Source organism: Streptomyces sp. NBC_00727 (assembly GCF_045161745.1).
In the GTDB taxonomy this organism is placed as follows: domain Bacteria; phylum Actinomycetota; class Actinomycetes; order Streptomycetales; family Streptomycetaceae; genus Streptomyces.
This window is the reverse complement of record NZ_CP108981.1, coordinates 3,721,398-3,777,483: the sequence shown is the minus strand read 5'-3', so window position 1 is coordinate 3,777,483 and position 56,086 is coordinate 3,721,398. Positions and strand designations below refer to the sequence as shown.

The following is a 56,086-nucleotide window of genomic DNA, read 5'->3' as shown; positions in this document are numbered from 1 at the left end:
TGGCGCACGGGGCACCTCCGGGGGCGCGAGGAAGGACGGGGCCTGACATGAACGAGCCGGGTGCGCTGTGCCCAACTCCCGCGACACCGCCCGGGACACGCCCACCGGACGGGCGTGTTCACAACGGGCGCTCCAGCCCCCGCCCCCTCACCCGTAACCCAGCGCGTGCAGCCTCTCGTCGTCGATGCCGAAGTGGTGGGCGATCTCGTGGACGACGGTGATCTCGGTCTCCGCCACCACGTCCTCGCGCGTCTCGCACATCCGCAGCGTCGGCCCCCGGTAGATGGTGATCCGGTCCGGCAGCACACCCGCGTACCACTCACCCCGCTCGGTCAGCGGCGTGCCCTCGTACAGCCCGAGCAGTTCCGGATCGTCGGATTCCGGTTCGTCCTCGACGAAGACAGCGACGTTGTCCATCAGCCGGGTCAGCTCCGGCGGAATCCGGTCCAGCGCCTCGGCGACCAGTTCCTCGAACGCTTCCCGCGTCATCTCCAGCACCCGGCCATTGTCCCGTACCACCGCCCGGCCCGCCCCGGGCATACCCGCGCCACGACTGGGGCAGGGGCACCCAATGGCCCGCGCCCGACTCCCCTTCCGCCGCCCGATACCCCGCCGCGCCACCGACGGGGCCCTCGTCGCCTCCCGCCCGTTCGTCCGCGCGCTCGGCATGGTCGTCGTCGTGCTGTTCGGCGCCTGGCTGGGACTGCTGGCGGTCGGCAGTGTCCGTACGACCGTCGGGCCGATGGACACGACGATGACCCTGCGGCCCTCGCTCAGCGGCGGCACCAAGATCAACGTGTCACCGCTCGGCGCCCTGGAGCTGGACTCGCACCACGCCCCGGTCCGCCTCGACGTCGACGTGGACCGGCTCGACCCGGTCCGCGCCCAGGCCCTGGTCCAGCACCCCGAACGGCTCGCCGGGCTGGAGGACGAGGTCACCTCGGACGTCGCCTCGGGCACCCGCGAGCTGGCCCTGCGCTCCTGCGTGGCGGTCGTCACCGGCGCCACCGCGCTGGGCCTCGCCGTCTACCGCCGGCCGCGCCGGGCCCTGGCCGCCGGGGGCCTCGCCCTCGCGCTGCTGGCCGCGTCCGGCGTCGGCGCGTACGCCACCTGGAACCCGAAGTCGGTCCTGGAGCCCCGGTTCTCCGGGCTGCTCTCCAGCGCCCCGTCCGTCGTCGGCGACGCCCGCTCGATCGTCACCGACTTCGACGTCTACCAGCAGGAACTGGCCCGGCTGGTCACCAACGTCACCAAGCTGTACGACGCCACCTCGACGCTCCCCGTCTACCGCCCGGACCCGGCGACCCTGCGCGTCCTGCACGTCTCCGACATCCATCTGAACCCGGCCGCGTGGCACATCATCGGTTCGCTCGTCGAGCAGTACGACATCGACGTGATCATCGACTCGGGCGACACGATGGACCACGGCGCCGCCGTCGAGAACAGCTTCCTGGACCCCGTCGCCGACCTCGGCGCCCCCTACGTATGGGTGCGCGGGAACCACGACTCGGCGGTGACGCAGAAGTACCTGGAGAACAAGAAGCGCTTCCCGAACGTGCACGTCCTGGACCAGGGCCGGGCGGTGACCGCCGGCGGGCTGCGGATCGCCGGGACCGGGGACCCGCAGTTCACGCCCGACCGGACGGGCCCCGAACAGGCCGAGGACATCGAGAGCGTGGCCGGCCGTACGCTCGCCGCCGCCCTGCGCGAGCAGCAGCGGTCCGGTACCCCGGCCGACATCGCCGTGGCCCACGAGCCGGAGGCGGCGAAGGAGACGGACGGCGAGGTTCCGCTGGTCCTGGCGGGCCATGTGCACCACCGGCAGAACGAGGTCCTCAAGGGCGGCACCCGGCTGATGATCGAGGGCTCCACGGGCGGCGGCGGGCTGCGGGCCGTCCAGAACAAGAAACCGGAACAGGTGCTCGCCTCGGTGCTCTACCTGGACCGCTCCACCCGCCGGCTCCAGGCCTGGGACGAGATCACCCTGGGCGGCCTCGGCCTGACGACGGCCGAGGTCAGCCGCCATCTGCCGGAGGTCGGCCGCCCCGACGCGACGCCCTCCCCTATTCGGTTTGGCTGACACGGAAACGCCGTAGTACAGTCTCCGACGTGCCCAACGGCGCCGGTCAGGGCTTGACCGTTCTCAAACCTCCAGGGGTGGAAGAAGAAGCGGAACCCTCAGGGGAAAGCGGAGTCACATGCTTCTCACGTTCCCTCGGGCAACAGACGCAGAAGCAAGCTGTAACAGCAGTTCTGCCCTCATCGTCTAGTGGCCCAGGACGCCGCCCTTTCAAGGCGGTAGCACGGGTTCGAATCCCGTTGGGGGCACGCAAAACCTGTGCGACACTTAGTCGCACAACGCTTGGTCCTGTGGAGCAGTTAGGAGTGCTCGCCACCCTGTCAAGGTGGAGGCCGCGGGTTCAAATCCCGTCAGGACCGCTGCAGCCCTTGTGAGCTGCGTGGCTGGGTAGCTCAGTTGGTACGAGCGATCGCCTGAAAAGCGATAGGTCGCCGGTTCGATCCCGGCCCCAGCCACCACCCGAAGGCCCCGTCCGGTGGACGGGGCCTTCGTCGTACCGGGCGGCCTCCAGGGAGGCGCCGCCCGAAATGGGTTCGCCCTTCCTCGGGCCCGGGTGAGATCCTGGGATCCGTATGTCTACTTCCTTCGCCGATCTCCAGTCCCGGCTCGCGCAGCTCTCGCTCCGCGACGCGAACCGGCTCGGCCGCCGCCTTGAGGGCGCCCGACGCATCCGCAAGCCCGAGGCCCAGCAGGCCGTGCTGGACGAGATCGCCGCCCAGGCGGACAAGGCGGCCGGGCGGCTCACGCAGCGGGCGGGCCGGGTGCCCGCCGTCACGTACCCCGAACAGCTTCCGGTCAGCCAGAAGAAGGACGAGATCCTGGAGGCGATACGCGACCACCAGGTCGTGATCGTCGCCGGTGAGACCGGCTCCGGCAAGACCACCCAGATCCCGAAGATCTGCGTGGAGCTGGGCCGGGGCGTCCGGGGCATGATCGGGCACACCCAGCCACGCCGGATCGCCGCGCGCACGGTGGCCGAGCGGATCGCCGACGAGCTGAAGACGCCGCTGGGCGAAGCCGTCGGCTGGAAGGTCCGCTTCACCGACCAGGTGAACCCGGACGCCACCTTCGTCAAGCTGATGACGGACGGCATCCTGCTCGCGGAGATCCAGACGGACCGCGAGCTGCTGGCGTACGACACGATCATCATCGACGAGGCCCACGAGCGGTCGCTGAACATCGACTTCCTGCTCGGCTATCTGGCCCGGCTGCTGCCCAGGCGCCCGGACCTGAAGGTCGTCGTCACCTCCGCGACCATCGACCCGGAACGCTTCTCGCGCCACTTCGGCGACGCGCCGGTCATCGAGGTCAGCGGGCGTACGTACCCGGTGGAGGTGCGGTACCGGCCGCTCCTGGAGGAGGACGGCGAGGACTCCGACCGCGACCAGATCACCGCGATCTGCGACGCCGTCGACGAGCTCCAGGGCGAGGGCCCCGGCGACGTGCTGGTCTTCCTCTCCGGCGAGCGGGAGATCCGCGACACCGCCGACGCGCTCGGCAAACGGAACCTGCGCCATACCGAGGTGCTTCCCCTCTACGCGCGCCTGTCGCACGCCGAGCAGCACCGGGTGTTCCAGCGCCACACGGGTCGCAGGATCGTTCTGGCGACCAACGTCGCCGAGACCTCGCTGACCGTCCCCGGCATCAAGTACGTGATCGACCCGGGCACCGCCCGCATCTCCCGCTACAGCCACCGCACCAAGGTGCAGCGGCTGCCGATCGAGCGGATCTCGCAGGCCAGCGCCAACCAGCGCAAGGGCCGCTGCGGCCGTACCTCGGACGGCATCTGCATCCGGCTGTACTCCGAGGACGACTTCCTGACGCGCCCGGAGTTCACCGACGCGGAGATCCTTCGTACGAACCTGGCCTCCGTCATCCTCCAGATGACCGCCGCCGGCCTCGGCGACATCGAGAAGTTCCCCTTCATCGACCCGCCGGACCACCGCAACATCCGCGACGGCGTGCAGCTCCTCCAGGAGCTGGGCGCCCTCGACGCGGCGGAGAAGGATCCGAAGAAGCGGCTGACCCCGCTCGGCCGCAAGCTCTCGCAGCTGCCGGTGGACCCGCGCCTCGCCCGTATGGTCGTCGAGGCCGACCGCAACGGCTGCGTACGCGAGGTCATGGTCATCGCCGCCGCGCTCTCCATCCAGGACCCGCGCGAGCGGCCGTCCGACAAGCAGACGCAGGCCGACCAGCAGCACGCCCGGTTCAAGGACGAGACCTCCGACTTCCTGGCCTTCCTGAACCTGTGGCGCTACGTCCGCGAGCAGCAGAAGGAGCGCGGCTCCTCCAGCTTCCGCCGGATGTGCAAGCAGGAGTACCTGAACTTCCTCCGCATCCGCGAGTGGCAGGACATCTACGCGCAGCTGCGTACGGTCGCCAAGCAGATGGGTATCGAGCTCAACGAGGACGATGCGCCCGAGCAGTCGGTGCACACCTCGCTGCTGGCCGGGCTGCTGTCGCACATCGGGCTGAAGGACACGGAGAAGAACGAGTACCTGGGCGCCCGCAGCGCCAAGTTCGCGATCTTCCCCGGATCGGCGCTGTTCAAGAAGCAGCCGCGGTTCGTGATGTCGGCGGAGCTGGTCGAGACGTCCCGGCTGTGGGCACGGGTCAACGCCCGGGTCGAGCCGGAGTGGATCGAGCCGCTGGCCCAGCACCTGCTGAAGCGCACCTACAGCGAGCCGCACTGGGAGAAGGACCAGGCCGCGGTGATGGCGTACGAGCGGGTCACGCTGTACGGCGTGCCGATCGTCGCCCAGCGCAAGATCAATTTCGGCCGTATCGACCAGGAGACCTCGCGGGACCTCTTCATCCGCAACGCCCTGGTCGAGGGCGACTGGCGCACGCACCACCAGTTCTTCCACGACAACCGCAAACTGCTCGGCGAGGTCGAGGAGCTGGAGCACCGCGCCCGGCGCCGCGACATCCTCGTCGACGACGAGACGCTGTTCGACTTCTACGACCAGCGCATCCCCGAACACATCGTCTCCGGCGCGCACTTCGACTCGTGGTGGAAGCACAAGCGGCGCGACGAGCCGGACGCACTCGACTTCGAGCGCTCGATGCTCATCAACGAGAAGGCCGGGGCCGTCACCAAGGACGACTACCCGGACTCCTGGCGGCAGGGGAAGCTCAAGTTCCGGGTGACCTACCAGTTCGAGCCCGGGGCGGACGCCGACGGGGTGACCGTCCACATTCCGCTCCAGGTGCTGAACCAGGTCACATCCGAGGGCTTCGACTGGCAGATCCCGGGCCTGCGCGAGGAGGTCGTCACCGAACTGATCCGCTCGCTGCCCAAGCCGATCCGCCGGCACTACGTGCCCGCGCCGAACTACGCGGACAAGTTCCTGGACCGGGCCGTGCCCCTCCAGGAACCGCTGCCGGCGACGTTGGCCCGTGAGCTCCAGCGGATGGTCGGGGTCCCGGTCACCGCTGACGACTTCGACCTGGACCGGGTCCCGGACCACCTCAAGATCACGTTCCGGATCGTCGACGAGCGGCGCCGCAGGGTCGCCGAGGACAAGGACCTGGAGGCGTTGAAGCTCCAGCTGCGCCCGAAGGCCCGTCAGGCCCTGTCCAAGGCCGCCGCGGCGACCGCGGGGCCCTCCGGCGAGTCCATCGAGCGTTCGGGGCTCACCGACTGGACGATCGGCACGCTCGACCGGGTCTTCGAGACGCGGCGGGCCGGACAGCCGGTGAAGGCCTACCCGGCCCTCGTCGACCGGGGCGAGACCGTGGCCGTACGCCTCTTCGACACGGAGGCCGAGCAGCAGCAGGCCATGTGGCGGGGCACCCGGAAGCTGATCCTGCTGAACATCCCGGTGAACCCGGCGAAGTTCGCCTCGGACAAGCTGACGAACCAGCAGAAGCTGGCCCTGTCCCGCAATCCGCACGGCTCGATCCAGGCCCTGTTCGACGACTGCGCGACGGCGGCCGCCGACCGGCTGATCGCGGCGCACGGCGGCCCCGCCTGGGACGAGGCGTCGTTCCGGACGCTGTACGACAAGGTGCGCGCGGACCTGGTGGACCTGACCGTGCGCACGATCGGCCAGGTCCAGCAGATCCTGGCCGCCTGGCAGGCCTGCGAGCGCCGGCTGAAGGCCACCAACAGCCTGGTCCTGATCAACAACGTCACGGACGTACGCGATCACCTGGCGCGCCTGATGCCGCCCGGCTTCGTCACCGCGACCGGGCTGCGCAGGCTGCCCGACCTGATGCGGTACCTGGTCGCCGAGGACCGCAGGCTCCAGCAGATGCCGACCAACGTCCAGCGCGACACCACGCGCATGGAGAAGGTCCACGAGATGCAGGACGAGTACGCCTGGCTGCTGGAGCAGTTGCCCAAGGGCCGGCCCGTCCCCCAGGAGGTGCTGGACATCCGGTGGATGATCGAGGAGCTACGGGTGAGCTACTTCGCGCACGCCCTGGGCACCGCGTTCCCCGTCTCGGACAAGCGGATCGTGAAGGCCATCGACGCAGCGGCCCCCTAGAGGGTCTCCGTAACGGGGGCACCACCAGGAGTGAGTTCGACCGCACCCGCTGAACTCCTGTACAGTCTGTTTTCGCAGCCGGACGCGAGGAAGGCAGCGAAACCTGGTCCTGTGGAGCAGTTAGGAGTGCTCGCCACCCTGTCAAGGTGGAGGCCGCGGGTTCAAATCCCGTCAGGACCGCAGTAACGAAAGCCCGGATCCCCTGGATCCGGGCTTTCGCGCGTCTTGACTGCGGTGTCCGTCGACGAGTACTCAGAAACCAGGGGCCGCCCCCGGATTTCCCGGAGCGGGGCGGCGCGCATCCACCGGGAGGTGGCGCGATGGGGGCATCGACGGGCGAGGACCACTGCGAGGCGGCGCGGGACCGCGGGAGGGCGCCCCGGCACGACGTCCGTGCGCTGCTGCGCGCCCATCTGGCGGCCGCGTCCGGCTACCGCCATCTGACTCGGCGCTGCGCGGTCTGCGCCCGGCTGCTGCGGCTCGCCACGGAGCCCGTGGCGGCCTCTCTGAACGCCGGGGCGGCCGATGGAACCGACTGAGGGTCCCCGAAGCGCACGAGGGGCGTCGACGGGTTCCCGTACGGGCACCACGGGGCGGGGACGTAAGTCCTCCCACCACATGACCTTTGGCGGCGCCGTCGGCTTCCTCACAGTGGCAGGCTCGTAGTTGGCAACATCCATGCGGTGTGACGGGTGTCACTGAATCAGTTTTGAGAAGGGGGGAATTTACACCCTTCCTACAACTGGCGAATTTAATATGTGCAATTGCACCGTCCGGAGGGACACCCTCCGGATACCCTCGGACCACCCCCCGACACCCCGGGCGAACGCCCCGGCCTCCGTGCCGGTCTGCGCGAACGGGCCCCGACGGGCGGGCAGGAGCGGGTGCGGGCAGGGTCGGCGCGGACACTACGGGCAGGGCCGGCGCGGACACAAAAAGATCGCGCTGGACCCGGCGGAGTCCAGCGCGATCGGATGACATGACCCGTGCGGCACAGGTATGGCGCCCGTTGGGGCGGGCGCCCGTCATATGGAGCTATGGGTGAGCAAGTGGGTTGGGGGACCCAAAAGCCCAGGTGTGACGGGGTGACAGGGGGTTTGTCAGGCCTCGCTGCGCTGCTGCGGAATACCCGCAAGCAGTGCGCGGACCTCTGCCTCGCGGTACCGGCGATGCCCACCGAGCGTGCGGATGGACGTGAGCTTGCCTGCCTTCGCCCAACGGGTAACCGTCTTCGGGTCCACGCGGAACATCGTGGCAACCTCAGCCGGGGTCAGCAGCGGCTCGGCATCAGGGGTGCGAGCGGTCATGAGCGGCCTCCTCGGGAGAACCGAACCATCTCGGTTCATTCCTCTAAATTCTGCACCTTGACCCGCGTTGCCCGAAATGGCGGACGCGGGCCGAGTCGGTTATAGGACGAACGGCTTGTCCTCGGCACTACAACTACACCATCCGTCCAGCCGCGTCGGCCAAACCGATGGAATTGCCCTCCCAGGTGTTCATCAGCGACGGAAAGCCGATGGACCATGCCATAGCGGACAGTCACGCCACCGTGACGATCAGTCACAGAGCGATCAGGGGTCACCAGACCCCCCATAGCGTGCAATGCCGAGCGATCCGCCCATACATGGACGGATGGAGCCCTCACCGGACTCCTTGTCCTATTTTGGCACGAGGGGTGGGGAAGGGCGCAAGGGCCCCGTAAGTGCTATCCATCACGGTTGAGCCAAAGGCCCGGTTCGGGACGTAGGTCCCACCGCCTCCCAGGACCCTTCAGTCCCTTCACCCTCACGTGTCACATCCGAAACGGGTTCACACTCCGCTCCGCGCGGGTGACACCCCGGTCAGTTGGCGAACTGACGGTCCCTCACGGCGCGCCAGCGCTCCGCGAGCCGCGCGTAGGCCTCGGCGGCCCTCTCGGCCTCGCCGGCCCGCAGCGCCGCGATGCCCTCCGCCACGTCGGCCGCGCTCCGGTCCTCGCTGAGGTGCCGCTCCGGCAGCGCGTGCACGAGCCCGCCGTAGTCCAGCTCGACGAGCGCGCGCGGGTGGAACTCCTCCAGCCACCGCCCGACGTCCACAAGACCCGCGGTCAGCGGACCCTCGTCCATCGTCTCCCGCAGCGTCCGCAGCGACCGGGCCAGCCGGCGCCGCGCCTCGACCATCCGCGTCCGGTACCGGAACACCGGCGGCTCCCCGTCCGGCCCGGCCACCACGTGCTCCCGCTCCCCGTCCTCGAACAGCACGAACCAGCGGACCGGGACCTGCCACACCGCCGTCCTGATCCACGGCCGGGCATCCGGATTGTGCTCCGCCCACCGCTCGTGGTCCGCCAGCGCCTGACCGCGCACCACCGGCGGCAGCACCGCGTCGAGCACCGGCGCGGGGAACAGCTCCGCCAGCCCGTCCAGGGCCAGCCAGCCGCGCAGCCTGGTCCGCCACGGGCAGACGCACACCACCCCGTCCAGCTCCGCCACGAACGCGTCGGCGCTCTCGTGCACGGGCACCCCGGCGGGCGGGGTCGCCGCCAAGTCGGCCAGCGAGCGCCGAAGTTCGTCCTGGGCCGTGGGGGTCCGGTCGCGGGCCGCGTACCGGGCCCAGTGGGCGCGCTCGTCCTGCGGGAAGGCCACCAGTGGCTCGTACACCCGAAGGTAGGACGCGTAGGGAACCAGCACCGAAGACACCACCGACATGCGGTGATCGTGTCACGCCTGTCCCCCGGTGGGGGGTGATCCTTGGCACCGGAACAGATCTACGTGGGGGTAGGACTTACGCTTCTGCCCACCGGGCCTGCCCACGCGGCCGGACCGGTGGGCCCTCCCCACCTTCAGGAGGGTCTTTCCGCCGCTTCGTACTTGGGAGTCACCACAGTGACCGATGTGACCGGCGCGCCTGTCGATGTCCTGCACACCCTGTTCCACTCGGACCAGGGCGGACACGAACAAGTCGTCCTCTGCCAGGACCGGGCCAGCGGCCTCAAGGCCGTCATCGCCCTCCACTCCACCGCCCTGGGCCCCGCCCTCGGCGGCACCCGCTTCTACCCGTACGCCTCCGAGGCCGAGGCCGTCGCCGACGCGCTGAACCTCGCGCGCGGCATGTCGTACAAGAACGCCCTGGCCGGGCTCGACCACGGCGGCGGCAAGGCCGTCATCATCGGCGACCCGGAGCAGCTCAAGAGTGAGGAACTGCTCCTGGCCTACGGCCGGTTCGTGGCCTCGCTCGGCGGCCGGTACGTGACGGCCTGCGACGTCGGCACGTACGTCGCCGACATGGACGTCGTGGCCCGCGAGTGCCGCTGGACCACCGGCCGCTCCCCCGAGAACGGCGGCGCCGGCGACTCCTCGGTGCTCACCGCGTTCGGCGTCTTCCAGGGCATGCGGGCCTCGGCCCAGCACCTGTGGGGCGACCCGACGCTGCGTGGCCGAAAAGTGGGGGTCGCCGGAGTCGGCAAGGTCGGCCACCACCTCGTCGAGCACCTGCTCTCGGACGGCGCCGAGGTCGTGATCACCGATGTGCGCGAGGAGTCGGTGCGCCGGATCACCGAGAAGCACCCCGAGGTCGCCGTCGCGGCCGACACCGAGGCGCTCATCCGCACCGAGGGCCTCGACATCTACGCCCCGTGCGCGCTGGGCGGCGCCCTCAACGACGACAGCGTGCCGGTGCTCACCGCGAAGGTGGTGTGCGGCGCGGCCAACAACCAGCTCGCGCACCCCGGCGTCGAGAAGGACCTCGCGGACCGCGCGATCCTCTACGCGCCGGACTACGTGGTGAACGCGGGCGGGGTCATCCAGGTCGCCGACGAGCTGCACGGCTTCGACTTCGACCGGTGCAAGGCGAAGGCCACGAGGATCTTCGACACCACGCTGGCCATATTCGCACGTGCGAAGGAGGACGGCATTCCGCCGGCCGCCGCGGCCGACCGGATCGCCGAGCAGCGCATGGCGGAGGCCCGCCGCCGCTGACCCGGAGGCCCTTCGTGCGGCCGCGGCCAGCCGACCGGCGAGACAAGACTCACGCCGGTCGGCGGGTCGCCTGCCGATAAGAGGTTAAAATCGCAGTTGACCAGCGAGGACGGGACGTCTCGCAGGTCCTCTTCCGGGGCACGTGATGCGGGCGGCGTACCGTATGGCCGCGGAAGCAGGTACCGTTAAAGCTCTACAGGCACGGTCTCTCTGCCGAGAGTCCGTCCTGAAACATGAACGCGTGTCAAGACTCTGGGGCCGTCGAGCCCCGTCACCGAGGGGGTCGAGCCATGGGGCGCGGCCGGGCAAAGGCCAAGCAGACCAAGGTCGCCCGCCAGCTGAAGTACAGCAGCGGCGGGACGGACCTGTCGCGTCTGGCCAATGAGCTGGGCGCATCGACTTCGAGTCAGCCACCGAACGCGGAGCCGTTCGAGGACGACGACGAGGAAGATGACCCGTACGCACAGTACGCGGATCTGTACAACAACGACGAGGACGAGGACGAGAACGACCAGTCCGGTCCGTCGTCCAAGCGCCGCGGCGCTTGACCTCGCGCTGACACATCACCCCGGTCCGGAGCTGCTTCGGACCGGGTTTTGTGCTGTACCGGTACAGGTTCGCGCTGTCCCGGTGCGGGTCTGGGCTGTCCCGGTGCGGGTCTGGGCTGTCCCGGTGCGGGAAGGCCGAGGCGGACGGTGACCGGCCGGGCCCGTCGGCCCGGCCGGTGTTCCCGCTCAGCGTGCGTACGAACCCACCAGCTCGGCGCCCGTCGCGTGGTCGCCGCGGGCGGTGATCTCGCCGGCGACCCAGGAGTCGACGCCCCGGTCGGCCAGCGTCGTCAGGGCCGCGTCCACGGACTCGGCGGGGACGACCGCGATCATGCCGACGCCCATGTTGAGCGTCTTCTCCAGCTCCAGCTGCTCGACCTGGCCGGCCTTGCCGACGAGGTCGAACACCGCGCCCGGCGTCCACGTGGAGCGGTCCACCGTCGCGTGCAGGGTGTCGGGGATGACCCTGGCCAGGTTGTTGGCCAGGCCGCCGCCGGTGACGTGGCTGAAGCCGTGCACCTCGGTCGTACGGGTGAGCGCGAGGCAGTCCAGCGAGTAGATCCGGGTCGGCTCCAGGAGCTCCTCGCCCAGGGTCCGGCCGAACTCCTCGACCTGGCGGTCCAGCGTCCAGCCGGCCCGGTCGAAGACCACGTGGCGGACGAGCGAGTACCCGTTCGAGTGAAGCCCGGAGGACGCCATGGCGATCACGGCGTCACCCTCGCGGATGCGGTCGGGGCCCAGCAGGCGGTCGGCCTCGACGACGCCCGTGCCCGCACCGGCCACGTCGAAGTCGTCCGCGCCCAGCAGACCCGGGTGCTCGGCCGTCTCGCCGCCGACCAGGGCGCAGCCGGCCAGCACACAGCCCTCGGCGATGCCCTTGACGATGGCCGCGACACGCTCGGGGTGCACCTTGCCGACGCAGATGTAGTCGGTCATGAACAGCGGCTCGGCGCCGCAGACGACGAGGTCGTCGACGACCATGCCGACGAGGTCGTGACCGATGGTGTCGTACACGCCCATCTGGCGGGCGAGGTCGACCTTGGTGCCGACGCCGTCCGTGGCGGAGGCCAGGAGCGGACGCTCGTAGCGCTTGAGCGCCGAGGCGTCGAAGAGACCGGCGAATCCGCCGAGGCCGCCGAGTCCTGCGACCTCGGGGCGCTGCGTCTTCTTCACCCACTCCTTCATCAGCTCGACAGCGCGGTCGCCGGCCTCGATGTCGACGCCCGCTGCCGCGTAGGAAGCACCTGTTGTCTCAGACATTGCCTGGGATCTTTCGTGTGGAAATACGGGGCTGGGGGAAGGGCTGCCGGACGGTCCGGATCACGGACGCCGCAGCGCGTCGGCCGCCGCGGTCGCCGCGGGGCCCGCCGCCAGCTCGGTCTCCAGCAGCTGCTTGCCGAGCAGCTCCGGGTCCGGGAGCTCCATCGGGTACTCGCCGTCGAAGCAGGCGCGGCACAGGTTCGGCTTGTCGATCGTCGTCGCCTCGATCATCGAGTCGATCGAGATGTACGCGAGCGAGTCGGCGCCCATCGACGTGCCGATCTCCTCGACGGACATGCCGTTGGCGATCAGCTCGGCGCGGGTCGCGAAGTCGATGCCGAAGAAGCAGGGCCACTTCACCGGCGGGGACGAGATCCGGATGTGGATCTCGGCGGCGCCGGCCTCGCGGAGCATCCGGACCAGTGCGCGCTGGGTGTTGCCGCGGACGATCGAGTCGTCGACGACCACCAGGCGCTTGCCCTTGATGACTTCCTTGAGCGGGTTGAGCTTGAGGCGGATGCCCAGCTGGCGGATCGTCTGGGACGGCTGGATGAAGGTCCGGCCGACATAGGCGTTCTTCACCAGGCCGGCGCCGAACGGAATCCCGCTGGCCTCCGCGTAACCGATGGCGGCCGGGGTGCCGGACTCCGGGGTCGCTATGACCAGATCCGCGTCGACGGGCGCTTCCGCGGCCAGCTTGCGGCCCATCTCCACACGGGAGAGATAGACGTTGCGGCCCGCGATGTCGGTATCGGGGCGCGCCAGGTAGACGTACTCGAAGACGCAGCCCTTGGGCTTCGCTTCCGCGAATCTAGAGGTGCGCAGACCGTTCTCGTCGACGGCGACCATCTCGCCCGGCTCGATCTCGCGGACGAAGCTGGCGCCGCAGATGTCGAGGGCGGCGGACTCCGACGCGACGACCCAGCCGCGCTCCAGGCGGCCGAGGACCAGCGGGCGGATGCCCTGCGGGTCACGGGCGGCGTAGAGCGTGTGCTCGTCCATGAAGACCAGGGAGAAGGCACCCCGCACCTCGGGAAGCACCTTGGCGGCGGCCTCCTCGATGGTGAGCGGCTTGCCGTCCTCGTCGGTCTGGCCGGCGAGCAGCGCGGTCACCAGATCGGTGTCGTTGGTCGCGGCGACCTGGGTGGCGCGGCCGTCCTTGCGCGGGAGGTCGGCGACCATCTCCGCGAGCTGGGCCGTGTTGACCAGGTTCCCGTTGTGACCGAGGGCGATCGAGCCGTGCGCGGTCGCACGGAACGTCGGCTGCGCGTTCTCCCACACCGAGGCACCGGTGGTGGAGTAGCGGGCATGTCCGACCGCGATATGGCCCTGGAGCGATCCCAGGGAGGTTTCGTCGAAGACCTGCGAGACCAGTCCCATGTCCTTGAAGACCAGGATCTGGGACCCGTTGCTCACTGCGATGCCCGCGGACTCCTGTCCACGGTGCTGCAGGGCATACAGTCCGAAATAGGTGAGCTTGGCGACCTCTTCGCCCGGAGCCCAGACACCGAAGACGCCGCAAGCGTCCTGGGGGCCTTTCTCTCCGGGGAGCAGGTCGTGGTTGAGTCGTCCATCACCACGGGGCACGCCATCGAGTGTAGGGGAGATCGACCACTGGTCCGAATTGGGGATCCCCCGCCGGACCGCTGGTGCGGAGCCCTTCGAGCGCGCTCCAGGACCCGCCGGAGCAGTCACGCACGGTGACCGTGGCTCTTCCCGGATCTACGCGCGGCAACCGTCGCAGGGCAGGCTACGCCCGGACCGCCGATGGGTTACCGGCAGGTTCCGGCCACCGTGTGAGCGGGGCCGCCGGACCGGTTCGTGGCGCTGTGTGAGGCGGTACGCGGCCCCCCGGGGTGAGGAGCCCGAACGGTCGTTTCGTGGCGAGCCTCACACCGGCGCCGCCCGGTATGCGCCATCTCGTCGCGTCCGCCGGGCTCTTCCGCCGACCGTCCGGTCAGCTGTTCCGGTCAGCTGTTCCGGTCGGCGGCCCGGGCACCGAGCCCCCGCGCACCGTCCTTCGTGGTGAGGGTCAGGGTGCGCCGGTCGATGCCGAAGGTCGTCGTGGTCCCGTCGAGCACCGCCCGTACGGCGCGTTCGAGGCGCATCTCCGGGTCCGGGCACATCTTGCGGGTGACGGCGAGCGTGCCGAAGGCGATGGCCGAGCCGGACACCTTCGCCGTGCCCCGGAAGGTGTTGCAGCCGAGGGTGCCGTGGACCGTGCCGTCGCGGCCGAAGGTGATCCGCGCCCGGTCCTCCGTACCGGCGGGCACGGAGGAGGCGGTGGAGCCGGTGGCGAGGGTGGTGACCCGCCAGTCGGTGCCGGCGAGCGGGACCGGGCGCCGGGCGGTCAGCGCGATGGTGTCGCCCTTCGCCGTGGTCAGGGTGAGGGTCCTCTTCTCCACGGCCGCCGTGAGCTTGCCGCTGAGGGCGTCGGCCAGCAGGGACTCGAAGTGCTGGACGTCCGGTGGGCAGCCGATTTGGGTGGTCAGCTCCGGCTCGACGGTGACGGTGTGCCCGTCGATCCGGGCGCGCGCGGTGAACTGGTTGCAGCCGTACCGGCCGCTCGCCCGCCCCTTCCCGTCGATCTCGACATACGCGCCGGCGGGTGCGTCGGTGCGCTTCCCGTCGACCGTCACCGAGTCCACGCTCCAGCGCACGCCGGTCAGGTCCGCGGCGGGCTGTACGGAGCCGCTGTCACCGGCGGGTGCGGACCGGGAGCCCGCCCCGGGCTCGCCGGCCTTCTCCGTGCCGCAGGCGGCGAGGGTGAGCAGGGCGGCCAGCAGGCCGACGGCCAGACGCTTGCGCCGCGTGGGTGCCTGGATGGGGAGCTGCATGGGGGTGAGACGGTCGGCGCGGGCGTTCCGGTTCCCGCGCGGAGGCCGATCGGGGGCGGTCACCCCATCAGGGGGAGCAGCTCCGACAGGTCCGCCCGCTCGCCGCTCGCCGCGACCTTCGCCGCCTCGACCTCGCGCGCCCATTCCGTACGCCCGGTCGCCAGCCGTATCCAGGTCAGCGGGTCGGTCTCGACGACGTTGGGCGGGGTGCCCCGGGTGTGGCGCGGGCCCTGGACGCACTGGACCACGGCGAACGGCGGCACCCGGACCTCGACCGAGCCGCCGGGTGCCTTCTCGGCCAGCGCGTCGGCGAGCAGCCGGCTGCACGCGGCGAGCGCCTGCCGGTCGTACGGGACGGAGAGCCCGGTCGCCGCGTTGAGGTCGTAGGTGTGGACGATCAGCTCCACGGTCCGGGTGACCAGGAAGTCGCCGAGGCGCATCGCCCCGACCCGGGTGCCCAGCAGCCGGTCCTCGGACGCCGCGGGCACCAGTCCCTCGAAGCGGGCGGCGACCTCCGCGTACAGGGCGTCCAGGTCGGTGTGGCCGGCGGCCCGCTCGGCGGTGTCGTCCGCGATCCCGGTGGCGCGGGCCGCCGTGGTGAACGGCCACTCCAGGAGGGTCACCTCGGGTTTGGCCAGGGCCGGTGCGGGAAGCTCCAGCGTCTGGCCGACGTGCGAGAGGGCCATGGTGATGTGGGCGGCGAGCTCGCGCACCGTCCACTCCCCCAGCCCGCTCGGCGCGGCGAGCTGCTGCGGGGTCAGCGTGCGCACGGCGTCCCGTACGTGCGTGAACTGGGCGAGGACCGCGGTGCGGGTCCTGGCCGGGTCGTAGCGACGGGCGCGCTTCTGCGAGGGCGGCATGCGGGGGAGCCTACGGCGTGGCACTGACAGCGCTGCCGCCCCGCGTAGGCGGGCCCCGGGTCAGGCGCGCGTCGCGTAGTCGCCGAGGCCCTTCTCCAGCAGGTCGAAGCCCCGGTGGGCGAGGACGACGGCGTCCGCGGCGACCGCGGCGGACGGTTCGCCGGCCAGCAGGCGGCGGCGGTTCTCGGTGAGCAGCGCGTTCCGGGTGCCGAGGATCTGGGAGGCGACGATGCGCGCGACGACCGGCTCCTCGCCCTCCTCGATCAGCGCTTCGGTGAGCTGGTCCTGGGTGCGGACGAAGAAGGAGTGGGCGCGGGTGAGCAGGGCCGGCGTCTCCATGATGAGCCGCACGATGCCGAGCGCCAACGGCTTGTCACCCATCCCCACCGACGGGTCGTGGCCCTCGATGGCCTCGATGAACTGCCGGCGTATCGCCGCCACCGCCGATTCGCCGGGCGCGCGGTCCCGTACGACCTGGGCTGCGTCGCCGACGTGCTCCTCCAGCGGCGCGAAGACCAGGTCCTCCTTGCTGTCGAAGTAGTTGAAGACGGTCATCTTCGACACATCGGCCGCGTCGGCGATCTCCGCGACGGATACCTGGTCGAATCCGCGCTCGGAGAAGAGCCTGGTGGCCGTTTCCAGCAGCCGCCGCCGGGTTTCCATCTTCTTGCGCTCGCGCAGGCCCATCCCCTCGGTCATGTCCTCACTGTACCAGGATGAAAATTAATCTCGCATTAAAATTTGACTCAGTACACAGATTCGGGGACAGCGAAGCGGCCACAGCGGCGCACGTCGCCACCACCGGGGTCCGCTTCTTCCAGACCCCCGCACGGGCCGGAGGCCTTCCCCGTACACACAACGCGAAACCCCCGACCGGGCGGACCGGTCGGGGGTTTCGGCGTGAGCCGTCCGGGGACTACGCGAGCAGCGCCGGGATCGTCTCCTCGTGCGCCGTACGCAGCTCGCTCAGCGGGATGCCGAACTCGCCCTGGACCTCGATCGCGTCGCCGTCCACGACACCGATGCGGGTCACGGGCAGACCGCGCGCCCCGCACATGTCGTTGAACCGCAGCTCCTCGCTGCGCGGCACCGAGACGACCGCGCGGCCCGCGGACTCGGAGAACAGCAGCGTGAACGCGTCGAGACCGTCCGGCACGACCAGCCGGGCACCCTTCCCGCCGCGCAGGCAGGATTCGGTGACGGCCTGGACCAGGCCGCCGTCCGACAGGTCGTGCGCCGCGTCGATCATGCCGTCGCGGGAGGCCGAGATAAGGATCTCGGCGAGCAGCTTCTCGCGGCCGAGGTCCACCTTGGGCGGCATGCCGCCGAGGTGGTTGTGGACGACCTCGGACCAGGCCGAGCCGCCGAACTCCTCGCGGGTGTCGCCCAGCAGGTAGAGGAGCTGGCCCTCTTCCGCGAAGGCGACCGGCGTGCGCCGCGTGACGTCGTCGATCACACCGAGCACGGCCACGACCGGCGTCGGGTGGATCGCCGTCTCCCCGGTCTGGTTGTACAGCGAGACGTTGCCGCCGGTGACCGGCGTGCCCAGCTCCAGGCAGCCGTCCGCGAGACCGCGGGTGGCCTCGGCGAACTGCCACATGACGTCCGGGTCCTCGGGCGAACCGAAGTTCAGGCAGTCCGAGATCGCGAGCGGCTTGGCACCGGAGGCGGCGACGTTGCGGTACGACTCCGCCAGCGCGAGCTGGGCACCGGTGTACGGGTCGAGCTTCGCGTACCGGCCGTTGCCGTCGGTCGCCATGGCCACGCCGAGGTTGGACTCCTCGTCGATGCGGACCATGCCGGCGTCCTCGGGCATCGCGAGGACGGTGTTGCCCTGCACGAAACGGTCGTACTGGTCGGTGATCCAGGACTTCGACGCCTGGTTCGGCGACGAGACCAGCTTGAGGACCTGCTCGCGCAGCTCGGCGGCGTTCGCCGGGCGGGCCAGCTTGCCGGCGTCGTCCGCCTGGAGCGCGTCCTGCCAGGACGGGCGGGCGAACGGGCGGTGGTAGGTCGGGCCCTCGTGGGCGACGGACCGCGGCGGAACGTCCACGATCTGCTCGCCGTGCCAGAAGATCTCCAGCTGCGAACCCTCGGTCACCTCACCGATGACGGTGGCGATGACGTCCCACTTCTCGCAGATCTCCAGGAAGCGGTCGACGTGCTGCGGCTCGACGATCGCGCACATGCGCTCCTGCGACTCGCTCATGAGGATTTCCTCGGGCGAGAGGGAGGAGTCGCGCAGCGGCACGGTGTCCAGCTCGACGCGCATGCCGCCGGAGCCCGCGGAGGCCAGCTCGGACGTGGCGCAGGAGAGCCCGGCGCCGCCGAGGTCCTGGATGCCCGCGACGAGCTTCTCCTTGAAGATCTCCAGGGTGCACTCGATGAGGAGCTTCTCCTGGAACGGGTCGCCGACCTGGACGGCGGGGCGCTTGGCCGGGCCGGTCGACTCGAAGGTCTCCGAGGCCAGCACGGAGACGCCGCCGATGCCGTCGCCACCGGTGCGGGCGCCGTACAGGATGACCTTGTTGCCGGGACCCGAGGCCTGCGCGAGGTGGATGTCCTCGTGCTTCATCACGCCGATGCAGCCGGCGTTGACGAGCGGGTTCCCCTGGTAGCAGGCGTCGAAAACGACCTCGCCGCCGATGTTCGGCAGGCCGAGGCAGTTGCCGTACCCGCCGATGCCCGCGACGACACCCGGCAGGACGCGCTTGGTGTCCGGGTGGTCGGCCGCGCCGAAGCGCAGCGGGTCGACGACGGCGACCGGGCGGGCGCCCATGGCGAGGATGTCGCGGACGATGCCGCCGACGCCGGTCGCCGCGCCCTGGTAGGGCTCGATGTACGAGGGGTGGTTGTGCGACTCGACCTTGAAGGTGACCGCGTACCCCTGTCCGACGTCGACCACACCGGCGTTCTCGCCGATGCCGACGAGCATCGCGTCGTTGGCGGGGACCTTCTCGCCGAACTGCTTGAGGTGGACCTTGCTGCTCTTGTACGAGCAGTGCTCGGACCACATCACCGAGTACATGGCGAGCTCGGCGCCGGTGGGACGGCGGCCCAGGATCTCGCGGATGCGGGCGTACTCGTCCTCCTTGAGGCCGAGTTCCTTCCAGGGCTGCTCGGTCTCCGGGGTTTCGGCCGCGTGCTTGACCGTGTCCAGGCTCATGCGTTGACCAGCTTCTTGATGATCGAGGTGAAGAAGCCGAGACCGTCGGTGCGACCGGTGCCGATCAGCGGCTCCACGGCGTGCTCCGGGTGCGGCATCAGGCCGACGACGTTGCCCACGGCGTTGGTGATGCCGGCGATGTCGCGCAGCGAGCCGTTGGGGTTTGCGCCCACATACCGGAAGGCGACGCGGCCCTCGGCCTCCAGCGCGTCGAGCGTGTGCTCGTCGGCGGTGTAGCGGCCGTCCATGTTCTTGAGCGGTACGGAGATCTCCTGGCCCGCGGAGTAGTCCGAGGTCCAGGCGGTCTCCGCGTTCTCGACGCGCAGCGTCTGGTCGCGGCAGATGAAGTGCAGGTGGTTGTTGCGCAGCATCGCGCCGGGCAGCAGATGCGCCTCGGTCAGGATCTGGAAGCCGTTGCAGATGCCGAGGACGGGCATGCCCGCCTTCGCCTGCTCGATCACCGTCTCCATGACCGGCGAGAACCGGGAGATGGCTCCGGCGCGCAGATAGTCGCCGTAGGAGAATCCGCCCGCGAGGATGACCGCGTCGACCTGGTGCAGGTCCTTGTCGCGGTGCCACAGCGATACGGATTCGGCACCCGCGACCCGTACGGCCCGAAGGGCGTCCTGGTCGTCGAGCGTGCCCGGAAAGGTGACGACTCCGATACGAGCAGTCACTTCGACTCCTCGGCGTTCTCCACCTTGACGGTGAAGTCCTCGATCACGGTGTTGGCGAGGAACGTCTCCGCCATCTCGTGAATACGGGCGAGGGCGGCGTCGTCGACCGGCCCCTCGACCTGCAGCTCGAAACGCTTTCCCTGACGTACGTCCGCGATTCCCTCGAAGCCGAGACGGGGCAGTGCGCGCTGCACCGCCTGTCCCTGCGGGTCGAGGATCTCGGGCTTGAGCATGACGTCGACTACGACGCGTGCCACTGGCACTCCCGGTGTGGTGGTGTGGTGCGGCTGTTTCTCCGGAGGGGGTACCCCGGACCCCCGCGGGTCCACTCAGCGTACCTGGCCGGAAATTCTACGCGGGTAGATATCAAACGGGATAGATCACGCCCAGATTTCGGCCGATCACCGGACGGCAGAAAAGCCGCGAAACAAATGCTCATGAGCAGCGCACATAGCGGGCGGACACGCGCAGGTAATTGGACGGTCTTCACAATGCGGCACCACTCGCTGTACAAATGATTACCGGGGAATGCAGCATTGCCCCGGAGCACCGACAGCAGTCGGCCCGCATCCGTGCTCACAGCCGGAAGGCCGGCAGCGGCGCATGCCAGACGCGTCGATGCCGCAGGAAAGGACCGATATCCGTGGCGCAGCGCGTAGTGGTCACACTCTCCGACGACATCGACGGGGGAACAGCGGCGGAAACGGTCACCTTCGCCCTGGACGGGAAGTCGTACGAGATCGACCTCAATCCGTCCAACGCGAAGAAACTGCGCAACGCCCTGGCCCCGTACATGGCGGCCGGCCGTAAGCAGACAAATACCGGCAAGAGCGGCAAGGCTCCCGTTCCGTACCGGCACACCTCGCTCGCGCCCGACCCCGCGGCGGTGCGGGCCTGGGCGCGCTCGCACCGGATGGACGTGCCGGCCAGGGGCCGGATCCCCAAGAGCGTCTACGAGGCGTTCCAGGAAGCGAGTTGACCCGGCGAAAGGTGCCGCGGAGGAGCTGCGGGGGAGCCGACTTGCGCTACACCCCCGCAGGTCGGCTAGAGTCTGGAGCACGCCGAGGGGCAAGGCCGAAAAGGCCGAACCCCACGCAGCGTGCGGGTGTAGTTCAGTAGTAGAACATCCCCCTTCCAGGGGGAAGGCGCAGTGTGCAATTCCTGTCACCCGCTCCGCACAACTCTTGCAGGACCACTCCGGTGGATCAGGTAGAGTAGTGCTCGCTCCACCGGTGAAAGCCGAGTGGCTGCAATGCGGACGTAGCTCAGTTGGTAGAGCGCAACCTTGCCAAGGTTGAGGTCGCCAGTTCGAACCTGGTCGTCCGCTCAGAAAGACGAAGGCCCCGGTCGATTTCGACCGGGGCCTTCGTCGTGTCTCGGGTCCTCATGTGTCTTCCCCACTCCTCGGACACCACCCATGACGTTTGTCATGGGTGGTGATGACAGCCCGCACTGCCCACGGACCGCCGCGGACGGAAACCTGAAGACATGACCAGCGACGACAAGTCCCGTGAGTACGTGATCCAGGCGGAGGACGTCCGGCGCAGCTACGCCGGCGGCTTCGAGGCCGTGTCCGGCGTCTCCTTCGCCGTGGCGCGCGGCGAGCTCTTCGCCCTGCTCGGTACGAACGGCGCCGGCAAGACCTCCACCGTCGAGATCCTGGAGGGCCTGGCCCGCCCCGACGGCGGCACGGTCCGGGTGCTGGGCCACGACCCGTACGCCGAGCGCGCCCGGGTCCGCCCCCGGATAGGCGTGATGCTCCAGGAGGGCGGTTTCCCGTCCGAGCTGTCGGTCACCGAGACGGTACGGATGTGGGCGGGCTGCACCAGTGGCGCCCGTCCCACCGGGGAGGCCCTGGAGCTCGTGGGGCTCGGTCACCGCGCCCGCGTCCGGGTCAAGCAGCTCTCGGGCGGTGAGCGGCGGCGGCTGGACCTGGCGCTGGCCCTGCTCGGCCGGCCCGAGGTCCTCTTCCTCGACGAGCCGACCACGGGGCTCGACGCCGAGGGCCGGCGCGACACCTGGGCGCTGGTGCGCCGGCTCCAGGAGGACGGCATCACCGTGCTGCTCACCACGCACTACCTGGAGGAGGCCGAGGCGCTCGCGGACCGGCTGGCGATCATGCACCGCGGCCGGATCGTGACCGCGGGCACCACGGCCGAGGTGACGGCCGCCCGCCCCGCCCGCATCCGCTTCGAGCTGCCCGACGGCGTCCCCGCGGCGCGGCTCCCCCTGGAGCTCCACGCCGCCGCCGAAGGCCCCCGGATCGAGATACGTACGCACCGGCTCCAGGACTCCCTGACCGAACTGCTCCGCTGGGCCGCGGAGTCGGACGTCGCGCTGCAGGGGCTCGACGCCCGCTCGGCCTCGCTCGAAGAGGCCTTCCTCGACATCGCGAAGTCCGCCGCCGAAACCGAAGAGGTGCATGCCGCATGACCGCCACGACCACCCCCGCGCCCAGCACCCCGCGCACGACGCCCCTGACCCGGCTGACGGCGCTCGGGCGGGCCGAGCTGACGCTGCTCGTCCGGAACAGGACGGCGGTCTTCGTCGCGCTGCTCATGCCGGCGGCCATGATCATGGCCATGAAGTCGACCTTCGAGAAGATCGACCTCCAGGGCACCGGCCTCACCGTCGCCGGTGCCGCGCTCATCGGCGGCATCGGCACGGTGCTCGTCCAGGCCGTCTACATGAACACGGCCGCCGCCTACGTCGCCCGGCGCGAGGAGCTGGTCCTGAAGCGGCTGCGCACCGGCGAGGTCACCGACGGGGAGATCCTCGCCGGGACCGCACTCCCCGCCGGCGCCCTCGCCCTGGCACAGAGCGCGGTCATCATCGTCGCCGGTACGGCCTTCTTCGGCCTCGACGCACCCGAGCGCCCGGAACTGCTCGTGGCCGGACTGCTGTTGGGCGTGGTGCTGCTCACGGTCCTGGCCGCGGTCACCTCGGTGGTCACCCGCACCGTGCAGACGGCCCAGCTGACGACCCTGCCGCTGTTCCTCGTCTCGATGATGGGCTCAGGGCTCTTCGTCCCGCTGGAGGTATTCCCCGACCGCCTCGCGGCGGTCTGCGAATACCTGCCGCTGACCGGGGTGATGACCCTGATACGGGCCGGCTGGCTCGGCACCTCCGGGAGCACCGACCTGCTCGGTGCCGCGCTGACCGGGCTGGTCTGGACGGCGGCCGCCGTGTTTGCTGTGCAGCGGTGGTTCCGCTGGGATCCGCGACGCTGAAGAGGGGAAGACGCCGTGATGCGCGTACGGGGCTGGCGCCGCAGCTGGCAGGAGCGCAACAAGATGGAACGGATCGACCTGTACTCGCGGTTCACGATCTCCTGCATCCCCTGGTTCTTCACCCTGGCCTGGCAGGGGACACCCTTCAAGTCGGACATCCGTCATGCGCCGCTTCCGCTGACGCTCGGTGTGGCACTGCTCCTGGTGAGCCTGACGCAGTGCCTCCTGAGCAACCGCAACCTGCACGGGGCGTACGAGCACTACCTGACCGTCTCCGTCTTCCCTCAGCGGCGTCTGCTGGCCCCCGTGGCGCTCCTGGCCGTGGCCGTCGGGCTGCTGGCGGCGCTGGCAGCGGTGGACGGCGTCCACGGCGCGGGGCTGCTGCTCATGACGCTGAACGCGCCGATGGCCCTCGTGATCACACGCGTGCTGCTGGTTCCGGTCCGCCGCCTCCTGATCGAGTCGCTCTGCCTCACCGCCCTGATCACGGGCACCCTCGCCGTGGCCGGCGTCCGGGGCGGCACCCTGGCCGGAGTGGCGCCCTGCAGCCTCTTCGGCTGTGTGCTGGTCCTGATCTCGGTCCGGCCGAGCGCCTGGAGCATGAGCGTGATGTGGCAGGCGGAGCAGGCGAGGGACATACAGGCCAGGCTCGCCGTGGCCGAGGAGCGACTGCGCTTCGGGCGGGACATGCATGACGTGCTGGGCCGCAACCTCGCGGTGATCGCGCTCAAGAGCGAGCTGGCGGTGGAGCTCGCGCAGCGCGGCCGGCCGGAGGCGGTGGACCAGATGGTCGAGGTGCAGCGGATAGCGCGGGCCTCGCAGCAGGAGGTGCGCGATGTGGTGCGCGGATACCGGGAGGCCGACCTGAGCACGGAACTGGCCGGGGCCCAGGGCGTGCTGAGGGCAGCCGGTATCGAGTGCACGGTGACCGGGGACAGCGGTGAGCGCCTGCCCGTGCCCGTGCAGTCGGCGCTCGGCTGGGTCGTCCGCGAGGCCGCGACCAATGTGCTGCGGCACGGCGATCCGCAGCACTGCGTGATCCGGGTGCGCGCCACCGCGGACGCCGTGACGCTCCAGGTGGAGAACGACGGGGCGACGGCCGCGGCGACCGCGTCCGACGGGCCGGGCTCCGGGCTGGCCGGCCTCCGGGAGCGGCTCGGCGCGCTCGACGGCTCGCTGGAGGCGGGACCCGCGAAGGGCGGCGGCCTGTTCCGGCTGAGCGCGACGATCCCGCTGGGCGACCGCGACTGGCCGGAGACGGAATCCGGCCGCCCCGGCACGAACGGCGCGGACGGCGCGGACGGCGCCGAAGGACTGCGTCCCGGGACCGTGGTGGCTCCCGGCGTGATGGTGGGGCCGGGCCCCGGCCTCCTGGAGGGACGACGATGACCGCGGTACGGGTTCTGCTCGCCGACGACGAGCATCTGATCCGGGGCGCGCTCGCCGCCCTCCTCGCGCTGGAGGAGGACCTGGTGGTGGTCGCGGAGGCGGCGACGGGTCCGGAGGCGCTCGCCATGGCCCGGGCGCACCGCCCCGACGTCGCGGTGCTGGACCTGGAGATGCCGGGGGCCGACGGTGTGAGCGTAGCCACATCACTGCGGGCCGAACTCCCGGACTGCCGGACGATGATCGTGACGAGCCACGGCCGGCCCGGCCACCTCAAGCGGGCCCTGGCGGCGGGCGTGCGGGGCTTCGTGCCCAAGACCGTCAGCGCCCGTCAGCTCGCCGGCATCATCCGTACCGTGCAGGCCGGAAGCCGTTATGTGGACCCGGAGTTGGCGGCGGACGCGATCGCCGCCGGGGACTCGCCGCTGACCGTGCGCGAGACCGAGGTGCTGGAGCTGGCGGCCGACGGTGCGCCGGTCTCGGAGATCGCCGACCGGGCGTCACTGTCGCAGGGCACCGTGCGGAACTACCTCTCGGCCGCGGCCTCGAAGCTCGGGGCGGAAAACCGTCACTCGGCAGTGCGTCTCGCACGCGAGCGGGGTTGGGTATAGTAGGTCTCGCGCTTCGGCGCTTGCGGACGTAGCTCAGTTGGTAGAGCGCAACCTTGCCAAGGTTGAGGTCGCCAGTTCGAACCTGGTCGTCCGCTCCGGTGAACAAGAATCCCCCGGCCTTTCGGCCGGGGGATTCTTCGTGTGTGCGGTGGCTGAGGGGTGTCCCGCCGGCCATGACCGGCGGGACGCCCTCTGCTACCAGCGCGTTCCGGTGAGGAGTTCGTACGCCTCGATGTACTTGGCGCGGGTGGCGTCCACGATCTCCTGGGGCAGCGCCGGCGGCGGCTGCTCGCTCCTGCGGTCCCAGCCGGAGGCCGGGGACGTCAGCCAGTCGCGGACGAACTGCTTGTCGTAGGACGGCTGGGCGTGGCCCGGCTCCCAGGTGTCGGCCGGCCAGAAGCGGGAGGAGTCCGGGGTCAGCACCTCGTCGGCGATGATCAGTTCCTCGCCGCCGTCGGCGGTGGGCGCGAAGCCGAACTCGAACTTGGTGTCCGCCAGGATGATCCCGCGCTCGCGGGCGATGTCGCGCGCACGGCCGTAGACATCGAGCGTGGTGCGGCGCAGCGCGACGGCGGTCTCCGTGCCGACCTGGCGGGCCACCTCCTCGTAGCTCACGTTCTCGTCGTGGTCACCGACGGCGGCCTTGGTGGCGGGGGTGAAGATCGCGCCCGGCAGCTCGGAGCCGTCGACGAGGCCGTCGGGGAGCCCGATGCCGCAGACATTGCGCGAGGCGTTGTACTCGGCGAGGCCGGAGCCCGCCAGGTAGCCGCGGGCGACGCACTCGACCGGGATCATCCGCAGCGACTTGCAGATCATCGTGCGGCCCTCCCAGTCGTCGGGGGCCCCGGCGGGCACCTCGGTCGACAGGACGTGGTTCGGCACGAGGTCGGCGAGCTGGTCGAACCACCACATCGAGAGGCGGGTCAGGACGCGGCCCTTGTCCGGGATCTCGGTCGGCAGCACCCAGTCGTACGCGGACAGCCGGTCGCTGGCGACCATGACGAGGTCACCGGCCTCGTTCCGGTACAGGTCGCGGACCTTGCCGGTGTGCAGGTGGGTGAGTCCCGGTACCTGCACGGGCTCGGGCTTTTCTACAAATCCGGACACGCTGCCTCCGCGTAGGTTGTTCCAGGAACCGTTCCGATTGTCCCGTATCAGGGAACGTCCGGCTGCGGAGGGGTGCCGACCGGGTGGCCCGGGGGCGCCCGTGGTTCAGGCGCGCTTGCAGATCCGGTCGAGGAGGTTGGCGGTGGCCTTCTGGATGCGGGGGTCCACATGGCCGGGGCGGTCCAGGGCCGGGGACCAGGCGAAGGTGCCCGAGGCGAAGACGAGCGCGCCGGACGGGGCCCGGTACAGCGAGGTCTCCTGGTGCCGCATCACGCCTTCGCCGTCCTGGTACGGGGAGTGGGCGAGCAGGATGCGGTTGTCGTGTTCGGGCAGCGTGGTGCGCGGGAAGTAGCGGTCGGCCTCACCCGCCACCAGGCCCTCGATCTCGTCGCCCTCGCCGGCGCCCGTCGCGTCCCACAGCCAGTGCTCCGCGTTCCGCACGACCAGCGGGTGGGGTTCGGGGACCCGGCCCGCGTACTGGATGCCGAGAAGCTGCTGCTCGGGGCGGTCGATCTCGCGCCAGAGCGCGGGCTTGCCGGGGCCGCGGCGCTTGCGGCAGGTGAGCAGCCGGTCCGGCACCCCGGACGCCGAGGGCCCGAGGCTGACCTGCCAGTACATGGTGTTGGCGGAGAGGTAGACCAGCGAGGTGCCGTGGTCGCGGGCGCGCTCGGCGGTGCGGCGCATGGGCACCGACCAGTACTCGTCGTGGCCCGGGAAGACCAGGCCCCGGTAGCGCGTGGGGTCGACCCGGCCCGCGTGCAGGTCGCGGGTGTCGGCGTAGGCGAGGTCGTAGCCATAGCGCTCGGCCCAGCGGATGAAGTCGTACGCGTGCCCCACGTGCAGCGGGAGGCCCGCGCCGGCGTAGGGGCGGTCGAAGGAGACGGTGACCGCCGCGTCCTCCTCGCCGAGCAGCCGGCCCTCCTCGTCCCAGGCGTGGTAGAGACTGGCCCCGGTCCGGCCGTCCTCCGGGTAGAGGTTGTACGCCTGCCAGGTCACGTCCGGGAGCACGAGCAGCAGGTCGGCCGGGTGGTCGTCGCGGACGGTGAACGGGATGTGGGAGCGGTAGCCGTCGAGCGTGGTGAGCACGGCGACGTACGCGCCGATCGACCAGTAGGACGGGATCTGCAGCCGCCAGGACAGCCACCAGTGGTGGCAGGAGACCGTGCGGTCGGCGGTGAGGGGGCCCGGCTGGACGATGCCGGACAGCCGGGGGCTCGTGGTGATCTTGGAGGCGCCGTCGCCCCCGTAGTGGCCGATCCGGTAGACGTCCACGGAGAACTGCTGGGGCGGATCCACCGTGATGTGGAAGTCGATCGCCTCACCGGGGGCCGCGGCGCCGGTGGAGGTGAAGCCCTTGATCTGCCGGCGCACGTCGTCCGCGGTGCGCGTGCCGCCGTCCGTGGAGACGCGGGACAGAGTGGGGTCCGCGTACCAGGGCACGACCTGGCCGGTGTCGTCGAAGTAGTTCTCGCTGCCGCGCAGCCAGGGCAGCGGTCCCTGGCCGAAAGGATCGGTCACGGCATGCGCCAGGGCACCCGATTCCCACCGACGGATCTGTTCCGCCCCCATCTCGCTCCCCCTCCCTCAGGCCCCCGGATCAACAGTGGCGCGCCGACAGTCAGCGCCGTTCCCCAGCACATCACATAACGCACGCACTCCGTCACCGTTCGTCGTGAATTGACGAGAACGGAACCTGCCGCTCCGGTTGTGCGGTTGTTCTCGGCCATCCCGTCCGCCTCGTCTCTCCGTCGGCGGGGGCCTGTTTCAGACGAGGCGGACGGGCTTGTCGGTGCGTACGCCGACCGAGGCGAGCCAGGACCGCAGCGGCCCCGCGTCGCCGTCCTCGATCAGACTGAGGACCGGGCTGCCGAGGTCCGCGCGGCGCTCGCCGTCGACCAGCAGCGTGGGCCCGTCCAGCCAGTCGAGGCCGGGCGCCGCACCCGCCGTGTCCACGGCGGCGCAGCAGACCATCGCCGCGACGTGGTCGGCGAGCAGTTCGGTGCCCGTACAGGGCGGCTGGAGCGGGAAGAGCGGGAGCGGGTCGGGGCCCCACAGGGCGAGGAGGTCGTCGCCGGGGGCGGAGGTGGCCGCTCCCGTGGCGCCTGCCCCCTGCGCCTCGGCCTCCTCGCGGGCCACGGCCGCGCCGATGCCGGCCGCCAGCTCCTCGCCGCCGCCCGCCCCCGCCTCCAGGTGCTCGACGACGCGGGCCAGGGTGGGCACCCCGTCGACGGCCGCGGCGGGCGGGACCCCCATGGCGTCGAGGACGCGGTGCAGCCGGGCCGCCTCCGAGCGCCACTTCCGGTCGACCACCTCGTCCGGATACTGCTGCCAGTCCACCGGGGCCCAGTCGGGCCCCGTCTCGGCGGGCCCGCCGTGAAAGAGCCGCGCCGCCAGCAGGGACGCCGCCTCGTCGGCCGCTCCCGGCTCCTCCAGGAGGTCGCAGGCGGGCCGCTCCCCCAGCCGGGAGGCGTACCCCTCGGCCAGCCGGTCGCGACGGGAGAGCTCGGTGAGCGCGGAGACGACGCCCGCGTCCAGCTGCGAGGGCCAGCGGCCCATCCGCCAGGCGGGCAGCGCGACCCGGGTGAGCAGCCGGTCCCAGCCGGCGTAGGCGAGGCCGACCTGCTCCTGGGCGACGATCCGCAGCCCGTAGTCCACTGCCTGGGCGCGCGTCGACGCGGCGGCGGCGACCCCCCGCTCCATCTCCGCGGCATGCCCGCGACAGCTGCGCAGCAGTATCCGGGCGATCCTGCCCACGAAGGCGCGCGGCAGCCGCAGCGCCCTGCGCACCGGCCCCTTGGCGGGCGCGGAACCGTCGGCGACGGCCCCGTCGAGTCCCCGCACGAAGCGCCGGGCGGCGGCTATGTCGGGCTGGGCGGATGCGCTGGTGCCCGCGACGACCGGGGCGAGCAGGGCACGCAGCTCGGCGACCCTCATCCACCACAGGAACGGGGAGCCGATGACCAGCACGGGGGCCGCCTCGGTCCGGCGGGCGGGGCCGCCGGACGCCGGGTGCCTGCGGTCCTCCAGCCAGCTGTCGCAGTCGGGCGTGAGCGCTATGGCCGAGGGCGCGGGCACCTCCAGCCGGTCCGCCAGCTCGCGGACCAGGCGGTAGAGGCCGGGGGCCGCCGCCTCGCTGAGCGGGACGGTCGGGCTGACCGCAGGCTTCGCCCGCGCCACCGCGACGGCGACGGCCGCCGCGGTCAGCAGGACCACGACCGCGCAGGCGGCCACGGCCCAGCGCGCCGTGTCCCAGCCGCCGCCGTCGGCGAAGCCCTGCGCGCCCGCGGCGAACAGCACCACGGCCAGCGCGGCGGGCAGCAGCGCGACCGCCGTCGCCCTGCCGCGGATGCGCAGCAGGACGAGCGCCCGGGCCCGCGCAGCGCGCGCACCCGGCTCCTCACCCGTACCGGTACCGGACACGGCTGGACCTCACCCCCTCTGCCCCCACGGCGGTGTTGCTCACTCCCCCACTGTGGCACCCGCCACTGACATCGCAATGCCGGTGGGCCAAGTGCCGGAACGCTTGCGCCGCACCCTAGTTGGGGGTGCGGCGGGCGTCATCCGGATGGCTCAGCAGTCACTCGATGGAATGGCTTTGGGCAAAGGTGTTGAGGGCCAGGGGGCAGGCGGGGTACGGGCCCGCCCCGCCGCCTGTACCGGCTCAGGCCCGCGCCGCCGCCGCGTCCTCCGCGGCCTTCTTCGCGATGTCCGTACGGAGCTGGGAGCCCGCCAGCCGGATCCTGGCCGCCGCCGCGTAGGCGCGCTCGCGGGCGCCCGCGAGGTCCTCGGCCGTCGCTGTCACGGAGAGCACGCGGCCGCCCGCGCTGACGACCGCGTCGCCCTCGAGCCGGGTGCCGGCGTGCAGCACGTACGCGTGCGGGGCGTCCTGCGCCGCGACCTCGTCGAGCCCCTCGATCGGGTCACCCGTACGCGGGGTGCCCGGGTAGTTGTGCGAGGCGATGACCACCGTGACGGCGGCGTCGTCGCGCCACTTCAGCGGCGGCAGCTGGTCCAGGGTCCCGTCGGCGGACCCGAGCAGTACACCGGCCAGCGGCGTCCGCAGGCGAGCCAGGACCACCTGGGTCTCCGGGTCGCCGAACCGGGCGTTGAACTCGATGACCCGTACACCGCGCGAGGTGATCGCGAGGCCCGCGTACAGCAGCCCCGAGAACGGGGTGCCGCGGCGGCGCAGCTCGTCGACGGTCGGCTGGAGCACCGACTGCATGACCTCGTCGACCAGCTTGGGGTCGGCCCACGGCAGCGGCGAGTACGCGCCCATGCCGCCGGTGTTCGGGCCCTCGTCGCCGTCGAGGGCGCGCTTGAAGTCCTGGGCGGGCTGCAGCGGCAGCACGGTGGTGCCGTCGGTGATCGCGAAGAGGCTCACCTCGGGGCCGTCGAGGAACTCCTCGATGACCACCCGGTCGCAGGCCAGCGCGTGCGCGCGGGCCACCTCGACCTCATCGGTGACGACGACGCCCTTGCCGGCGGCCAGGCCGTCGTCCTTGACCACGTACGGGGCGCCGAACGCGTCGAGCGCGGTGTCGATCTCGGCGGGCGTCGTGCACACGTAGCTGCGGGCGGTCGGTACGCCCGCCCCGGCCATGACGTCCTTGGCGAACGCCTTCGAGCCCTCCAGCAGGGCGGCCTCGCCGGACGGGCCGAAGCACGGGATGCCGGCGGCACGCACCGCGTCGGCGACCCCGGCGACGAGCGGCGCCTCCGGGCCGACGACCACCAGCCCGGCGCCCAGCTCGGTGGCGAGCCGCGCGACGGCGTCGCCGTCGAGGGCGTCGACGGGGTGCAGTTCGGCCACCTCTGCGATGCCGGCGTTGCCGGGGGCGCAGTACAGAGCGGTGACGTCGGGGTCGAGGGACAGAGAGCGGCACAGGGCGTGTTCGCGGGCGCCGCCGCCGATGACGAGGACCTTCACGGGGTGCAGCCTAGCCGCCGGGGCGCGGCGGCCTCGACGGGCGCCGATCCGTGGACAGGGGCGGCGTCACGCACAGGCGCGCCTACTCGTTCGTGAACTCCTCGACCACCGTGGCGCCCAGCTCGCGGACGATCAGCTCGTGGCCGGAGAGCGCGGAGTCGACGAGGTCCGGGTCGTCGGCCTCCGGGATGTCGTCCTCGGGCGCGACCGGCATGGGCGGCTCGGGGGCCGCCTGCTGAGCGGGCGGGGGCCCGGCCGGGGACCCGTCGCCGCTCGGCTGCTGCGGGGCGGGGGCCGGTGCGGGCGCGGCGGGGCGCGGCTCGTACGCCTGCGGCGCGGGGGCCGCGGGGCGCTGCGGGGCGGGCGGCGGGGTGTACGGGCGCTGGCCACCGCCCGCCGGCGGCTGCGGGGGCTGTCCGGCGCCGCCCGACGGGTCGACGATCGCCTCGATCTTCCACTGGGCGTTGAACTGCTCGGCCAGCGCCTGCTTCAGCACGTCCTCGCTGCCACTGCTCGCGAAGTTGTCCCGCGCACCGGCGTTGAGGAAGCCGATCTGCAGGGTGCTGCCGTCGAACCCGGTGACCTGGGCGTTCTGGCTGAGAAGGATCCACGTGAAACGTCGGCGGTTCTTCACCGCCTCCAGGATGTCGGGCCACATGGTGCGCACCTGGCCGGCGCCCTGCGCCATGCCCGGAGCGGGTTGGGGGGCGGAGGCGGGCGCGCCCTGGGAGGCAGGGGCCGCAGCCGGAGCCGGGGCCGGCGCCGGTCCTCGGCCGGGCGCGGCGGCGGTGGGCCAGCCACCGGGGCGGCGCCCCTGGTCGGGAGCGGACGGCGCGGACGGCGCGGACGGCGCGGCGGCGGGCCAGGCGCCAGGCCGCTGCTGCCCGGCGGCGGGTCCCTCCGGGGGCTGCGGTGCCGGTACGGGGGCGGGGGGCGGTGTCTGCGGGGCGGCCGGGGCGGGGGCCTGTGGCGCGGGCGCGTCCCCCCGGACCGCGGCGCGCGCTGCGGCGGGCCCGGCGTCGGGCTGCGGGGCGGGGGGCACCGGGGCGTGGGCGAGGGCCTCGGGGCCGGGGACGTACCCCATGGCGGGGCCGGGGCCGGTGGTCGCGAAGGAAGCGCCGCGCTCCAGCCGGTCCAGTCGGGCCTGGAGGGAGCGCTCGTCGTCGAAGGCGGCGGGCAGCAGGACCCGGGCGCAGATCAGCTCGACCTGGAGGCGCGGCGAGGTCGCGCCGCGCATCTCCGTGAGCCCCTCGTTGACCAGGTCGGCCGCGCGGCTCAGCTCGGCGGCCCCGAACACGGACGCCTGGGCCTGCATCCGCTCGACGACGTCGGCGGGCGCGTCGATCAACCCCTTCTCGCCGGCGTCCGGCACGGCGGCCAGGATCACCAGGTCGCGCAGCCGCTCCAGCAGATCGGCGACGAAGCGGCGCGGGTCGTTGCCGCCCTCGATGACCCGGTCCACGACCTCGAAGGCCGCCGCCCCGTCGCCCGCCGCGAAGGCGTCCACGATCGAGTCGAGCAGCGAGCCGTCCGTATAACCGAGCAGCGCCGTCGCCATGGCGTACGTCACACCCTCGTCGGCCGCGCCGGCGAGCAGCTGGTCCATGACGGACATCGAGTCACGCACGGAACCGGCACCGGCCCGCACGACGAGCGGCAGGACGCCGTCGTCGACGTGGCTCTTCTCCCGGCCGCACACCTCGGCGAGGTAGTCGCGCAGCGTCCCCGGCGGGACGAGCCGGAACGGGTAGTGGTGCGTACGCGAGCGGATGGTCCCGATGACCTTCTCGGGCTCCGTGGTCGCGAAGATGAACTTCAGGTGCTCCGGCGGCTCCTCCACCACCTTCAGCAGGGCGTTGAACCCCGCCGACGTCACCATGTGCGCCTCGTCGATGATGTAGATCTTGTAACGACTGGACGCCGGCCCGAAGAACGCCTTCTCCCGCAGGTCACGGGCGTCGTCCACGCCACCGTGCGAAGCGGCGTCGATCTCGATCACATCGATCGATCCCGGCCCGTTGCGCGCCAGGTCCTGGCAGGACTGGCACTCCCCGCAGGGCGTGGGCGTGGGCCCCTGCTCGCAGTTCAGACAGCGGGCCAGGATGCGCGCACTCGTCGTCTTGCCGCAGCCACGCGGGCCGCTGAACAGGTACGCGTGATTGACCCGGTTGTTCCGCAGGGCCTGCTGGAGCGGGTCAGTGACATGCTCCTGACCGATGACCTCGGCGAACGACTCGGGGCGGTAGCGGCGGTACAGCGCAAGGGACGACACACCTACGAGGTTATCGGGGCGGACTGACAACCGGCCCCGCCCGTGACCGGCACCACCCCGGACCCCCGGAAACGCAAGGGCCCCCCACGCACCCGCCAGAGCCGACCTACCCTTGCTGCCTTCCGGCCCTGGGGGAGTTCAGTCAGATAGCGCCACGTGAGGGGCTGACGCCCACCTTAACCGATCCCCACCCCCACAAGTCCACCTCCCCCACCTCCCCGAACCCCCTCCGACACCCCCGGACCCCCTCCCCGGGGAACGGGTTCGCGAGCACTGCTCAACGTCTTGTATTGTTTGCCGCGGAGGATTCGCCTAGTGGCCTAGGGCGCACGCTTGGAAAGCGTGTTGGGGGCAACCCCTCACGAGTTCGAATCTCGTATCCTCCGCCATTGCTCTCACCGGGCAATACGTTGAAGGCCCCCGCAGCTCGCTGCGGGGGCCTTCGACGTTGACCAACTGCTGACCGGCGCTCAGATCTGCACCACGTGCACGTCCTGGGCATCCAGTGCCTTCAGATAGGCGTCGAGGTCCGCCGGATCACTGGTAAAGACGACGGCACTGCCGTGTCGGGCGGCCGTAAGAGCCACTAGGGCGTCCACAGCGTCCGGCCGCCTCTTCGGGGGCAACTCTGCCGAACCGAGTGCGCTTCCGATGCGTTGCCATTCGGTGATGTCCGGACCGGTGGCGCACATGATGCATGCCGTCTGCCCCACGCTGGTAGAGCGCATGGCTAGGGCCGAACTACGAGCCTGAGGCACCGTGCAGTCCTTCATCACCCCGGCCAGGGCATGCACCGTGGCGGGACTGGGCCGCCAGACTTGCGCGAGTACCGGTCCGAGCACGAGCGCCCGATGCGGTGTCTCCCGAAGACCGGCATGCAGGCGCACCGCCTTCGCCTTGCGGTCCGCGAGCGCGATCAGCATGCCGGTGTCGTAGACCGGCACCCGGGCAGTCACGCCGCGTTACCGGGTCGGAAAGCAGGACGCTCGGCACCATAGATGAGCCCCATGGCCTCCTGCACCTCCTGCCGCTCCTGCTCCGTGAGCTCGTCGTCGGCGACTTCAGGCAGCGGCGCCAGTGCGGCAGCCTCCGCCTCAGCTGCCGCGATCACCGCGTCAAGTCGGGCGAACTGGGCCTCCGCCGCTTCCGCCTCGGCCATCTGCCGGGTCGCAGCGTTGACGAGGTAAGCGGACACATCCATTCCAGCCCGCTCCGCGTGGGTCCGGATACGCTCGGCATGCTCACTGTCCAGGCTGATGCTGATTCTCGTCTTCGGCATACCAGCAGTGTATGACGCGTATTACGACTCCGCCAAGCATTCCGCCTGCGCGCGGCCGCCAAGCCAAGCCGCCCTGACTCGACCACGACCACCCGAACCCTGCCCGACAAGACTCGTGGTCTCAGTTCCGGTCTCATTCACCCCTGTACGACGCCATCCGAATGTGCGGCGGCCTCCTGAACCGTCACAGGTCATTACGCACCTGACCGTCTCCGGACATCCGGACGAAGACCTGGAAAGCGTGTTGGGGGCAACCCCTCACGAGTTCGAATCTCGTAACCTCCGCCATTGCTCTCACCGGGCAATACGTCGAAGGCCCCCGCAGCTTGCTGCGGGGGCCTTCGACGTTGATGGTCTCAGTTCTGGCCTCATTCATCTGCGACATAAGAGACATCCATGCCGCCGACTTGCCGTCGCCGGGTCGAGTCACAGGACATCGCCTTCACTCAGAAGCGGGTTTCTGCCGACTCAGGACGCAGGCGTCCCCCGCGATCCGCCATTCTGGGTCTGTGCAGGACCGATTCCGGTCGGAGACCACCGGCACTCGTCTTTGTGAGGTGTCCCCATCGGCAAGCCCAGTGGATCAACTCCGGCCGCGTGGCTGAGTGATCTGGAAGTCGACTGGCTTGAGCGGGTCCTCGCAGCTCGCCCGGATGCCGTGTCCCCGCCGGAACCACGATCGTTCGGCGAACTCGCTGACCGCCTTCAGCGCCCCGCGTCGGTGGCCCCGGTGCTGACCGGACTCGCGCTGCCACACCTGCAGGTAGCCGAGACACTGGCGGCATTGGGGCCCGTTCCATGTGCCGCCCTGGCCGATCTGCTGGATGCGACCGGAACGGAGAGCACTCGCGGGCTGGACGCGGCCTTGGAGGCGCTGGCCGACCGCGCACTCGTCTGGCCGGACGGCGCAGGGCTGCTGCGCATGGCGGCGCCGTTGTGGCAGGCGTGGGACTCGCCGCTGGGGCTGGACGCTCCGCTCACCGGGCTCCTGGCGGACACGACCTCCGAGGAACTGCGCTGCATGCTGGTGGCCCTGAGCATCCCGTCGCCCGGCACCACCAAGAAGCATCGGCTGACTGCCCTGCTGGAACACCACAGCGATCCAGGAAGCGGAACTGCTCGGGGTCGTCGCCCGCGGCGCCCTGTCCCCCATCGGTGCCGCTCTGCGGACCGACGACGCCGAAGCGCTGTCCGCCGCCTGTGAGCGGCTGCTGCCGACGGCCACCAGGGCAGCCCGTTTCGGCGCGGACCTCACCGCCGTCGTCACCGGCACACCGTCCGCCCGCCTCGCCGCACTACTGGACACCGTCGCTGACAAGGAAGTCGGTGGCACGGCATCGGTGTGGCGGTTCAGCCCCAGAACCGTTCGCCGTGCCCTGGACACGGGCCGCACGGCGGATGCCATCGCGGCAGACCTGAGCGCCGTCGCGGTCGGCGCCCTCCCCCAGTCTCTGTCGTACCTGATCAACGACTCCGCACGCACTCACGGCCGTGTGCGCATCACCCCCGCTGCCTGTGTGATCCACAGCGAAGAACCCGCTCTCCTCGCCGAGCTCGTCACGCACAGAAAGCTCGCCGCCCTCGGCCTGCGCCTGCTGGCACCGACCGTGCTGGTCAGCCGGACCCCACTCGACAAGACCTTCGCCACGCTCCGGGCCGCCGGCTTCGCCCCCGTTGCCGAGAGGGCCGACGGAACCGTACGCGTCGAAAAGACCCGGCGCCGACGTGCCGCCGCACCGGTCCCGCCCCCTCCCCAGCTCCCAGGCCAGCGGCGGCGTTCCGTGCCGACGGTGACTCCGGTGACAGTCGACCTGAGCACGCTGGCCGCCAGGCTGCGGGCCGCCCCGCCGATACTTCCGGCTCCCGACCCGTTCGGCACCGGAGTCCCCTACGGCACGGACACCGAGGAGATCGTCGCCGGACGCGCGAAGGACCTGGCGTACAGCGATGTCCGCCAGCTCGCCCATGCCGTCGACGCCGGCACAGCCATCACGGTCGAGTACGTCGCCGCGTCGGGCAACCGGACCGTACGTATCCTCAGCGAGCTCGTGCTCGACCCGCCCTACTTGTATGCGTGGTGCCACCTGCGCGACGACGAACGGGTCTTCACCCTCTCCCGCATCCACGGCGTCATGCCCGGGTAGCCGGGATCCGCGTCGTGGCTCGGTGTTCGGCCGGCCACTGCGGCGATGCCCCACGACCAAGCGCTGCGACGAGCCGCCACTACGATCGCCGACCATGGACTGGGTCGAGCGCACCGCACAGTTGAGGCAGTGGACGAGGAGCGGGACGCGGGCTCCGCACAAGCCGTTGCTGTTCCTGTACGCGCTCAGCCGGTTCCAGCAGGACGCCGATGACGAGCTGCGGTACAGCGCCGTGGAGGAGGACCTGCGGGGACTGCTCGCCGAATACGGTCCTGGTAACCGGACGACACCCGCCTATCCCTTCCATCACTTGGTGGGTGACGGCGTGTGGGAGGTGCGCACCGAGCGCGGGCCGGGCAGCCCCGGGACCGGGGTCAGGGAACTGCGCGCAACCGGCGCCGCTGGGCGGCTGACGCCGGAGCTGAGGGCGGCGCTGCGGCGGGAGCCGTCTCTTCTCGGCCGGATGACACGGGTGCTGCTCGATCTGAACTTCCCGCCCTCCCTCCACGGCGAGCTGTGCGAAGCCGTCGGCCTGGAGCTGGAGGAGGCCGAGACCGCACTGCTCTCGGCCGCGCGCAGGCAGCGGGACCGGCGGATGCGGGAGATGGTCCTGACGGCGTACGAGTACCAGTGCGCCTTCTGCGGGTACGACGGCAGGATCGGCGCGGTGCCGGTCGGGCTTGAGGCCGCCCATGTGCGCTGGTGGGCGTTCGACGGACCGGACGACGTCGAGAACGGGCTGTGCCTGTGCTCGCTGCACCACAAGCTGTTCGACAAAGGCGTACTCGGTCTCGGCGAAGGCCATGGCAAGGGCCACCGCATCCTGGTCTCGCAGAGCTTCATCGGCCACAGCACCGCCGCCCGCGAGCACGTCATCACGCTCGCCGGCCGTCCGCTCATCGGCCCCCAGCCGGGCGTCCGCCCCATCGCCCCCGCCCACCGTTCCTGGCACACCAGCCAGGTTTTCTACGGCAGCCCACGTCCCGCCACGACCGCCTGACCGCCGACCTGGCGGCCACGAGAATTGCACTGGTAAGGAGCGCGATACCAAGAGTATGGTCTCTTGTATGGCGACGAAGAAGGTGACGGTGACGATTCCCGAGGATCTCCTGGACGAGATCCGTGCGGAGGCGGCAGAACGGGGAATGTCGGCATACGTCGCCGAGGCGCTGCGCTTCAAGCGCGACCGGGACCGGCTGCGGGAGCTGTCGGACTGGCTGCAGGAGGAACACGGTCCTCTCACCGGGGAAGAGCGCACCACGGCGTTCGAGGAGTTGGAGGGCCTCGACGCCGAGCATGAGCGCCGGCGCGCCACCGGAGCGCACGGCGCCGGAGAAGCCGCGTGAGGAAGCGGTCCGGCGAACCCGGGCAGCGGCCGCTGCGCGTCTTCGTACTCGACTGCGAAGCCCTGTCCCTGGCCGTACGCGGCGACCGGACGATGATCGCGTGGCTCGACCTCGCAGCCCGGGGTGAAGCCGAGGTCGTCACGTCTCCGATGACGCTGGTCGAGGCGTACGACGGCAGAACCACCGAGCAGCGCTGGGACTGGGTACTCTCCCGGCTCGAAGTCGCTGACATCGGGAAGGACGAGGCCCGCCAGGCCCGCCGCCTGCTGGCAGACGCCAAGCTGCACGGCCACAAGTACGCGATCGACGCGATGCTCGCCGTCATCGCGCGCCGGCAGAAGGGGCAGGTCACCGTCTTCACCTCGGACGTGGACGACCTGGAGAGGCTGGTTCCGGAGTCGATCGTCGTCAAGAAGGCATGACCGGCCTCCGGCCTCAGTTCTGTATTGCCATCAAGGCCCGCGGAGGCGCTGTAGCGCGCTGGGCACGAGGGGGCAGGCGACGCATGCGCGGACTGTAGTCGCCTCGGAGGTAGTGGATCACCGCGCCGACCTCGTGCGGGCGAACCTGCGCTTCCCGTCTGCCGGATCAATCACGCCCGGCTTCAGGGCCGCCATGAAACCCGGTTCGGCTCAGTCGGGGCGCCGCCCGTTCAGTCGCGGTCGGCTACCCGTCTCCTGGACCACGAAGTGGCGTCAGCTCCGTATCGAGCCAAGAGGCGGGCGAACTGGATCCGCTCCTCCCGTGACCAGGTGGCGGTGATCTCCTCGAACGCTTTGCGCTGTTCGGCGGCGAAGCGGTTGCGTTCGGCCTCGCCGTGTTCGGTGAGTTCGAGCACGGTGCGGCGTCCGTCGGACTGGGAAGCCGTCCGGCGCAGCAGACCGTCCGCGATACAGGCGGCCACGGTCCGGCTTGCCACCGGCTGGGCGACGCCCATCTCGGCGGCAAGGCCACCGACGGTCATCTCGCCCGGCGCATCCGCGATCACATTGAGTACGAGGTTGCGGGACAAGTCCTTGCTCGATGCCGGTGCGCGACGGCGCAACCGTGACAGCGCCGGGCCGATCTGATCCAGCGCCAGGTCGTCGGAAGGCCGTTCGGAGAAGGACGCGCTACTCATGTGACCGAGTCTAGGCCGGGGCCGCTCACTTGCATACCGTTAGGTAATTACATAGCTTCAGGTATGTAAATCATGGACGAGTGGGGTGACGACCGAACTGGAGATGCAGGGCATGAACACCCGGGAGAACCGGGGCCCCATCGCCGGCGACGACTCCCTGGCTGACGTGCGCTCTTCAGGATTCGCCATCACACCGCCCGGTGGCCCTCAACACCCGTGCCGTCTGGCGCCGCGGCACACGCCTGGCGGCGTGACCCCTGCCCTGATGGTCTCGGTCCTGGTCCCGTTCGCCCGCGTCCCGTACCGTCCGCCGGGCTCTCCGGCTCTCGTTCCGGCGCAGGTCAGGACGCCTATGACCGCAGGAGCCGGAACCGAGCGGGCCCACGCGACGACGGCCGGGGCGGGCTCCCGCTGATCCCCGTCCCGAGAACGGCGATTGAAGTCAGCGGTCGCGCATGCCGCAAAGCCTCCACCCGCCGGGCCCGCAGCATCTAAGGTTCGCTCACGGCGTCTCATCGCGGAGGGCATATGTCCGAACCCAGCGCGTCACCCACCCCGCCGGACCCCGGGGCTGCCGGAGGACCGCTGGAGTTATGGGCACAGATCCTGTCCGCCGCGTCCGACGTGCTCTCCAGCATCGCGGAGAGCCTGAAGGTCGAGCCGGTCCTGCTCGCCGGGTTCGCGACCATGTTGCTCGTCGAGCTGGCGGGCGCCCTGTACGGCGGGACCTTCCTGCTCGTCGCGTCGCTGATGTTCGGCGCGTACGCCCTGTCCCTCGTCGCCCTCTTCGTGTTCCGGCGGTGGGGAGGCCCGCGTACCGCGCGAGCGGGGGACAGCCGACGGGCGAAGGTCCGGCGCTCCCGCCGGGTGCACGTGCCCGACTTCGGCGCGTGGCGCGGGGACTCCCGGGTGGACGTGCGCCGCAGCGAGGACGTGGTCATCGGCGGCAGCCCCGCCCGGGAGACCGCGCCCGCGGTGCCGCCGCAGCCCGCGAGTGAGCCGCCCGCGGAGCCCGAGCCGTTCACGCCCCGCAAGCCGTACACCCCCACCCTGGCCCGCACCCGCGACACCGTCCTGAACGCCGCACGCCGCAGCGCCGGCGGAACGGGCGTGCGCTTCGAGGTCGTCGCCGACAGCGGCTGCGGCAAGACACTGCTGCTGGACGAGATCGCCGCCGGGCTGAAGGAGGACCGCCGGCTCGTCCTGTTCATCACCGCCGGCGCCCCCCAGTACGGCGAAGCCGGGGCCATGGGAGCCGCCGGGCGGGAGATGGCCGAGTACGCCACCTGCCGGCAGATCATCGACGCGATCGCCACCGACGTGCACCGGGCGTACGTGCCGGAGGGCGGCGAGGCGCCCCTGCTGGACCCCGCTTCCGGGCGCGAGCTGGAGACCTCGATCCTGGGCACGCGCGACGTCTGGCAGCGGGAGTCGTCGTCGGCCCCCATGAACGTCGTCATCGATGTCAGCCGCTCCCGCGATGTGAACGTCGGCGGCATCGGTGAGGCGGTCGCGGGTTCGCTCCCCCGTGAGCCCACCCTCTCCCGGCTCGCCGAGATGCAGCAGCAACTGACGCGCGTCCTGGACGGAGCGGCCCGGTCCCGGCCGGCCGCCCTGCTCGTGGACGACGTGCACGCGGTGGCCGGTACGCCGGTCGAGAACTGGCTGATGGCCGTGCTGAGGGGGGTCTCCACCGCCGTGGTCGTCCATGCCGGGCGCCCTGCGGGCGGCGGGGGTGAACGCGTGCCCATGCCGGGCGCCCGACGCCTCAGGCTGGGCCTGCTGTCCCACGCCGAGACCACCGCGTTCGTGACGGAACGGCTGGTGGAAGCCGGTTGGCAGCCGACCGAGGCCACCGCCGCGGCCGGCGAGATCGCCGTCCTCACCCGGGGCCATCCGATCGGCGTGGCGACCTGCACCACGATCGTCCGCGACTCGCTCCCGGCCGACGCCTCGACCGCGGAGGTCCGCACGCTGCTCCTCGGCGGAGCGGGGCACTGGGACGACGACGGCGCCTTCGACGCGGTACGCACCTACGTCGACGACTACGCGGCACGCATCGTCGGCCGTCCCCTTCCGCTCTTCGACCTCCTCGTGGTCCTGCGCCGGTGCACCGCCACGATCCTCGCCGCGGTCCTCGGCGAGACCCAGGGGGTCAGTGAGAGACAGGCGTCCCAGATCTACGACTGGTTGTCGCGCTGCGCCTTCGTCACGCCCTTCGACGACGACGAGAGCGAGGGCTGGCGGCTGCACGACTACCTGCGGGAGAACCTCGACCTGCGGTTCCGGCGCACCCGCCCGACGCAACACGCCGACCTGCACGCCGTGGTGGAGCGCTACTACCGGACCAGGCTGAACTTCGACGAGGAACGGGACGAGCAGCCGATCGGTGCGGTCGGCGCGCGTTACGAGGACGCGGACTGGCAACGCGACTCCCAGGAGTGGCTGCACCACGCCGCCTTCCTGCCCCGCGTGGCGTTCGAGAGCAGCAGGCGCGCCATGATCCGGTTGTTCCTGGAGGCGTTCTACTGGTGGGACATGGAGGTGCCCTCCAGCTACTGCGCCCAGCTCGTCTCCGCCTACCGCGCCCTGCCCACCGAACGCGACCCGCGGTGGGTCGCGTGGCTGGACCAGCTGCGCACCGGCTACGTCGCCGGCCGCGTCAACCAGGTGCCCGGCCGGGACCGGGAGCGGTGGGAGCAGGCCGGCGCGGCTCTGGACGCCCTCGCCGAGTACCTGGGGCTCCGGCGCGGACACGTCCCCACCGACCCCGACCTGCGGCGCATCTACATCATCTCCGCCCAGCTCCAGGGCGAGGCCATCTGGTTCGGGGGCAGCGGAGGCGACTCGGAGCGCAACCGCGCGGCGGCCTGGTTCCGGGCCGGCGGCGAGGCGTGCACGGACGAGAACGAGCTGTGGATGGGCAACTGGGCGGTCCACGAGGAGGCCAGTCTGTGGGCCACCGCGGATCCGGCCCGGGCCCGCGCTCTCCTGGAGGGCTTCGAGGACCGGCTCGCGGCGCAGGAGGACACCGAGCTGCCGGTGTGGCTCGCCGAGACGTTCGCCGATATCGCCTGGGCCGAGAACGATCCCCGGCGGTCCTTCGACGCCCATGCCCGGGCCGCCCTGCACGGCTTCGTCTACCACGTGCGCCAGGAGACCTACGGCCAGTACCCCAACCACTACACCGACTCGCTCTACCGCAGCGTCCTCACCCACATGGAGCAGAGGGAGCGCGAAGCGCTCGACGCCGGCCTCACCGATGAGGCAGCCGCCGCGAAGGCGAGGAGCCGGGCCCTCTTCGCACCGTACTGGCAGCACATCGGACGGGACCCGGGGGACACCTTCGGCCTGCCGGACCCGCCGGCCGCCACCGACCTCGGCAGCGACCTCACCCCGTTCGCGAGAGCGGCGAAGTGGGTGGTCCGGAACATGGCGGACGAGCTGGAGAGGTCCGTCGAGGAACCGTTGCGCGATCCGGCGGCGCCCTGACACGTCCGTCGATGTCACGGGCGGACCGCCGCCCCTGGGTAACGTCTTGACCAAGCGTCGAAGTGAGGGCGGTATGCGAGTAACTGACGTCGGGTTGGACAGCCCGCTGCTGGACGTGGTGTACGACGAGCTGCTCGTCCCCAACTTCCCGGCCCACGAACTGGTCACACCCGCAGCGCTGCGGGCAGGGCTGAAGTCGGGGCTCCAGTGGATCTCGGCCGTCGTCCGCGACGGCCGGCCCGACGGCGCCGCGGTCGCCGAGTGGTCCCCGGACAGCGGGGTCCTGCTGCTCTCCTACCTGGCGGTGCGCCGGGACCTGCGGTCCGGGGGCATCGGCGGCGCCCTCCTGGCAGAGGTCCTCACCGGCTGGCAGCAGCGGGTTCACCCGCTGCTCACCCTCGCGGAGATCGAGCACCCGGCCGCGCACACCCCGGACGACGACAAGGGCGACCAGTCCGCCCGGCTGCGCTTCTACGCCCGGCACGGGGCCAGGGTCCTGGACGTGCCCTACTTCCAGCCCGCTCTGCGGCCCGGCGCCGCGAGGGTGCCCGGGCTGGTCCTGGCCCTGCTCACCGCCGCCCCCGAACTGGCGGACGCGGAGGTCGTACCGTCCGGGCCCGTGCGGAAGTACATGACGCAGTACTTCGAGGAGAGCGAGGGCAGGGTGCCCGACGACCCGGCGACCACGGAGATGTTCGCCGCGATGGCTCCGGGCGGAATCAGGCTGCTGCCCATGGACGACGCCTCGGCGCTGCCCTGCACCAAAAACGTGTGACACCCGGGAGTCGTGGTCCTGCGCGGCGGGAGCAGCCGGACAGGCCCCGAGGCCTGTCCGGGCAGGGGGGAACGCGCGCGCCCGTTACGCCTCCGGTGTCCCGTCCGCCGCGATCCGGCGGAACCCGAGGTACGGAACCAGCGCCTCCGGCAGCACCAGTGAGCCGTCCTCCTGCTGGCACTGTTCGAGGAGGGCGGCCAGGGTGCGGCCGATGGGGAGGCCGGAGCCGTTGAGGGTGGCGACGAGCTTGGGCTTGCCGTTCTCGTCACGGGTACGGATGGCGGCGCGGCGGGCCTGGAACGTGCCGAAGTTCGAGACCGAGGAGATCTCGCGGTACGTGTTCTGGCTCGGGATCCAGACCTCGATGTCGTACGTGAGCTGAGCCGAGAAGCCCGTGTCGCCGGCGGCGAGCATGACGACCCGGTAGGCGAGGCCCAGCTCCTTCAGGCACGCCTCGGCGTGGCCGACCATCTGCTCCAGCTCCGCGTCGGCCTCCGCCGGGTCGACGATGCGGACCATCTCCACCTTGGAGAACTGGTGCTGCCGGATCAGGCCCCGGGTGTCGCGCCCGTACGAACCGGCCTCGGACCGGAAGCACGGGGTTTGGGCGGTCAGGGCCAGGGGAAGCTCGGCGGGCGGGATGATCTCGTCCGCGTACAGGTTGGTCAGCGGGACCTCGGCCGTCGGGATGAGGAACAGCTCGCGGTCGGCCACGCCGGTCTTGAACAGGTCCTCCTCGAACTTCGGGAGCTGCCCGGTGCCGGTCATGGTCTTACGGGTGACCAGGTACGGGACCGCGTGCTCGACGTACCCGTGGCGACGGGTGTGCAGGTCGAGGAAGAGGGTCGCCAGGGCCCGCTCCAGGGCCGCGCCCGCACCGCGCGTGACCGCGAAGCGGGGGCCCGAGAGCTTGGTCGCGCGGGCGAAGTCGAGGATGCCCGTGGCCTCGCCGAGGTCGACGTGGTCCTTCGGCTCGAACGAGAACTCGGGCGGCGTGCCCACCCGCCTGACCTCGACCGCGTCCGCGTCGCTGGCGCCGTCCGGCGCCTCGTCGGCCGGCAGGTTCGGGATGCTGAGCAGCAGGTCGCGCAGCTCCTCCTGGACCTGCTCCTGGCCGGCCTCGATCGCCCGGATCTCGTCCTTCAGCTCGCGGGCCCGCTCCTTCAGCTTGGAGATGTCACCGCCGGCCTTCGCCGTCTGCTGGACCTCGCTCGCCACCCGCTTGGACTCCGCCCGCAGCTCGTCGGCCGAGCGGATGTTCTGGTTCCGCCGGGACTGGAGGTCCTCCAGCGCGGCCAGGTCCAGCGCGTATCCGCGACGAGCGAGCCGGCGTACCGCTTCGGCACCCATGTCGATCAGGGCGCGGGCATCATGCATGAGGGGTCCTTCTGGTCCGGCGAGTGGGGTCGGTGCGTTGTGGCACCGACGGTAGCAATCAGCGGACCGTACGCGATCCGGTTTACCGGCGGTGCTGTCCCGGCTGTCCGGCGCCGGCCGCATACGGAGTTCACGATTCCTTCACGTGTAGTCCATGTGGGGGATACGGTTCTCCCGTGTGCGGCGAGTTGCGCTGTGTCACGGAACAACAAGCTGCCGTTGCCAGGGCGGGACCCGACGCGGCCGCGCGTCTGGGGGACTGCATGCGTGAGATGACCAAGGGCGCCAACGTCGGGCTGTCGGACCTCAGCGAGGATGCCGGGTCGGTCATCGCGAGCCTGAGCTGGAGCAGCACCGCCGGGGACGGCGACGCGGACGTGTCCGTCCTCCTGCTGGACGGCAACGGCAAGGTCCGCAGCGACGCCGACTTCTTCTACTACAACAACGCCTCCGCCGCCGACGGCAGCGTGCAGCTGCTGGGCAAGACGCCGACGGACGGCGGCAGCGAGGACCGCATCAGCCTCGACCTGACCGCCGTCCCCGAGGACATCGAGCGCCTGGTCGTCGCCGCGAGCCGGTACGGCGGCTCCCGTTTCGGCGAGCTCGACGACCTGCGGATGACCGTCGCCGACCGGTCCGGCGAGGTGCTGCTCGGGTTCTCGATCACCGACGCCTCCGTGGAGAGCGCCTTCATCTTCGGCGAGCTGTACCGGCGCGGCACGGAGTGGAAGTACCGGGCCATCGGCCAGGGGTACGAGACCGGGCTCGCCGGCCTCGCGACGGACTTCGGCATCGATGTCGACGACGAGGGTGAGAACGAGGGCGACGGGGAAGACGCGGCCGCCGATGACCGCACGGTCGCCCCCGTCACGGAGCAGCCCAACGTCGAGCAGCCTCCCGCACAGCCGACGTACGCCGGCCGGACCCCTGACCCCGCTCCCGAGGCGGCCCCCGCCGTTCCCCTCCGGCAGGCCGGGGAAACCATGGCCCCCGCACCGGAGGCGGCGCCCGCGCCCAAGCGGCCCCGGGCACGTACGGCGAAGAAGAAGGTGACCCTGCCGGCCGTCGCCGCGAAGTCGCTGGCCGAGAACGACGCCTGGAGGGCCGCCCGGCTGTTCCCCGCGTCGAACCTCAAGAGCGACAAGGAGCGCGAGGTCCGGGCGACCTCCGTACTGCTGTCCGTGATGGCGCAGGTGCCGGAGTTCGGCCGCCGGCTGACCGCCGCGTTCGGCGCCCCGGCCGGGCGCATGCAGACCTTCACCGAGGTCTCCCTCCCGCACGGTGAGACCCCGAAGCGCCCGGACGGAGTGATCCGGGTGGAGCGGGCGGGGAAGCTGTGGACCGCGCTCGTCGAGACGAAGACCAACGGGAACGCGCTGAGGTCGGAGCAGGTCCAGAACTACATGGACATCGCGTCCCGCCGCGCCTACGAGGCGGTGATCACCCTCTCCAACGACGTGGCGCTGGAGGGCAGCCCGCTCGTCGAGGTCAAGACCGACGGACGGCGCAAGCACAAGGTCGCCCTGTGGCACCTGTCCTGGGCGGAGGTGGCGCACCAGGCCCAGATGCTGATCCGGCACGAGGGGGTGGGCAACGCCGCCCACGCCTGGCTGCTGCAGGAGCTCCTGCACTACCTCCAGCACGAGAACTCCGGCTGCCACGGCTTCCAGAACATGGGCCCCTCCTGGGTGCCCGTGCGCAACGGCATCGACGAGGAGACGCTCAGCCAGGGCGACCCGCGCGCCGTCGAGGTCGTGGAGAGCTGGGAGCGGCTCATCCGCCAGGTCTGTCTGCGGCTCGGCGGCGAGCTGGGGCAGAAGGCCCTGCCCGTCCAGCGCACCCAGCGCGGCACCACGGCGCTCTCGCGGCGGGCGGCGCACGCCGACCGGCTGTGCGAGGAGGGGCGGCTCGCCGCCGAACTGCGCGTGGACGGCTCGCCGGGCACCATCACGATCGTCGCCGACCTCCGCACCGGGAAGCTGCGCACCTCGGTGGAGATCCCGGTGCCGGAGGGCGCCTATCCGCTGACGTCGGCGAAGCGCCTGATGCGGCAGCTGGCCGAGGCGCCCGCCGATCTGCACGTCGAGACGCTGGTCGAGGGCCAGAGCGGCCCGCGCGGCACGCTGGAACGCCTCCGTCCCGAACCGGGCGACGTGCTCCCGCGCGATGGCAGCCGGATCACGGGCTTCCGGCTCTCGCTCTTCAAGAGCATGGGCGCCACGCGGGGCAACGCGGAGTCAGGGTTCATCCGCAGCGTCGACAACGCCGTGGACCGCTTTCACTCGCACGTGATCGCGCACCTCGCCGAGGCCGAGCGCCGTACCGGCCGCCGCGCGGCGGCCCAAACGCCCGCGATCCCGGCCCAGGATGCCGGGGTACCCGCACCCGTGGGGGCTTGAGCCCGCCCCCGATGAGCGGCAAACGGCTGCAAACCGGTCGGTCGGCGGTGGTTGTGCTGGCCGTCGCCTCCGGTGCTCGCCATGATTCGGGCCATGACCAAGAGCGAAGGCCGAGACATCACCCTCCGGATCGCCCAGGAGCCGGCGGCGGACGAGCTCCTCACGCGTAGTCCGCTCGCCGCGCTGGTGGGCATGCTGCTGGACCAGCAGGTGCCCATGGAGTGGGCCTTCGCCGGCCCGTACGCGCTCGCGCAGCGCATGGGGCAGGACGATCTGGACGCCCATGAGATCGCCGCGTACGACCCGGAGGCCTTCACCGAACTGTTCACCGCCAAACCCGCGCTGCACCGGTATCCGGGCTCGATGGCCAAGCGGGTGCAGCAGCTGTGCCAGTTCCTGGTGGCGCAGTACGACGGTGAGGCGGCCGGCGTGTGGGAGGGCGCCGCGACCGGGGCGGACCTGCGCCGGCGGCTCAACGCGCTGCCCGGGTTCGGTACGCAGAAGGCGCAGATCTTCCTGGCGCTCCTCGGCAAGCAGTTCGGGGTGCGGCCGCCGGGCTGGCGGGAGGCGGCGGGGCCGTACGGGGAGGAGGGCTCGCACCGGTCCGTCGCGGACATCACCGGGCCCGATTCGCTCGCCGAGGTGCGCGCGTACAAGCAGGAGGCGAAACAGGCCGCGAAGGCCGCGAAAGCCGCGGCGAAGGGCAAGTAGCCCTCGCGTACGCGGCGTCGTGGCGGGCATGGCTGCGCCCGGTGGCTCCCGACCGGTAGGCTTTCCGTGTGATCTTCAAGCGCATCGGAAATGGGAAGCCTTATCCCGACCACGGCCGGGAAAGCACCCGGCAGTGGGCGGACGTCGCGCCGCGCCCGGTCCGCCTCGACCAGCTCGTCACCACCAAGGGCCAGCTGGACCTCGAAACCCTCCTCGCCGAGGACTCCACGTTCTACGGCGACCTGTTCGCGCACGTCGTGAAGTGGCAGGGCGACCTCTATCTGGAGGACGGGCTGCACCGCGCGGTCCGCGCCGCACTCCAGCAGCGCCAGGTGCTGCACGCCCGCGTGCTCGAACTGGGTTAGGACAGGTCCCGTCCGGGGTTCGTTCGGGTGTTTTCCCACCCGGACGGGTGCGATCAACTGATCATTTAGTAGGCATCATCACCGGGTCGCACTACGCTGCGCCCATGAGCATGCTCACTCCCCCCGGCATGGGCGGAAAATACCGCATCACGGGTGACAAGTACCCCCGTATGCGACGCCCCCGCCGCCGCAGCAAAATGATCCTCGCGACCATCGCCTCCGTGGTCGCCCTCGGGCTGGCCGGATGGGGCACGCTGCAGCTCATCGATGTCTTCACCGGCGGCGACAAGACAGCCAGCGCCGCCGACCGCACCGAGCGCTGCGCGTCGCCCAAGCCGTCCGCGCCGGCCAAGGTGCTGCCGAAGCCCGCGAAGATCACGGTCAACGTCTACAACGCGACCACGCGCAGCGGTCTCGCCAAGGCGGCCGCCGATGAGCTGAAGAAGCGCGGGTTCAAGATCGGTGAGGTGGGGAACGCCACCGCCGCGTACGACAAGAAGGTGCCGGGCGCGGGCCTGCTGCTCGGCGCCCCGGCCGCCCTCGACGGCACGTTCCCGGTGCTGGGCGCCCAGCTGCCCGGGGCCACGACGAAGACCGACGCCCGCGAGAACGCGGAGGTCGATCTGATCATCGGCAAGAAGTTCACGGCGTTCAGCAAGCCGCAGGCGGCCGCGGCCGCGCTGACCGCGCTGACCGGCCCCGCCCCGGCGCCGTCCTCCTGCTGAGGACGCCGCCGGGCAGGACCGGCGATGTGAAGTGTGTGCCTAGTCGGCGGTGCCGTACATGCGGTCGCCCGCGTCGCCGAGGCCCGGCACGATGTAGCCGTTCTCGTTGAGCCGCTCGTCGACCGAGGCGGTGACCACGGTGACCGGGGCCCCGGCGAGCTCGCGTTCCATCACCTCGACGCCCTCCGGGGCGGCGAGGAGCACGACCGCGGTGACATCGTCGGCGCCACGCCTGATCAGCTCCTGGATGGCCGCGACGAGCGTGCCGCCCGTGGCCAGCATCGGGTCCAGGACGTAGACCTGCCGGCCCGAGAGGTCGTCGGGCATCCGGCTCGCGTACGTGGACGCCTTGAGCGTCTCCTCGTCGCGGATCATGCCCAGGAAGCCCACCTCGGCGGTCGGCAGCAGCCGGACCATGCCGTCGAGCATGCCCAGACCGGCCCGCAGGATCGGGACGACCAGGGGGCGGGGGTGCGACAGCTTCACGCCGGTGGTGGGTGTCACCGGGGTCTCGATGTCGACCTGTTCGGTGCGCACATCGCGGGTGGCCTCGTACGCGAGCAGGGTCACCAGCTCGTCGGCGAGGCGCCGGAAGGTCGGGGAGTCGGTGCGCTTGTCGCGCAGGGTGGTGAGTTTGTGCGCGACCAGCGGGTGGTCGACGACGTGGATCCGCATGACTCCCAGCGTAGCCGCGCCTCCCGCACCCGTGCGCTGGCATCATCCACACGTTCGGGGGGAAGGTGGTGGCATACGGACCCAGCGACGCAGCCAGCCTTGGGGGTGAGGAGCCGATGGCCGACGGGGCACGGAGCGCCGACGACCGCGCGGACGAGCGCGTCCCCGGGAGCACGGCGGACCCCCGCAGCACACCGGACGACCCAGACGCTCCGGAGACCGACGCCCAGCGACGGCGGCGGCGCGCCCAGTTCCTCCGCGAACTCCACGAGGCCAAGGCGCTGCGCGACCGCGTCCAGCCGCGGCGGGTCAAAGCCGCCCGAATGCGCCAGGCCATGCGGATGCGCACGTTCCGCTGGTAGCCCTCCGGCCTGCGGAAAAGACGCTGGTGGCGGTGGTGGAGAGAACTGATGGCCGACTCAACCGTCGAACTGCTCTCGCGAAGCGCCGGTTTCTGCCACGATGCCGATTGGGCGGGACGCAGGGCAGCCGGAGCACCGGCTGCTCCCCGCCCGGACCGGCCCTTGGCCCCGAGACCAGTGGGAGAGTAACGGTGTACTTCGCCGCACTGCTCGCGCGCACCGAAGACGGGTGGGAAGCGAGCGACACGGAGCTCGACGATGTGGAGACCCTGTCCGACCTGACGGATCTGGCCCGTGAGGCCTCGGTTGACGAGGACACGGTGCTCGTATTCATCGAGCAGGAGGACGCCTGGTTCGGCGTCGTCCGCGTGGACGGTGAGGAGGACCCCCGGATCTACGTCTCGGACGCCTCCGCCGCCGCCCGTTCCTCGTACGGGGAGATCCTGCTCACCGATGAACTGCTCGGCCGCGAACCAGGGGCCGAGGACACGATCGCCGCCCTGGAGGAGCTCGTCGGCCTCGACGGCACCGAGGACGGCGAGCCCGACACTGCCGACAACGACAACCACAACAACAACGACAACGACAACAGCGACGACGAGGACGACGACGGGCCCGGCGCGGGCGTCGTCCCGGCCGGCCCGATCGGTGACACCGGGGTCCTGTCCGACCTCGGGCTCCCCGAGGCCGAGCTGCTGATGCTGCGGACGGACGCCCTGGCCGAGATCGCGGACGCGCTGGGAGCGGCCGAGGTCCTGGAGACCGTCCGCTAGGGTCCGCGGGTGACCGAAGCACCCCACCCGCACGACCCGGACCTGCCCGATCCCGTACGGGACCCGTGGCGGGAGCCCATGCGCCGCGCCCTGGCCGAGGCCGACCGTGCGGCGGCGACCGGTGACGTACCGGTCGGCGCCGTCGTCCTCGGCCCGGACGGGGCGCTGCTCGCCACCGGCCACAACGAACGCGAGGCGACCGGCGACCCGACCGCGCACGCCGAGGTCCTGGCGCTGCGCCGGGCCGCCGCCGCGCTCGGTGAGTGGCGGCTGTCCGGCTGCACCCTGGTGGTCACCCTGGAACCCTGCACGATGTGCGCGGGCGCCCTGGTGCAGGCCCGGGTGGGCCGGGTGGTCTACGGCGCCCGGGACGAGAAGGCCGGTGCCGCCGGCTCGCTCTGGGACGTCGTGCGCGACCGGCGCCTCAACCACCGCCCCGAGGTGGTCGCCGGGGTCCTGGAAACCGACTGCGCGGCCCCCCTGACGGCCTTCTTCCGTGACCGCTGACCTGCCCCGGCCGGAGCACGGGGCGCCGCCCCCAAACGGATTTCGGCGTACGGCCAACATGGTCTAAGCTCTCTCTCGGTAGCGTGTCCGAGCGGCCGAAGGAGCTCGCCTCGAAAGCGAGTGTGGGGAAACTCACCGAGGGTTCAAATCCCTCCGCTACCGCCAGCGAGAACCGCCCCCGAACCGTGTGAACGGCTCGGGGGCGGTTTTGCGTGTGTCCCGCCGGTTGGTCAAGGGGACCGGCGCTGGGGGATCATGCGGGGTGGCTGGACGCCCTCCGGGGCCGGCCGCCGCCGCCCGGGTAGCCGAGAGAAGAAAGCACTGGCCGTGATGCAGATCGTGCGAGGCAAGAAGCTCGAAAAGGCCGCCGAGGGAGAATTCGAGCAGCTCGTCGGGGAAAGGTCCCGGGTCGTCGTCGACGTCGGTACGGGTGACGCCAGGGCTTCCTATCGCATCGCCAAGGAGAATCCGGACTGGCTCGTCGTGGGCGTGGACCCGGCCTGGCAGCGGATGACGCAGACGAGCATTCGCAGCCGCCGCAAACCCGCCAAGGGCGGCGTACCGAATCTGCTGCTCGTGAATTCCTCGATCGAGAACGCCCCGCAGGAGCTGCTGGGGGCCGCCGACGAATTGCTGGTCCTGATGCCGTGGGGGAAATTGCTGCACGGTCTGGTGCGCGGCGACGAGGACATCTGGAACGGGCTGCGGGCCGTCGCCAAACCGAATGCGCCGCTCACCGCGACGGTCGGCACCAGCATTTGGCGGGAGCCCGTTCCGCGGGACATCCAGGGACTTCCGGAGCTGACCCCTTCGTACGTCGAAGAGGTGCTCACCGGAAAGGCGCTCGCCGCCGGCTGGAAGATCACCGGCTTCCAGCTCACCAAGGCGGAGGACACGGCCGCCGTCTCGTCGTCGTGGGCGCGGCGGCTGGACTCGGACAGCACCGAGGTCATCGCCACGCTGACGGCGGTCACCGCCGAGCCGGAACAGTGAGCCGGGTCAGCCCGTCGGGAACTGCCTGCAGTACTCGTACATGGCCATGGCGCCCGCGGTGGCGACGTTGTAGCTGTGCGGGGAGCCCCAGACCGGGATCTCCACGCACTCGTCGACGCACGCGAGCTCGTCCTCCTTCAGGCCGGTCCGCTCGTTCCCGAGGACGATGACCGACTTACGGGGAAAGCTGATCTCGTGCAGGCTCTTCGAATGGGTGGCCTGTTCGAGCGCGATGATGGTGTAACCCTCCTCGCGCATCTTCTTCAGCACCGGCGGAAGGCTCCGGCGCATTTCGATCTCGACGTGCTCGGCGCCGTCCCGCGCGATCTTCGGGTCGAGTTTCACATTGCCGCAGGCGATGATCCGCTCGACGCCGCAGCAACCCGCCGTCCGCACCACGCTCGACAGATTCACGCGGCTGCGGAACGTCGAGCACGCGATGACGAGCTCACGATTACGGAGCAAAGGGGTGCCCGGCTTATGGCGGAGGTGTTCGAACATGCCGGGAAGTCTACTGGGCCTCCGTCAGCCAACTCCGCGTACGGGACGGCGGACTACGATGACCGGTCGGCACAACCCACCTAGGGCCTGGAGAAGGCAATGAAGATCCACGCCAGGGGCCACGAACACGTCCGCGCGACCCACGCCAAGACCCTGGAGATCACCGGCGAGCAGGACATCACGGCCCGGGCGACCTGCGTCGTCGGGGTGGGCGCGGCCTTCGACGAGGAGGGGCTGGCCCTCCTGCGCGGCCCGGTCGCCGTCCGCCTCACGGCCGGACCGCACGTCGCGACCGGCACCGCCGTGGTCAACCCGCACCACGAGGTCACCGACCGGCTCGTGCTCCGGCGCAGCGACCACGCCTCGCCCGACACCTTCGCCTTCCACAGCACCCTCGTGGCGAGCGACCTCGACCCGGACTTCGTGACCGCGCTGGGCGACCCGGCCAACGAGGTGACCCTGACGCTCAGCGAGACCGGGCCGCGCCGGCCGCTCGTGCTGGTGCACCGCCGGGACCTTCCGGAGCCCACGGGGCGCCCGGGGCTGCTGTGGCGCGAGGCGGACGCCTCGGTGGACCTGGACGCGGCGCGCGTCCCGGCCGAGGCGCGCACGGCCCTCGGGGACGGTGGTGTGATCGCCGCGTCCGTCTCCGGCCCGCTGGAGGGCGTCTCGCAGGCGGCCGGGGCGTGGCTGGCCGAGGCGGCCAGTGAGGGCGCCCGGTTCGAGGTGCTCGGAGACGCGACCGGGACCGTGCCGGCCCTGCTCGCCGCGGGCCTGCCGGTCGCGCCGGCGGTCCACCTCGGCCGGACCGACCGCAGGGCGCTCGCCGCCCCGCCGCACGCCGAGCTGCTGCGCACGGCGTCGGTCCCCGTGGTGTTCCGGGCGCCCGCCGCCGATCTCGCCGTGCTCGCGGAGGTGCTGGCCGGGTCGTTCGAGGGCCGCCGGATCGCCGTGCCGGACGGGGGCGCGGATCTCGGGCACGGGGTCAGCTGGCTGCCGCTGCCCGAGGCGGTGGCGGCCGTCGGGGGCGAGGAGGAGCGCGTGTTCGTCCTGGCGCCCCCGGAGCGCGCCGCGTGGAACGTGGACCTGCGTCCGCTGCTGCCGCTGCTGGTGGAGCAGGGGGTCACCGCACGGACCCTGAGCACGGTGCTGCGCCCGTTCGGGATCAGCCGGCGGAACCTCTACGACGCGCTGGGCGATGCGCCGGGCGCCCGCGGCAAGGGCGCGCGGGACAAGGGGCGCGGGGAGAAGAAGTAGGAGGAGGGGGAAGCGGCATCGGGGGGGGATGTGCCGCTTCCCCCGGGCACGGGGCCTGCCGCTCCTTGCCGCGGTCGGGGGAGGCCACGGCATGGGTCCCCGGCAGGGTTCCCGTTCCCGGCCCCCCGGAGTCCGAGGGGCTCACCTTCCATAGTGCCTCGCCGGCGGCCGCGTACGGGCGGACCAAGGGCCCCGAGGCCCGGGTCGTTGGTCCCTGTCGAGAATCCACCCAGGACACGGCACGTGACGGAAACAGCAGGGGGATACGGGCATGCGTGCGGATAGACTCGCCCGACCGCACAGGGGATCGAAACCTCAGGGGATCGAAGGGGAGTCAGGGGCTGATGGTGCAAGCGAAGAAGATAGCTCTCTACGTGATAGTCGTCTTCGTGCTCTACACGATCATCAACTCCCCCGCCCGGGCCGCGGACCTGGTGCAAGTAGGGTTCGAGGGCATAGCGAGCGCCGCGCAGAGCGTCGGCGACTTCATGTCCGAGCTCATCAACTAGGGGGTGTCGTGATCCGCCATCTGGTCCTCTTCAAGCTGAACGACGGCGTCGAGCGGGACGATCCGCGGGTCGTCGCGGGTGCCGAGGCGTTCCGGGCGCTGGAGGGGAAGGTCCCGGAGCTGGAGTTCTGGGAGTGCGCCTGGAACATCACCGACCGGCCGATCGCGTACGACTTCGCCATCAACTCCGCGGTCGCCGACGAGGCCGCGCTGAAGCGGTACATCGACCACCCGGACCATCAGGCGGCCGCCGGTCAGTGGCGTGAATTCGCCACCTGGGTGATCGCCGACTACCCGTTCTGACGCCTTCGGCCCTGCGAGCCCCTCACCGCGACGGTGAGGGGCTTTTCTTTGTCCCAGGGCCCGGTGGGACGCCCGGCGGACGGTTTAAACCCGCGCAAGGCCAACACGGCGCTATGGGGTGCTTGCGCATAGTGGTCATGTCTTGTGATGCTATGACCGCTTTTGACGGACGGATTGACCGAAGTTGACCGCGTACCGAAGTTGACCGCGAAGGGGTGGCGTCATCGTGCCGGCCAGTACAGCGCCTCCAGTGCCTCCCCAGGCCCACCAGGCGGCACCGGCCGCCCCCGCGCCGGGCCAGGTGCAGACGACGATCCACGAGACCCCCGACGAGACGGTCACTCCGGCCAGGACCCGGGCCGCCGACACCAGGGCCCTGACCCAGGTGCTGTTCGGGAAGCTGAAGGACCTGGAGCCGGGCAGCGCGGAGCACGACCGGGTCCGCACCGCGCTGATCGAGGCGAACCTGCCCCTCGTGCGGTACGCCGCGGCGCGCTTCCGCAGCCGCAACGAGCCGATGGAGGACGTCGTCCAGGTCGGCACCATCGGCCTGATCAACGCGATCGACCGCTTCGACCCCGAACGGGGCGTCCAGTTCCCGACGTTCGCGATGCCCACCGTCGTCGGCGAGATCAAGCGGTACTTCCGGGACAACGTGCGCACCGTCCACGTACCCCGCCGGCTGCACGAGCTCTGGGTGCAGGTCACCGGCGCCACCGAGGACCTGACGACCGCGCACGGGCGCTCGCCCACCACCGCGGAGATCGCCGAGCGGCTGAAGATCTCCGAGGACGAGGTGCTGGCCTGCATCGAGGCCGGCCGCTCGTACCACGCCACCTCGCTGGAGGCCGCCCAGGAGGGCGACGGGCTGCCCGGGCTGCTCGACCGGCTCGGCTACGAGGACCCGGCGCTGGCGGGCGTGGAACACCGGGACCTGGTCCGGCACCTCCTCGTACAACTGCCCGAGCGGGAACAGCGGATCCTGCTGCTGCGGTACTACAGCAACCTGACGCAGTCCCAGATCAGTGCCGAACTGGGGGTCTCGCAGATGCATGTGTCAA

Annotated in this window: 52 protein-coding genes, 9 tRNA genes, 1 other RNA gene and 1 pseudogene (2 of these 63 only partly in view); 39 read left to right on the top strand and 24 right to left on the bottom strand. The window is 71.1% G+C overall.

Features of this window, described 5'->3' with window-relative positions:
- Both OG242_RS16875 and OG242_RS16870 read right to left on the bottom strand, forming a co-directional pair.
- Window positions 1–8, bottom strand: partial view of a hypothetical protein gene (locus OG242_RS16875; protein ID WP_405898949.1) — the 5' end (the start) only. 595 nt of this gene lie to the left of the window's left edge; 8 of the gene's 603 nt are visible here — the first part of the coding sequence; it begins with the start codon at window positions 6–8; its stop codon lies beyond the left edge, outside the window.
- A 139-nt stretch (window positions 9–147) separates the two neighbouring features.
- Complete coding sequence (locus OG242_RS16870; RefSeq protein WP_018101725.1) at window positions 148–498, bottom strand: metallopeptidase family protein; 351 nt, start codon at window positions 496–498, stop codon at window positions 148–150.
- 73 nt (window positions 499–571) lie between these two features.
- Between OG242_RS16870 and OG242_RS16865 the strand changes: the two genes are divergently transcribed.
- The 7 genes from OG242_RS16865 to OG242_RS16835 all read left to right on the top strand — a co-directional run bounded on the left by OG242_RS16865 (window position 572) and on the right by OG242_RS16835 (window position 7,112).
- Window positions 572–2,080, top strand: a complete 1,509-nt coding sequence (locus tag OG242_RS16865; RefSeq protein ID WP_405898948.1) for a metallophosphoesterase — start codon at window positions 572–574, stop codon at window positions 2,078–2,080.
- 175 nt (window positions 2,081–2,255) lie between these two features.
- Window positions 2,256–2,328, top strand: a tRNA-Glu gene (locus OG242_RS16860).
- 36 nt (window positions 2,329–2,364) lie between these two features.
- Window positions 2,365–2,439 (top strand) — tRNA-Asp (locus tag OG242_RS16855).
- Between the two features lie 22 nt (window positions 2,440–2,461).
- A tRNA-Phe gene (locus OG242_RS16850) sits at window positions 2,462–2,538 on the top strand.
- A 114-nt stretch (window positions 2,539–2,652) separates the two neighbouring features.
- A complete protein-coding gene (gene hrpA / locus OG242_RS16845; protein ID WP_405898947.1) occupies window positions 2,653–6,573 on the top strand; it encodes an ATP-dependent RNA helicase HrpA in 3,921 nt (1,306 codons plus the stop codon).
- 105 nt (window positions 6,574–6,678) lie between these two features.
- Window positions 6,679–6,753 (top strand) — tRNA-Asp (locus OG242_RS16840).
- Between the two features lie 140 nt (window positions 6,754–6,893).
- Window positions 6,894–7,112, top strand: a complete 219-nt coding sequence (locus OG242_RS16835; protein WP_405898946.1) for a DUF6274 family protein — start codon at window positions 6,894–6,896, stop codon at window positions 7,110–7,112.
- A 561-nt stretch (window positions 7,113–7,673) separates the two neighbouring features.
- On the opposite strand, the gene bldC is transcribed toward OG242_RS16835, so the two are convergent.
- Together bldC and OG242_RS16825 are read right to left on the bottom strand one after the other, a co-directional pair.
- Window positions 7,674–7,880: a developmental transcriptional regulator BldC gene (bldC, locus tag OG242_RS16830; protein ID WP_003949541.1), complete on the bottom strand. Its 207-nt coding sequence runs from the start codon at window positions 7,878–7,880 to the stop codon at window positions 7,674–7,676.
- A gap of 534 nt (window positions 7,881–8,414) precedes the next feature.
- A complete protein-coding gene (locus tag OG242_RS16825) occupies window positions 8,415–9,260 on the bottom strand; it encodes a hypothetical protein (RefSeq protein WP_405898945.1) in 846 nt (281 codons plus the stop codon).
- Window positions 9,261–9,437: 177 nt separating this feature from the next.
- Here OG242_RS16825 and OG242_RS16820 point away from each other — a divergent pair, with 177 nt between their 5' ends.
- Together OG242_RS16820 and OG242_RS16815 are read left to right on the top strand one after the other, a co-directional pair.
- Window positions 9,438–10,529 carry a Leu/Phe/Val dehydrogenase gene (locus OG242_RS16820; RefSeq protein WP_405898944.1) on the top strand — a complete coding sequence of 364 codons (1,092 nt, stop codon included), beginning with the start codon at window positions 9,438–9,440 and terminating at the stop codon, window positions 10,527–10,529.
- A 290-nt stretch (window positions 10,530–10,819) separates the two neighbouring features.
- Window positions 10,820–11,077 (top strand): DUF3073 domain-containing protein, encoded by a 258-nt coding sequence (locus OG242_RS16815; protein WP_018101730.1) that lies wholly within the window; start codon window positions 10,820–10,822, stop codon window positions 11,075–11,077.
- A gap of 186 nt (window positions 11,078–11,263) precedes the next feature.
- On the opposite strand, the gene purM is transcribed toward OG242_RS16815, so the two are convergent.
- From purM to purS, 8 genes are all read right to left on the bottom strand, one after another.
- Entirely contained in the window at window positions 11,264–12,337 is a 1,074-nt protein-coding gene (purM, locus tag OG242_RS16810) for a phosphoribosylformylglycinamidine cyclo-ligase (RefSeq protein ID WP_405898943.1), read from the bottom strand.
- Window positions 12,338–12,397: 60 nt separating this feature from the next.
- Window positions 12,398–13,924: an amidophosphoribosyltransferase gene (gene purF / locus OG242_RS16805; protein ID WP_405898942.1), complete on the bottom strand. Its 1,527-nt coding sequence runs from the start codon at window positions 13,922–13,924 to the stop codon at window positions 12,398–12,400.
- A gap of 383 nt (window positions 13,925–14,307) precedes the next feature.
- Complete coding sequence (locus tag OG242_RS16800; protein ID WP_405898941.1) at window positions 14,308–15,174, bottom strand: META domain-containing protein; 867 nt, start codon at window positions 15,172–15,174, stop codon at window positions 14,308–14,310.
- A 59-nt stretch (window positions 15,175–15,233) separates the two neighbouring features.
- Window positions 15,234–16,034, bottom strand: coding sequence for a sterol carrier family protein (locus tag OG242_RS16795; RefSeq protein WP_405898940.1), 801 nt, complete (start codon window positions 16,032–16,034; stop codon window positions 15,234–15,236).
- Window positions 16,035–16,094: 60 nt separating this feature from the next.
- Window positions 16,095–16,733, bottom strand: a complete 639-nt coding sequence (locus OG242_RS16790; RefSeq protein ID WP_405898939.1) for a TetR/AcrR family transcriptional regulator — start codon at window positions 16,731–16,733, stop codon at window positions 16,095–16,097.
- 217 nt (window positions 16,734–16,950) lie between these two features.
- Entirely contained in the window at window positions 16,951–19,200 is a 2,250-nt protein-coding gene (gene purL / locus OG242_RS16785) for a phosphoribosylformylglycinamidine synthase subunit PurL (protein WP_405898938.1), read from the bottom strand.
- Window positions 19,197–19,877 (bottom strand): phosphoribosylformylglycinamidine synthase subunit PurQ, encoded by a 681-nt coding sequence (gene purQ / locus OG242_RS16780; protein ID WP_405898937.1) that lies wholly within the window; start codon window positions 19,875–19,877, stop codon window positions 19,197–19,199. Before purQ ends, purL begins: the two co-directional genes overlap by 4 nt.
- Complete coding sequence (purS, locus tag OG242_RS16775) at window positions 19,874–20,134, bottom strand: phosphoribosylformylglycinamidine synthase subunit PurS (RefSeq protein WP_018101738.1); 261 nt, start codon at window positions 20,132–20,134, stop codon at window positions 19,874–19,876. The genes purQ and purS overlap by 4 nt, the downstream gene beginning before the upstream one ends.
- Window positions 20,135–20,520: 386 nt before the next feature.
- On the opposite strand from purS, the gene OG242_RS16770 reads away from it, so the two are divergent.
- From OG242_RS16770 to OG242_RS16735, 8 genes are all read left to right on the top strand, one after another.
- Window positions 20,521–20,856, top strand: a complete 336-nt coding sequence (locus OG242_RS16770) for an Lsr2 family protein (RefSeq protein WP_405898936.1) — start codon at window positions 20,521–20,523, stop codon at window positions 20,854–20,856.
- Window positions 20,857–20,978: 122 nt separating this feature from the next.
- A tRNA-Gly gene (locus OG242_RS16765) sits at window positions 20,979–21,050 on the top strand.
- An 81-nt stretch (window positions 21,051–21,131) separates the two neighbouring features.
- Window positions 21,132–21,204, top strand: a tRNA-Gly gene (locus OG242_RS16760).
- A 161-nt stretch (window positions 21,205–21,365) separates the two neighbouring features.
- The gene (locus OG242_RS16755) at window positions 21,366–22,310 is read left to right on the top strand and encodes an ABC transporter ATP-binding protein (protein ID WP_405898935.1); all 945 of its coding nucleotides are present in this window, start codon (window positions 21,366–21,368) and stop codon (window positions 22,308–22,310) included.
- Window positions 22,307–23,107, top strand: coding sequence for an ABC transporter permease (locus tag OG242_RS16750; protein ID WP_405898934.1), 801 nt, complete (start codon window positions 22,307–22,309; stop codon window positions 23,105–23,107). Before OG242_RS16755 ends, OG242_RS16750 begins: the two co-directional genes overlap by 4 nt.
- Window positions 23,108–23,125: 18 nt before the next feature.
- Window positions 23,126–24,496 (top strand): sensor histidine kinase, encoded by a 1,371-nt coding sequence (locus tag OG242_RS16745; RefSeq protein ID WP_405901633.1) that lies wholly within the window; start codon window positions 23,126–23,128, stop codon window positions 24,494–24,496.
- Entirely contained in the window at window positions 24,493–25,104 is a 612-nt protein-coding gene (locus OG242_RS16740; RefSeq protein ID WP_405898933.1) for a response regulator, read from the top strand. Before OG242_RS16745 ends, OG242_RS16740 begins: the two co-directional genes overlap by 4 nt.
- A 22-nt stretch (window positions 25,105–25,126) precedes the next feature.
- A tRNA-Gly gene (locus OG242_RS16735) sits at window positions 25,127–25,199 on the top strand.
- Window positions 25,200–25,299: 100 nt separating this feature from the next.
- Here the strand turns inward: OG242_RS16735 and OG242_RS16730 are convergent.
- From OG242_RS16730 to ffs, 6 genes are all read right to left on the bottom strand, one after another.
- The gene (locus tag OG242_RS16730) at window positions 25,300–26,211 is read right to left on the bottom strand and encodes a phosphoribosylaminoimidazolesuccinocarboxamide synthase (protein ID WP_405898932.1); all 912 of its coding nucleotides are present in this window, start codon (window positions 26,209–26,211) and stop codon (window positions 25,300–25,302) included.
- Between the two features lie 105 nt (window positions 26,212–26,316).
- A complete protein-coding gene (locus tag OG242_RS16725; protein WP_405898931.1) occupies window positions 26,317–27,780 on the bottom strand; it encodes a N,N-dimethylformamidase beta subunit family domain-containing protein in 1,464 nt (487 codons plus the stop codon).
- Window positions 27,781–27,975: 195 nt separating this feature from the next.
- On the bottom strand, window positions 27,976–29,631 hold the full coding sequence (locus tag OG242_RS16720; protein ID WP_405898930.1) for a hypothetical protein: 1,656 nt from the start codon (window positions 29,629–29,631) through the stop codon (window positions 27,976–27,978).
- Window positions 29,632–29,872: 241 nt separating this feature from the next.
- Entirely contained in the window at window positions 29,873–31,141 is a 1,269-nt protein-coding gene (gene purD, locus OG242_RS16715; RefSeq protein ID WP_405898929.1) for a phosphoribosylamine--glycine ligase, read from the bottom strand.
- Window positions 31,142–31,223: 82 nt separating this feature from the next.
- The gene (locus OG242_RS16710) at window positions 31,224–33,413 is read right to left on the bottom strand and encodes a DNA polymerase III subunit gamma and tau (protein ID WP_405898928.1); all 2,190 of its coding nucleotides are present in this window, start codon (window positions 33,411–33,413) and stop codon (window positions 31,224–31,226) included.
- A gap of 72 nt (window positions 33,414–33,485) precedes the next feature.
- An RNA gene (gene ffs, locus OG242_RS16705) (signal recognition particle sRNA small type) lies at window positions 33,486–33,582 on the bottom strand.
- Window positions 33,583–33,714: 132 nt separating this feature from the next.
- Between ffs and OG242_RS16700 the strand changes: the two genes are divergently transcribed.
- Window positions 33,715–33,802 (top strand) — tRNA-Ser (locus OG242_RS16700).
- Window positions 33,803–33,883: 81 nt separating this feature from the next.
- Here OG242_RS16700 and OG242_RS16695 read toward each other — a convergent pair.
- Window positions 33,884–34,336 carry a hypothetical protein gene (locus OG242_RS16695; RefSeq protein WP_405898927.1) on the bottom strand — a complete coding sequence of 151 codons (453 nt, stop codon included), beginning with the start codon at window positions 34,334–34,336 and terminating at the stop codon, window positions 33,884–33,886.
- Window positions 34,337–34,365: 29 nt separating this feature from the next.
- Entirely contained in the window at window positions 34,366–34,692 is a 327-nt protein-coding gene (locus OG242_RS16690; RefSeq protein WP_405898926.1) for a hypothetical protein, read from the bottom strand.
- Window positions 34,693–35,422: 730 nt separating this feature from the next.
- On the opposite strand from OG242_RS16690, the gene OG242_RS16685 reads away from it, so the two are divergent.
- The 5 genes from OG242_RS16685 (at window position 35,423) to OG242_RS16665 (ending at window position 38,604) form a co-directional block, all read left to right on the top strand.
- Window positions 35,423–35,896 (top strand): hypothetical protein, encoded by a 474-nt coding sequence (locus OG242_RS16685; RefSeq protein ID WP_405898925.1) that lies wholly within the window; start codon window positions 35,423–35,425, stop codon window positions 35,894–35,896.
- Window positions 35,793–36,836: a helicase-associated domain-containing protein gene (locus OG242_RS16680; RefSeq protein WP_405901632.1), complete on the top strand. Its 1,044-nt coding sequence runs from the start codon at window positions 35,793–35,795 to the stop codon at window positions 36,834–36,836. The genes OG242_RS16685 and OG242_RS16680 overlap by 104 nt, the downstream gene beginning before the upstream one ends.
- Before the next feature lie 94 nt (window positions 36,837–36,930).
- Window positions 36,931–37,836, top strand: coding sequence for a phosphorothioated DNA-binding restriction endonuclease (locus OG242_RS16675; protein WP_405898924.1), 906 nt, complete (start codon window positions 36,931–36,933; stop codon window positions 37,834–37,836).
- 67 nt (window positions 37,837–37,903) lie between these two features.
- Entirely contained in the window at window positions 37,904–38,182 is a 279-nt protein-coding gene (locus OG242_RS16670) for a CopG family transcriptional regulator (RefSeq protein ID WP_405898923.1), read from the top strand.
- Window positions 38,179–38,604 (top strand): type II toxin-antitoxin system VapC family toxin, encoded by a 426-nt coding sequence (locus tag OG242_RS16665; RefSeq protein ID WP_405898922.1) that lies wholly within the window; start codon window positions 38,179–38,181, stop codon window positions 38,602–38,604. The genes OG242_RS16670 and OG242_RS16665 overlap by 4 nt, the downstream gene beginning before the upstream one ends.
- Before the next feature lie 230 nt (window positions 38,605–38,834).
- Here the strand turns inward: OG242_RS16665 and OG242_RS16660 are convergent, their stop codons facing one another.
- Window positions 38,835–39,302, bottom strand: a complete 468-nt coding sequence (locus tag OG242_RS16660; protein WP_405898921.1) for a MarR family winged helix-turn-helix transcriptional regulator — start codon at window positions 39,300–39,302, stop codon at window positions 38,835–38,837.
- Window positions 39,303–39,384: 82 nt separating this feature from the next.
- On the opposite strand from OG242_RS16660, the pseudogene OG242_RS16655 reads away from it, so the two are divergent.
- The 3 genes and pseudogenes from OG242_RS16655 to OG242_RS16645 form a co-directional block, all read left to right on the top strand.
- Window positions 39,385–39,529: pseudogene (locus OG242_RS16655) on the top strand (amidohydrolase family protein); the annotation flags it as partial.
- A 301-nt stretch (window positions 39,530–39,830) separates the two neighbouring features.
- Complete coding sequence (locus OG242_RS16650; RefSeq protein WP_405898920.1) at window positions 39,831–42,794, top strand: hypothetical protein; 2,964 nt, start codon at window positions 39,831–39,833, stop codon at window positions 42,792–42,794.
- Window positions 42,795–42,867: 73 nt separating this feature from the next.
- Window positions 42,868–43,569, top strand: a complete 702-nt coding sequence (locus OG242_RS16645; RefSeq protein ID WP_405898919.1) for a GNAT family N-acetyltransferase — start codon at window positions 42,868–42,870, stop codon at window positions 43,567–43,569.
- 84 nt (window positions 43,570–43,653) lie between these two features.
- On the opposite strand, the gene serS is transcribed toward OG242_RS16645, so the two are convergent.
- Window positions 43,654–44,946 carry a serine--tRNA ligase gene (gene serS / locus OG242_RS16640; RefSeq protein ID WP_405898918.1) on the bottom strand — a complete coding sequence of 431 codons (1,293 nt, stop codon included), beginning with the start codon at window positions 44,944–44,946 and terminating at the stop codon, window positions 43,654–43,656.
- A gap of 272 nt (window positions 44,947–45,218) precedes the next feature.
- On the opposite strand from serS, the gene OG242_RS16635 reads away from it, so the two are divergent.
- The 4 genes from OG242_RS16635 to OG242_RS16620 all read left to right on the top strand — a co-directional run bounded on the left by OG242_RS16635 (window position 45,219) and on the right by OG242_RS16620 (window position 49,146).
- On the top strand, window positions 45,219–47,345 hold the full coding sequence (locus tag OG242_RS16635) for a TerD family protein (RefSeq protein WP_405901631.1): 2,127 nt from the start codon (window positions 45,219–45,221) through the stop codon (window positions 47,343–47,345).
- Window positions 47,346–47,438: 93 nt separating this feature from the next.
- Window positions 47,439–48,056, top strand: coding sequence for an HhH-GPD-type base excision DNA repair protein (locus OG242_RS16630; protein WP_405898917.1), 618 nt, complete (start codon window positions 47,439–47,441; stop codon window positions 48,054–48,056).
- Between the two features lie 68 nt (window positions 48,057–48,124).
- Entirely contained in the window at window positions 48,125–48,421 is a 297-nt protein-coding gene (locus OG242_RS16625; protein WP_018101777.1) for a type II toxin-antitoxin system VapB family antitoxin, read from the top strand.
- Between the two features lie 128 nt (window positions 48,422–48,549).
- Complete coding sequence (locus OG242_RS16620) at window positions 48,550–49,146, top strand: LytR C-terminal domain-containing protein (protein ID WP_405901630.1); 597 nt, start codon at window positions 48,550–48,552, stop codon at window positions 49,144–49,146.
- A gap of 39 nt (window positions 49,147–49,185) precedes the next feature.
- On the opposite strand, the gene upp is transcribed toward OG242_RS16620, so the two are convergent.
- Complete coding sequence (upp, locus tag OG242_RS16615) at window positions 49,186–49,821, bottom strand: uracil phosphoribosyltransferase (protein WP_405898916.1); 636 nt, start codon at window positions 49,819–49,821, stop codon at window positions 49,186–49,188.
- 116 nt (window positions 49,822–49,937) lie between these two features.
- Between upp and OG242_RS16610 the strand changes: the two genes are divergently transcribed.
- The 5 genes from OG242_RS16610 (at window position 49,938) to OG242_RS16590 (ending at window position 52,456) form a co-directional block, all read left to right on the top strand.
- Window positions 49,938–50,183, top strand: a complete 246-nt coding sequence (locus OG242_RS16610) for a hypothetical protein (RefSeq protein WP_405898915.1) — start codon at window positions 49,938–49,940, stop codon at window positions 50,181–50,183.
- Between the two features lie 191 nt (window positions 50,184–50,374).
- A complete protein-coding gene (locus OG242_RS16605) occupies window positions 50,375–50,956 on the top strand; it encodes a hypothetical protein (protein ID WP_405898914.1) in 582 nt (193 codons plus the stop codon).
- Between the two features lie 9 nt (window positions 50,957–50,965).
- The gene (tadA, locus tag OG242_RS16600) at window positions 50,966–51,463 is read left to right on the top strand and encodes a tRNA adenosine(34) deaminase TadA (protein ID WP_405898913.1); all 498 of its coding nucleotides are present in this window, start codon (window positions 50,966–50,968) and stop codon (window positions 51,461–51,463) included.
- 77 nt (window positions 51,464–51,540) lie between these two features.
- Window positions 51,541–51,628, top strand: a tRNA-Ser gene (locus OG242_RS16595).
- 165 nt (window positions 51,629–51,793) lie between these two features.
- Complete coding sequence (locus OG242_RS16590; protein ID WP_405898912.1) at window positions 51,794–52,456, top strand: rRNA methyltransferase; 663 nt, start codon at window positions 51,794–51,796, stop codon at window positions 52,454–52,456.
- A 6-nt stretch (window positions 52,457–52,462) separates the two neighbouring features.
- On the opposite strand, the gene OG242_RS16585 is transcribed toward OG242_RS16590, so the two are convergent.
- The gene (locus OG242_RS16585) at window positions 52,463–52,957 is read right to left on the bottom strand and encodes a TrmH family RNA methyltransferase (protein ID WP_405898911.1); all 495 of its coding nucleotides are present in this window, start codon (window positions 52,955–52,957) and stop codon (window positions 52,463–52,465) included.
- Window positions 52,958–53,056: 99 nt separating this feature from the next.
- Here OG242_RS16585 and OG242_RS16580 point away from each other — a divergent pair, with 99 nt between their 5' ends.
- The 4 genes from OG242_RS16580 to OG242_RS16565 all read left to right on the top strand — a co-directional run.
- On the top strand, window positions 53,057–54,214 hold the full coding sequence (locus OG242_RS16580) for a DUF371 domain-containing protein (RefSeq protein WP_405898910.1): 1,158 nt from the start codon (window positions 53,057–53,059) through the stop codon (window positions 54,212–54,214).
- A 344-nt stretch (window positions 54,215–54,558) separates the two neighbouring features.
- On the top strand, window positions 54,559–54,723 hold the full coding sequence (locus tag OG242_RS16575) for a hypothetical protein (protein WP_405898909.1): 165 nt from the start codon (window positions 54,559–54,561) through the stop codon (window positions 54,721–54,723).
- Between the two features lie 8 nt (window positions 54,724–54,731).
- The gene (locus OG242_RS16570; RefSeq protein WP_405898908.1) at window positions 54,732–55,025 is read left to right on the top strand and encodes a Dabb family protein; all 294 of its coding nucleotides are present in this window, start codon (window positions 54,732–54,734) and stop codon (window positions 55,023–55,025) included.
- A gap of 226 nt (window positions 55,026–55,251) precedes the next feature.
- Window positions 55,252–56,086, top strand: the 5' portion of a protein-coding gene (locus OG242_RS16565; protein WP_405898907.1) for an RNA polymerase sigma factor SigF. The gene runs 56 nt beyond the window's last position; only the first 835 of its 891 coding nucleotides appear in the window; the start codon lies at window positions 55,252–55,254; its stop codon lies beyond the right edge, outside the window.

What these genes read in the sequence shown, in the direction of transcription:
- OG242_RS16865 (WP_405898948.1), top strand. Translation starts at nt 572, where the DNA reads ATGGCCCGCGCCCGACTCCCCTTCCGCCGCCCGATACCCCGCCGCGCC.
- hrpA (WP_405898947.1), top strand. Translation starts at nt 2,653, where the DNA reads ATGTCTACTTCCTTCGCCGATCTCCAGTCCCGGCTCGCGCAGCTCTCG.
- OG242_RS16835 (WP_405898946.1), top strand. Translation starts at nt 6,894, where the DNA reads ATGGGGGCATCGACGGGCGAGGACCACTGCGAGGCGGCGCGGGACCGC.
- bldC (WP_003949541.1), bottom strand. Translation starts at nt 7,880, where the DNA reads ATGACCGCTCGCACCCCTGATGCCGAGCCGCTGCTGACCCCGGCTGAG.
- OG242_RS16825 (WP_405898945.1), bottom strand. Translation starts at nt 9,260, where the DNA reads ATGTCGGTGGTGTCTTCGGTGCTGGTTCCCTACGCGTCCTACCTTCGG.
- OG242_RS16815 (WP_018101730.1), top strand. Translation starts at nt 10,820, where the DNA reads ATGGGGCGCGGCCGGGCAAAGGCCAAGCAGACCAAGGTCGCCCGCCAG.
- purM (WP_405898943.1), bottom strand. Translation starts at nt 12,337, where the DNA reads ATGTCTGAGACAACAGGTGCTTCCTACGCGGCAGCGGGCGTCGACATC.
- OG242_RS16800 (WP_405898941.1), bottom strand. Translation starts at nt 15,174, where the DNA reads ATGCAGCTCCCCATCCAGGCACCCACGCGGCGCAAGCGTCTGGCCGTC.
- OG242_RS16795 (WP_405898940.1), bottom strand. Translation starts at nt 16,034, where the DNA reads ATGCCGCCCTCGCAGAAGCGCGCCCGTCGCTACGACCCGGCCAGGACC.
- OG242_RS16790 (WP_405898939.1), bottom strand. Translation starts at nt 16,733, where the DNA reads ATGACCGAGGGGATGGGCCTGCGCGAGCGCAAGAAGATGGAAACCCGG.
- purL (WP_405898938.1), bottom strand. Translation starts at nt 19,200, where the DNA reads ATGAGCCTGGACACGGTCAAGCACGCGGCCGAAACCCCGGAGACCGAG.
- OG242_RS16755 (WP_405898935.1), top strand. Translation starts at nt 21,366, where the DNA reads ATGACCAGCGACGACAAGTCCCGTGAGTACGTGATCCAGGCGGAGGAC.
- OG242_RS16750 (WP_405898934.1), top strand. Translation starts at nt 22,307, where the DNA reads ATGACCGCCACGACCACCCCCGCGCCCAGCACCCCGCGCACGACGCCC.
- OG242_RS16745 (WP_405901633.1), top strand. Translation starts at nt 23,126, where the DNA reads ATGCGCGTACGGGGCTGGCGCCGCAGCTGGCAGGAGCGCAACAAGATG.
- OG242_RS16740 (WP_405898933.1), top strand. Translation starts at nt 24,493, where the DNA reads ATGACCGCGGTACGGGTTCTGCTCGCCGACGACGAGCATCTGATCCGG.
- OG242_RS16725 (WP_405898931.1), bottom strand. Translation starts at nt 27,780, where the DNA reads ATGGGGGCGGAACAGATCCGTCGGTGGGAATCGGGTGCCCTGGCGCAT.
- OG242_RS16695 (WP_405898927.1), bottom strand. Translation starts at nt 34,336, where the DNA reads ATGCTGATCGCGCTCGCGGACCGCAAGGCGAAGGCGGTGCGCCTGCAT.
- OG242_RS16690 (WP_405898926.1), bottom strand. Translation starts at nt 34,692, where the DNA reads ATGCCGAAGACGAGAATCAGCATCAGCCTGGACAGTGAGCATGCCGAG.
- OG242_RS16675 (WP_405898924.1), top strand. Translation starts at nt 36,931, where the DNA reads ATGGACTGGGTCGAGCGCACCGCACAGTTGAGGCAGTGGACGAGGAGC.
- OG242_RS16670 (WP_405898923.1), top strand. Translation starts at nt 37,904, where the DNA reads ATGGCGACGAAGAAGGTGACGGTGACGATTCCCGAGGATCTCCTGGAC.
- OG242_RS16660 (WP_405898921.1), bottom strand. Translation starts at nt 39,302, where the DNA reads ATGAGTAGCGCGTCCTTCTCCGAACGGCCTTCCGACGACCTGGCGCTG.
- OG242_RS16650 (WP_405898920.1), top strand. Translation starts at nt 39,831, where the DNA reads ATGTCCGAACCCAGCGCGTCACCCACCCCGCCGGACCCCGGGGCTGCC.
- OG242_RS16645 (WP_405898919.1), top strand. Translation starts at nt 42,868, where the DNA reads ATGCGAGTAACTGACGTCGGGTTGGACAGCCCGCTGCTGGACGTGGTG.
- serS (WP_405898918.1), bottom strand. Translation starts at nt 44,946, where the DNA reads ATGCATGATGCCCGCGCCCTGATCGACATGGGTGCCGAAGCGGTACGC.
- OG242_RS16635 (WP_405901631.1), top strand. Translation starts at nt 45,219, where the DNA reads ATGACCAAGGGCGCCAACGTCGGGCTGTCGGACCTCAGCGAGGATGCC.
- OG242_RS16630 (WP_405898917.1), top strand. Translation starts at nt 47,439, where the DNA reads ATGACCAAGAGCGAAGGCCGAGACATCACCCTCCGGATCGCCCAGGAG.
- OG242_RS16620 (WP_405901630.1), top strand. Translation starts at nt 48,550, where the DNA reads ATGGGCGGAAAATACCGCATCACGGGTGACAAGTACCCCCGTATGCGA.
- upp (WP_405898916.1), bottom strand. Translation starts at nt 49,821, where the DNA reads ATGCGGATCCACGTCGTCGACCACCCGCTGGTCGCGCACAAACTCACC.
- OG242_RS16610 (WP_405898915.1), top strand. Translation starts at nt 49,938, where the DNA reads ATGGCCGACGGGGCACGGAGCGCCGACGACCGCGCGGACGAGCGCGTC.
- OG242_RS16590 (WP_405898912.1), top strand. Translation starts at nt 51,794, where the DNA reads ATGCAGATCGTGCGAGGCAAGAAGCTCGAAAAGGCCGCCGAGGGAGAA.
- OG242_RS16585 (WP_405898911.1), bottom strand. Translation starts at nt 52,957, where the DNA reads ATGTTCGAACACCTCCGCCATAAGCCGGGCACCCCTTTGCTCCGTAAT.
- OG242_RS16580 (WP_405898910.1), top strand. Translation starts at nt 53,057, where the DNA reads ATGAAGATCCACGCCAGGGGCCACGAACACGTCCGCGCGACCCACGCC.
- OG242_RS16575 (WP_405898909.1), top strand. Translation starts at nt 54,559, where the DNA reads ATGGTGCAAGCGAAGAAGATAGCTCTCTACGTGATAGTCGTCTTCGTG.